We start from the raw sequence: 55363 nt of genomic DNA on the forward strand, positions 1-55363 counted from the left end.
CTGCAGGCCACGCAGCTGATTCGCTGGCTGCTGCTGGGTGCCAGTGCCGGCGCCCCGCACCGCCGCGCCCAGGGCCCCTCGCCCCCCGCGCCCCCCGCCCCGCCCACCGCTGGCGCTCCCGATGCGGGGCTCCGTGGCGCCCGCCCCCGTGCCCCCCCCTCCCAATACCGCCCGGGCCCCGGGGCGGGCCCCCGGCGCGCCGCCGGGCGGCCCACGGCGGCGGCTGCTGATGGTGGCCGACCGGGCGTGGCTGCGGGCGGTACTCGACGCATTTGCCGATCACAAGCACCGCCGGCGCCATGTGGTGCCCGCCCAGTTGTGTATTCCGCTGACGCCGCTGGCGTCGCCGCAGGTCCTGCGCAAATACGAGCCGAAGCTCGCGACGGCGACCGAGGGCGCGGATGCCGAGGTCGATCCGCTGGCGGATCCCGAGGACGAGAGCGAGGACCAGGGCGCGGACCAGCGCGCCATCGACGGCGCTTCAAACGGTGCCGGGGTCGCGGCCGGAGGGGCTGCGGTCGCGCCCGTACAGCTGGCGACGCTCGTGGTCGAGGGCGCCACGGCGGCCCTCGCCGACTCCGCGTCGCTGCTCGAGAACGCGCCCGCCACCCGCATCGGCAATGGCCGGCTCTGGCAGGTGACGGTGCGCACGGGCGCCTATGACGGCTACGGCCTGCTGCTCGGCGACGACGCGCTCGCCGCGTGGCAGGCCCTTGCGCCGGCCGGGCGCTGGCACGGCGACCGCGCCGCGCTCGCGCATGCGCCGGTCCCCGCGCTCTACGAACGCCGGCATACGGGCCGCGCGCCCCGGCCGCTGGACGACTGGCGCGTCTGGCTCGAGGGTGCCGAGGATTGCCTGCGGCAACGCGACCTCGACCTCGCGCAGTTCGAATTCGCGCAGGGCCGCATCGACCGCTGGAACCTGCGCGCGTGGCGCCTGCCGCTGGTGCTGGCCTGCGGCGTGCTGCTCGTGCAGCTGATCGGCATGAACGTGCACTGGCTGATGCTGCGCAAGGAGCGCGATCAGCTGGAAGCCGCGCAAACCCAGGCCCTGCGCACGGCATTTCCGCAGATCCCGGTCGTGATCGACCCGCCGTTGCAGATGCGCCGGCAGGTGGAGCAGCTGCGGCTGGCCTCCGGGCGCAGCACGCCCGACGATTTCCTGCCGCTCGCGGACCGCTTCGCCAGCGCCGCGCGCAGCCTGGCGCCCGATGCGCTGCAGGCGCTCGAGTATCGCGGCCACACGCTGTACGTGACGCTGAAACCCGGCATCGACACGAACGCGCTGCGCAATAGCGTGCGCCAGTCGGGCCTGCAGATGGATGAAGACAAGAACCCGCCGGACGCGATGACGCGCGCCACCGGCACGCCCGGGCCCGCGGGCTCGCGCTGGACGGTGAAGCCCGGATCATGAAAGACAAGACAAATACCGGGATGAACACGGGCAAAGCCGCCGCGCGCGGCAAGGGCCCGCGCGGGGCCAACGTGATGGCGCGCTTCGCGCGGCTGCGTCCGCGCATTCCCGAGCGCTGGCACGAACGGTTCGATGCCTTCTGGGAAGCCCGCAATCCGCGCGAACAGGCGATTCTCGGCGGCGGCTCGCTGATTCTGCTGCTGGTGGTCGGTTACACGGTGCTGTGGGAGCCTGCCGCCACCGGTCGCGTGGCGCTGGCCAAAACGCTGCCCGGCCTGCGCGCCAGTCTCGCGGAAATGGAAACGCTTGCGCAGGAAGCACGCGGCCTGTCCGCGAGCCCCGCGCCGTCGCTGCGCGGCGACGCGCTGACGCAGGCATTGCAGGACAGCCTCGGCCAGCACGGCCTCAAGGCCACGCGGCTGGCAACGACCGGGGACAACGCGGTGCAGGTGCAGTTGGAGAAGGTCGCGTTCGGATCGGTGGCGAGCTGGCTGCAGGACGTACGCCTGCAACAGCGCCTCAAGGTCACGGACGCGCGGTTCCAGTACGTCGGCGCCACCGCGCTGGTCAACGTCACCGCCACACTGCAAGGCCCTGGCGCCGGCGGGCGCAACTGATGGCCCGGCTGGAGTCCCTGCGGCTGCCGCGCCGGCGCAGGCGCGAGTCGAACGTCTGGCGGCGCGTGCGATGGGCGCTGCTGGGCGTGATGGTGGTCATCGCCACGCTGATCGCGCAGTTGCCCGCCGCCTGGCTGGCGGACAGCGTGGCGGCACGATCGGGGCAGCGCGTGCTGCTGGCCGACGCGGCCGGCACGATCTGGCATGGCAGCGCCACGCTGGCGCTGTCGGCCGGCGCGGGCAGCCAGACCGCAACCGTATTGCCGGGGCGGCTGGCGTGGTCCGTGCCGTTCTGGCCGCTGCTCACGGGCACGCTGCGCGTGGTCGTGTCGCATGACCACTCGCTGGCCGCGCCCGTCGCGCTGGCGGTGACGCCGCGCGGATGGACCGCGCAGGCCGGCGCGATGCGCCTGCCCGCGTCGCTGCTGGAGGGCGTGGGCGCACCGTTCAATACGCTGCGCCCCGACGGGCAGATGCGGCTGGACTGGACGGCGATGCGCGGCCGCTTTGCCGACGGCGCGCTCGAGGGTCATCTGACCCTGCGCATCGAGCAAGTATCATCGGCGGTCAGCCGGCTGCGGCCGCTGGGCAGCTACCGCGCCGAGATCGACTGGACCGGCACGGCGGGAAGACTGGAATTGAAGACCATGGCGGGGCCGCTGTACCTGGAGGGCAGCGGCACGCTGGGCAAGCCGGCACGATTCGATGGAACGGCGAAGGCCGATCCCGATGCGGCCGCGCAACTGGCTGGGCTGCTGAGCCTGCTGGGACGACGAGAGGACAATGTGACAAGGCTGCGCTTCTGAACTACGACGCATCCGAAGCCGGCTGGAACCGATTATGAAAACCCAAGCACACCGACCCTTCATCCGCACCGCCCTCGCGCGCGCCACCGCCCTGCTGTGCGGCCTTTCCCTGCTTGCGCCTGCGCCGCTCTGGGCGCAGCAGGCCGACGTCTCGCCGCCAAGCCGGGACCAGGTTGTGCTGAACTTCGTCAACGCGGACCTCGACTCCGTGGTCAAGGCCGTGGGCCAGGCGACAGGCAAGAACTTCGTGATCGACCCCCGCGTCAAGGGCACCGTGAACCTGGTGACCGAACAGCCGGTGTCGCGCGCGCAGGCGCTCGAGACACTCGGCTCCGTGCTGCGCATGCAGGGCTACGCGATGGTCGAGAGCAACGGCTTCACCAAGGTCGTGCCCGAAGCCGACGCCAAGCTGCAGGGCTCGCCGACCGTGATCGGCGGCGCGGCGGGACGCGGCGACCAGGTCGTGACCCAGGTATTCCGGCTCAACTACGAGTCCGCGAACAACCTCGTGCCCGTGCTGCGGCCGATGATCGCGCCGAACAACACGATTACCGCGTACCCGGCCAACAACACGCTCGTCATTACCGACTACGCCGACAACCTGCGCCGTCTGGCCCGCATCATCGCGGCCGTCGATGCGCCGGCGACCGGGGAAGTCGAGATCGTGCCGCTCAAGAACGCGATTGCCAGCGACGCGGCCCTCACGCTGCAGAAGCTGCTCGATCCGTCCGCGGCCGGCGGCACCGCGGCGGCGGGTACGGGCGATTCGAGCCTGCGCACGACCGTGGTGGCCGAGCCGCGTAGCAATTCGCTGATGATTCGTGCGTCGAGTCGCGCGCGCGTGCAACAGGCGCGCATGCTGATCGAGAAGATCGACCAGCCCTATGCGCGCCCCGGCAATATCTGGGTCGTGCCGCTGCGCAATGCCGATGCGGTGAAGCTCGCGGCCACGCTGCGCGCGATCGTCGCGGCCGACAGCAGTTTTGCGTCCACGACGCAGCCTGGCGGCGCGGGCGGCACGGCCGCCGCGGGCGCGGGGGGTTACGCGCAGTCGCAGGGCTCGCAGACTGGCGGGCAGTTTGGTGGCAGCAGCTCGGGCGGGTACGGCGGTTTCGGCAGCAGCGGCAGCCGGTCGGGCAGCGGGTCGAGCTTCGGCAGCGGCGGCGGCAATGCGTTCTCCGCGTCGTTCGCCACGAACCAGCAGCCGACCACGGGCGGCATCATCCAGGCCGATCCGGCGACCAATACGCTGATCATCACGGCGACGGAACCGGTCTACCGGAACCTGCGCAGCGTCATCGACGACCTCGACCAGCGCCGCGCGCAGGTCTATATCGAGTCGATGATCGTCGAGGTGACGGCCAACAACTCGGCCGAGCTGGGCATTCAGTGGCAGGGGCTGCTGAGCTCGGACAACAACAATACGGGCGTGTTCGCGGGCACGAACTTCGGGGTGGGCGGGCAGAACATCCTCAACCTGACCGGTGCCGTCGCCGCGTATAACCAGAATCCGACAGCGGGGCTCGCCGCGGCAAGCCAGTTCGTCCCGTCGCTGGGCGGCCTGAACCTCGGCATCGTGAATCGCGCGATCGGGCTGGGCGCGCTGCTGCGCGCGCTCGGGACCAATTCGAGCGTCAACCTGCTGTCCACGCCGAACCTGATCACGCTCGAGAACGAGGAAGCGAAGATCCTGATCGGCCAGAACATCCCGATCACGACGGGCTCGTACGCGCAGACCGGCAGCACGTCTACCGTGACGCCGTTCAACACGTTCGACCGCAAGGACGTCGGTATCACGCTGCGCGTGCGCCCGCAGATCACCGACGGCGGTCTCGTGAAGTTGCAGATCTATCAGGAATCGTCATCGGTGTTGAACGGCACGCAGAACAATACGTCGGGCCCGACCACCAATGTGCGGTCGATCGAGACGAACGTGCTCGTCGACGACGGCCAGATCATCGTGCTGGGCGGCCTGATCCAGGACAATGCCACCGAGAACGTGCAGAAGGTCCCCGGCCTTGGCGATCTGCCGTGGATCGGCGGCCTGTTCCGCTACGAGAGCAAGGTTCGCGAGAAGACCAACCTGCTCGTATTCCTGCGGCCCTACGTCATGCGTACCGGCGCGGCGACCGATCGGCTCGCGCAGGACCGTTACGATTTCATGCGTGCGCAGCAGTCCGGCTTCGTGCCGCAGAACATCATGATCCCTCAGCGCGACACGCCGCAGCTGCCGCCGGCCGAGGCGCCGACCGCACCATTTGTCGATCCGCGCAGCACCACGCCGCTGGCCCCGCCGCTGCCGCTGCAGCAGACGCCGCAGCCGCTGACGCCGCCGCAGCAGGTGCCGGATCCGGCGCTGCAGCCGTCGCGGCCGCTGTCGCAGCGTTCGCCGGCGTCGCCGGCACCGGCGCAACCGACCCAGGCGGCACGCCCGAACCCGGCCGTGGCGCTCGCCGATGCCTTCTCGCACGGCACCATCAACTAAAGTCCTGTCATGGCCACCGACGTATCCACCCAGCCTGACGAGACCGACCTTGCACCCGGCACGCCCGACGCGCTGGACGCGCTCGAGCCGCCCTCGGCCGTTGCCGCGCGGCTCGTGCCGTACAGCTTTGCCCGCGAAGCCGGGCTGCTGATCGCGCACCAGCGTCCCGATGGCCTCGAGGTCTGGGTCAGCCGCGCCACGGCCCCGTCCGCGCTGGCCGAAGTGACCCGCGTCCATGGCGCGCTGCGCCTGCGCGTGCTGGAGCCGGAAGCGCTCGAACGCGCGATGTCCGATGCCTATAACCGCCAGGACGGCAGCGCCGCGCAGGTGGTTGGCGAGGTGGAGGGCGAAGTCGATCTGTCCCGGCTGATGCAGGACATTCCGGCGGTCGAGGATCTGCTCGAATCCGAAGACGACGCGCCGATCATCCGCATGATCAATGCGCTGCTCACGCAGGCCGCGCGCGAAGGCGCCTCCGATATCCATATCGAGCCGTTCGAGTCGTCCTCGGTGGTGCGCTTCCGCGTGGATGGCACGCTGCGCGACGTGGTGCGGCCCAAGAAGGCCCTTCACGGCGCGCTGATCTCGCGGATCAAGATCATGGCGCAGCTCGACATCGCCGAGAAGCGACTGCCGCAGGATGGCCGTATCACGCTGCGCGTGGGCGGGCGTCCGGTGGACGTCCGCGTCTCGACGCTGCCGACCGGCCACGGCGAACGCGCGGTGCTGCGTCTGCTCGACAAGGAAGCGGGTCGCCTCGACCTTGCCAAGCTCGGCATGGCGCGCGAGACGCTCGTCAATTTCGATCACCTGATCCACCAGCCGCACGGCATCGTGCTGGTGACGGGGCCGACCGGTTCGGGCAAGACGACCACGCTGTACGCGGCGCTGTCGCGGCTGGATTCGCACACGACCAACATCATGACCGTGGAGGATCCGATCGAGTACGACCTCGACGGCATCGGTCAGACGCAGGTCAATCCGCGGATCGACATGACGTTCGGCAAGGCCCTGCGCGCGATCCTGCGGCAGGATCCGGACGTGGTGATGATCGGGGAAATCCGGGATCTCGAGACCGCGCAGATCGCGGTGCAGGCATCGCTGACGGGCCACCTCGTGCTGGCCACGCTGCACACGAACGATTCGGCCTCGGCGGTCACGCGTCTCGTCGATATGGGGATCGAGCCGTTCCTGCTGTCGTCGTCGCTGCTCGGCGTGCTCGCGCAGCGGCTGGTACGCCGGCTGTGCCCGCACTGCAAGCGCGAAGAGGTCATCGAGGTCACCGCCGCGGAGGCCGAGGTGTTGCGCACCGAGGGCAAGCCGCTGCAGCGCGTCTGGCACGCGGTGGGTTGCGACAAGTGCGGCAATTCGGGTTACCAGGGGCGGATGGGTGTCTACGAACTGCTGAGCGTCGATGACGAGATTCGCACGATGATCCATCGACAGGTGCCGGAGTCCGAGATCAAGCAGGCCGCGCTGGCCAAGGGCATGCACACGATGCGTGGCGATGCGCAGCGCTGGATCGACAGCGGCGCGACGGCACTCGAGGAAGTGCTGCGCGTCACGCGCGATTAGCCCCGGAGCCTGACGCAGCATGCCCGCATATCGTTACGAAGCCGCGGACGCCGCCGGACGCGCCGATCGCGGCGTCATCGAGGCCGACAGTCCCAAGCAGGCGCGCAGCCAGCTGCGCGCGCGCGGGCTCACGCCCATCATCGTGGATCCGCTCGCGGGCAGCGGCATGGCCAAGCGGACCGGCGGCGCGCTGTTCGTGCGCCGGCTCAGCACGCAGGAGCAGGCGCTGTTCACGCGGCAGCTGGCCAGCCTGATCGTGTCCGGACTGCCGCTCGACGAAGCGCTCGGCGCGCTCGCCGACCAGGCCGAGCGGCAGTACGTGCACGAACTGCTCGCCGGCATTCGCGCCGAGGTCATGGGCGGCAGTTCGCTGTCCGTGGCGCTGTCCCAGCATCCGAAGGACTTTCCCGATATCTACCGCGCGCTCGTGTCGGCCGGTGAGCATTCGGGGCATCTGGGGCTCGTGCTCGAGCGGCTGGCGACCTATATCGAGACGCGCAACACGCTGACCTCGAAGATCCGGCTCGCGTTCACCTATCCGGCAATCGTCACGGTGGTGGCGTTCGCGATCGTGATCTTCCTGCTGTCGTACGTCGTGCCGCAGGTGGTCAGCGTGTTCGCCAACACCAAGCAGAAGCTGCCGACGCTGACGATCGTCATGCTGGCGCTGTCGGACTTCGTGCGGAACTGGTGGTGGGCGGCGCTGGGCGTGATCGCGGTCATCGCGCTGATCGTCCGCAGTCTGCTGCGGCAGCCCGATGTCCGGCTCGCGTGGCATCGCTGGCTGTTGACGGCACCGCTGATGGGCAAGCTGATCCGCGGGTACAACACCGCGCGGTTTGCGAGCACGCTGGCGATTCTCGTATCGGCTGGCGTGCCTATTCTGCGCAGCCTGCAGGCGGCCGGCGAGACGCTGACTAATCAGGCGCTCAAGACCAACGTCGATGATGCGACCACGCGCGTGCGCGAAGGCGCGTCGCTGGCGCGCGCGCTGGCGGCGCAGAACCAGTTTCCGCCCGTGCTCGTGCATCTGATTCGCTCGGGCGAGGCGACCGGCAACCTGCCGGTGATGCTCGAGCGGGCCGCCACCGGCGAGGGGCAGGAGCTCGAGCGGCGGACACTGTTCCTGACCAGCCTGCTCGAACCGCTGTTGATCCTGACGATGGGCGTCGTGGTGCTGCTGATCGTGCTGGCGGTGTTGATGCCGATTATCGAGATCAACCAGCTGGTGCGCTGAGGATTAGCCCTCCGCCTTCTTTGAGCCCTCGGCTTTCTTTGGGGCGCGCTTTCGCGGTGCGCGCTTGGCGGGGGCCTTCCTCGCGGGGGCCGGGGCCGCCTCGTCCGCTTCCGGTGTGTCGATAGCTGGAGCGACGGCCGGCTCGGATTCGGGCTCGGCCACCGGCGCGGTTTCCGGTCTGGCCGATACCACCGTATCGCCCGGCGCCGCGAACACCGATGCGTCGATCGGCCAGGGCTTGTCGCCGAGGGTCACCTCGGGACGCCGCGTGCGCTTGCCGCGCGAGCGGGACTGCCGGGGTGCCTCGTCTTCCCCCTCGTCCACGGTTTCCGGAATCAGCGTCGATGCCGAGCCCGCGTTCTCTTCCACTTCCGGGGTCAGGGTGACCGGTGCCGGTTCGGGCGTAAGGTCGAGGTCGAGATCCGATTCGGGTTCGTCGTCGAAGTCAGGCGCCGCGGCGGGTACGGCCGGCGCGTGGTCCACCTCGTCCAGATCGGCGCCGAAGGCGGCGTCCGACGCAGGCGCGGGTACGGGGCGCTGCGGCGGTTTCACGTCCTGTCCGCCACCCTTGTTGCGCTTCTTCAGGCGTACCCAGATCGTCTTGTTGTTGCCGCCGTTGCGCGTCTCCACCTCGAACAGGCCCGTAGCCGCCACGAGTTCCGAGAGCTTGCCGTAGCCATAGTTGCGCGAATCGAATTCGGGCGCCTGCTTGGCGATGTGGTTGCCCATGCCGCCCAGCGTCGACCAGCCGTCCTCGTCGGACACCGCCTTCGAGGCGCTCTGCAGCAGGCGCACGAGGCGCGAGTCCTGGCGCAGTTCGCCCGTGTTGCGGCGGCGGGCCGGTGCCACCGCGCCCTCGGCGCCGTCCACGCCCTCGACACCCTCCACATCCACTTCGGCGCGCAGCACGTCCGAGTAGATGAACTTGTCGCAGGCCGTGACGAAAGGCTTGGGCGTCTTGCGCTCGCCGAACCCATAGACCGTCAGGCCCTGCTCGCGGATACGGGAGGCCAGGCGCGTGAAGTCGCTGTCGGACGACACGATGCAGAAGCCCTGGAAGCGGCCCGTGTACAGCAGGTCCATCGCGTCGATGATCATCGCGCTGTCGGTGGCATTCTTGCCGACCGTGTAACGGAACTGCTGGATCGGCTGGATCGAGTGCGACAGCAGCTTTTCCTTCCATCCGGCAAGGTTGGGCTTGGTCCAGTCGCCGTAGATGCGCTTGACGGCGGCGACGCCGTACTTGGCGACTTCGGCCAGCAGGCCTTCCACGATGGCGGGCGTCGCGTTGTCGGCGTCGATCAGCACGGCCAGGGTCGCGGTGCCCTGGCGGGGAACAATGGTCATGTCGTTTGCGGAATAAGCGGCCGGGCGAATCTGGCGGTCTGTGCGATGCGGCGCATGCGCATCTTTGGCTCGGGAAAGACACCCGGTGGTGCGGTCTTGGATGCAACGCAGTGTACACGCGATAGACCTGTCCTTAGGGGAAACCATGGGGGATCTGGCCCGTTTTATGCTGCATGGCAAGGTACCGCCGGCGCGGCGGCAGTGCTACCATCCGCGCAGAGACACAGTCACGCGGCGCCTTCACAAGAGGCAATGCCTGCCTGCCCCATAAATGATGTGTCGGCGATCCCGACAGCATGCCCCATAGAGGAGCCTTCATGAACGCACCCCTGACCGCCCCGGTCAGCGACGCCATCCGTCGCGCGCTCGACAATGTTTCCCTGGACGACAAGTACACGCTGGAACGCGGCCGTATCTACATCAGCGGCACGCAGGCCCTGGTACGCCTGCCCATGCTCCAGCGCGAACGCGATCGCGCCGCCGGGTTGAATACCGCGGGCTTTATCTCCGGCTACCGCGGCTCCCCGCTCGGCGCGCTCGACCAGTCGCTCTGGAAAGCCAAGAAGCATCTGGCCGCGCACGAGGTGGTCTTCCAGCCTGGACTCAACGAGGACCTTGCCGCCACGGCGGTCTGGGGCTCGCAACAGGTCAACATGTACCCGGACGCGAAGTTCGATGGCGTGTTCGGCATGTGGTACGGCAAGGGACCGGGCGTCGATCGGACCGGCGACGTGTTCAAGCATGCGAACTCGGCGGGCTCCTCGCGCCATGGCGGTGTGCTGGTCCTTGCCGGCGACGATCACTCGGCCAAATCCTCCACGCTCGCGCACCAGTCCGAGCATATCTTCAAGGCCTGCGGGCTGCCCGTGCTGTTTCCGTCCAACGTGCAGGAATACCTGGACTACGGCCTGCACGGCTGGGCAATGAGCCGCTACTCCGGACTATGGGTCGCGATGAAATGCGTGACCGACGTGGTGGAGTCGTCGGCGTCGGTGGAGCTGGATCCGCACCGCGTGCGCATCGTGCTGCCCGAGGATTTCATCCTGCCGCCGGGCGGGCTCAATATCCGCTGGCCCGATCCGCCGCTGGAGCAGGAAGCGCGGCTGCTCGACTACAAGTGGTACGCGGCGCTCTCGTACGTGCGTGCCAACAAGATCGACCGTATCGAGATCGATTCGCCGCACGCGCGCTTCGGCATCATGACCGGTGGCAAGGCATACCTCGATACGCGCCAGGCCCTGTGCGACCTCGGGCTCGATAACGAGACCTGCTCGCAGCTTGGCATCCGCCTGTACAAGGTCGGCTGCGTCTGGCCGCTGGAAGCGCACGGCGCGCGCGCGTTCGCCGAAGGGCTGCAGGAAATCCTCGTGGTCGAGGAAAAGCGCCAGATCATGGAGTACGCGCTCAAGGAAGAGCTGTACAACTGGCGCGACGACGTGCGGCCCAAGGTCTACGGCAAGTTCGACGAGAAGGACAATGCGGGCGGCGAATGGTCGATTCCGCAGAACAACTGGCTGCTGCCGGCCCACTACGAGCTGTCGCCGGCGATCATCGCGAAGGCGATTGCGACGCGGCTCGAGAAGTTCGAGCTGCCCGCCGACGTGCGCGCGCGCATCGCCTCGCGGCTGGCGATCATCGAAGCCAAGGAGCGCGCGCTCGCCACGCCGCGCGTGACGGCCGAGCGCAAACCCTGGTTCTGCTCGGGCTGCCCGCACAACACGTCCACGAACGTACCCGAGGGGTCGCGCGCGCTGGCCGGCATCGGCTGCCACTACATGACGGTCTGGATGGACCGCAATACGAGCACGTTCAGCCAGATGGGCGGCGAGGGCGTGGCGTGGATCGGGCAGGCGCCGTTCGCGGGCGACAAGCACGTGTTTGCCAACCTCGGCGACGGCACGTACTTCCATTCGGGGCTGCTCGCGATTCGCGCGTCGATTGCCGCGGGCGTGAACATCACGTACAAGATCCTCTACAACGACGCGGTGGCCATGACCGGCGGCCAGCCCGTCGATGGCCAGCTGTCGGTGCAGGACATCGCGTTCCAGGTGCATGCCGAGGGCGCGAAGCGCATCGTCATCGTCACGGACCAGCCCGAGAAGTACAACAGCGCCATCCGGCTGCCGGAAGGCGTGACGGTCCATGGCCGCGAGCAGCTCGATGCCATGCAGCGCGAGCTGCGCGAGGTGCCCGGCTGCACGATCCTGATCTACGACCAGACCTGCGCGACCGAGAAGCGCCGCCGCCGCAAGCGCGGCACGTATCCCGATCCGGCACGGCGCGCGTTTATCAACGACGCGGTGTGCGAGGGCTGTGGCGATTGCTCGGTGAAGTCGAACTGCCTGTCGGTGGAGCCGCTCGAGACCGAGCTGGGCACCAAGCGCCAGATCAACCAGTCGTCGTGCAACAAGGACTTCTCGTGCCTCAACGGCTTCTGCCCGAGCTTTGTCACGGCGGAAGGCGCGCAGGTGCGCAAGCCCGAGGCGCATGGCATCTCGATGTCGAGCCTGCCCGCGCTGCCGCTGCCCGTGCTGCCAACGCTGAACCGCGCGTATGGCGTGCTGGTGACGGGCGTGGGGGGCACCGGCGTGGTGACGATCGGCGGGTTGCTCGGCATGGCCGCGCACCTCGAGAACAAGGGCGTGACGGTACTGGACATGGCGGGCCTCGCGCAGAAGGGTGGCGCGGTGCTGTCGCACGTGCAGATTGCCGCGCGACCCGATGACCTGCATGCGACGCGGATCGCGATGGGCGAGGCCGATCTCGTGATCGGCTGCGATGCGATCGTCTCGGCAACCGACGAGGTCATCTCGAAGACGCAGGCGGGCCGGACGCGCGCGGTGGTCAATACCGCGCAAACCCCGACGGCGGAGTTCATCCGCAATCCGAAGTGGCAATTCCCGGGCCTGTCGGCCGAGCAGGATCTGCGCAACGCGGTGGGCGAGTCGTGCGACTTCATCAACGCGAGCGCGCTGGCCGTGGCGCTGATCGGCGATGCCATCTACACGAACCCGCTCGTGCTCGGCTATGCCTGGCAGAAGGGCTGGATTCCGCTGACGCTGGAAGCGCTCGAACGCGCGATCGAACTCAACGGCGTGTCCGTCGAGAAGAACAAGGCCGCGTTCGACTGGGGCCGCCATATGGCGCACGACCCCGAGCATGTGCTGTCGCTGACGGGCAAGCTCGGCAACGTGGCCGAGGGTGGCGACGTGGTGAAGCTGCCAACGTCGTCGGGCGCGCTGCTGGAGAAGCTGATTGCCAGCCGTGTGGATCTGCTGACGAAGTACCAGAACGCCGCGTATGCCGAGCAGTACCGCGAGGTGGTGCAGCGGGTCCGCGCCGCGGAGTCGGCTTTGGTGGTGGGTGGCAAGCCGCTGCCGGTGACCGAGGGCGTGGCGCGCAATCTGGCCAAGCTCATGGCGTACAAGGACGAGTACGAGGTGGCGCGGCTCTATACGGACCCCGTGTTCCTCGACAAGCTGCGCGCGCAGTTCGAAGGCGAGCCGGGGCGCGACTACCAGCTCAACTTCTGGCTTGCGCCGCCGCTGATGGCCCGGCGCGACGAGAAGGGACATCTGGTCAAGCGCCGCTTTGGGCCATCGACGATGACGCTGTTCAGGATCCTTGCGAAGCTCAAGGGGCTGCGTGGCGGCGTGCTCGATATCTTCGGCCGTACCGAGGAACGCCGCACCGAGCGCGCACTGATCGGCGAGTATCGGGCGCTGGTCGAGGAACTGGCTGGCGGGCTGTCGCAGGCCAATCACGACACCGCGGTCGCGCTGGCGAATCTGCCGGACGATATTCGCGGGTTCGGCCATGTGAAGGAGAACAACCTCGCGGCGGCGCGGGCGCGGTGGGCGAAGTTGCTCGAGCAGTTCCGGCATCCGGAGACGGGACAGCGCGCCGCCTGAGTCCGGCATGGGTACACTGGTGGTTTGGCCCGACACCAGTCCCATGCAACTTCGCTCCTACACCCCGGCCGACGAAGCGGCCGTGATTGCCCTCTGGCACGCCTGCGGCCTCACGCGGCCCTGGAACGATCCGAAGCGCGATATCGCGCGCAAGCTCACCGAGCAGCCCGAGCTGTTTCTCGTCGGCGAGGACGACGGCCGCGTCGTGGCCACCGCGATGATCGGATACGACGGTCATCGCGGCTGGGTGTACTACGTGGCGGTGGAACCCGCATTGCAGGGACGCGGGTACGGGCGCATGCTGATGGCGCGCGCCGAGGCGCTGCTGCTGGAACGCGGCTGCCCCAAGATCAACCTGCTCGTGCGCAAGGGCAACGACGCCGTCATGGCGTTCTACGAGAAGCTCGGCTACGGCGCCGATGCCGCCGTGAGTCTCGGCAAGCGCCTGATTCCGGACAACTGAGTCCGGCCGCCACCCACGAAGCCACCCACGAAGGGAGCCACCATGTTCCGCATTGCCGGCCTCGATCACCTCGTGCTGCGCACCGCAGATGTCCCGCGCCTCGTGCGCTTCTACGTGGAAGCGCTCGGCTGCCATGTGGAACGCGAGCAGGCGGCTCTCGGCCTCACGCAGCTTCGCGCGGGCAGTGCGCTGATCGACGTGATTTCGCTCGACGGCACGCTCGGCCGGATGGGCGGCGCCGGCCCGGGCCGCGAGGGACGCAATCTCGATCATTTCTGCATGCGTATCGAGCCGTTCGATCCCAAGGCCATCTACGAGCATTTTCGTATTCATGGCGTGGATGCCGGGCCCGTGGAACAGCGATATGGTGCGGAGGGACTGGGGCCGTCGATCTATCTGCACGATCCGGACGGCAATATGGTCGAGCTCAAGGGGCCTCCGGATCTTGCTGACGATGTGCCATGACATGTGGCTGCGATGCGACGCCATGGTCACGCCCGGCCACCGCCAGCACCACCCCCGATACAATGGGCCGACCCCCATCTCCGTGACCTGCGCGCAGCCGCGGGCGCGCCATGACTCAGTCCGCTCCCTCACCGCAGAACGCGTATAGCCGGCCTTTACCCTCCCCCCGGACGCTCGTCTGGACCCTCGGCCTGACCGAAGTCATCAGTTGGGGCACGCTCTACTTCTCCTTCACCGTACTCATCGATCCGATGCAGGCCGCGCTCGGCTTCAGCAAGCCGTTCCTCGCGGGCGGCTTCTCGCTTGGGCTGCTGGTCTGGGCGCTGTGCTCGTTCGCGGTGGGCCGATTGCTCGATCGCGTACCCGCGCATCGCGTGATGTGCGGCGGCTCGGTGCTCGCGGGCATCGGCCTGCTGCTCTGGGCGTGGAGCCCGTCGGAGACGATGTTCCTGCTGATGTGGATCCCGCTCGGCGTGGCCATGGCCTCCACGTTGTACGAACCCGCGTTCGTGGTGCTGCGGCAGGCGTTCGGCGACGGGTATCAGAAGCCGATCGTGCACGTGACGCTGATGGCGGGGCTGGCGAGTACCGTGTTTATTCCGCTCGCCCAATGGCTCGTGCTCCATGTGGGCTGGCGGCCCACGCTGATCGGCTTTGCGGCGATGAACCTGCTGGTCTGCGCGCCGATGCATGCGCGGCTGCTGCGCTATACGATCCATCCGACCTACCACGCAGTGCAACCGGCCACGCCGCTCGAGGGCGCCGCGACGGGCGCCAATGCGGGCATCGCGCGCGCCACGCTGCGCGAGCCCGTGTTCTGGGCCGTGGTGATCGCGTTCACCGCTACCGCGGTCATCGCCTCGCTGCTGGGCGCGCACCTGATTCCGATGCTCAACGAGAAAGGCCTGCCGCTGGCCGAGCAGTTGATCGTGGCCGCGCTGATCGGTCCCGCGCAGGTCGCGGGCCGGCTCGTGATGACGCAGTTGCCGGTCCGGCAGCCCATCCGGCTCTCGCTGCCGACCTATACGGTGCTCGGCATCGGCCTGGCCTGCCTCGCGGTCGGCAAGGGCGGCTGGCTCATGATGGCCGCCGTGCTCTATGGCTGCGCCAACGGCGTCAATACGATGCTGCGCGCGATGGCGATGCCCGAGCTGATCTCGCGCCATCACTACGCCACGCTCAATGGCCTGATGATGACGCCGGTGCTGCTCGCGCAGGCCGTGGCGCCATGGCTTGGCGCGTTGATGTGGCGCGCGGCGGACGGATACTGGCTCATGCTCTGGACGATGGTGCTGCTGGCCTTCGCGGGCCTCGGCGCGTTCGTCTTTGCGTTGCGGCGGCGGGGCCTGCTGCACGCGACAGCCACGGCATTGTGAGACCATGCGGCTTGTCTTTCGCATGGCCTCCGATGTCCGATTCCACTACCGTACCGACTGATTCCGTCTCCCGCGCCACGCGCGGCACCATGGCCCTGTTCTTCGTCAACGGCGCGACCTTCGCGACGTGGGGCGTCCATATTCCGACCATCAAGGCCCGCTTCGAACTGTCCGACGCGATGCTGTCGTTCGCGATGCTCGCGGTCGCGGGTGGCGCCATTGTCGCAATGGGGCCGGTCGGCCGCTGGGTTGCCCGCGTCGGCAGCGCGCGCGCCTCGATGCTCAGCGGGCTCGCCTACGCCCTGGCGACCGTCGCCATCCTGGCCATGCCCACGTTCGTCCTGCTGCTGCCCGCGCTGCTGCTGTTCGGCATGTGCAATGCAGCCTTCGACGTCGGGATGAACGCGCAGGCGGCCACGGTAGAAGCGAGCCGCACGCGGCCCGTGATGTCGGCGCTGCACGGCATGTTCAGCCTCGGCGGCATGGCCGGGGCCTCGTTCGGCGGCCTGATGCTGTCGCTGGGCGTCGCGCCGCTCGCGCACGCGGCGATGACGGCCGCGCTGACGGCCACCGTGGCCGTGGTCACGCTGCCCGGCCTGCTCGCCGATCATCCGGTCATGCCGTCCGCGGCCCATCATCGCGAGCATGCGACGCGCGCGCTCTGGCTGCTCGGGCTGATGGCCTTCCTCGGCCTGATCGGCGAGGGCGCGATGTACGACTGGACCAGCGTGTACATGCGCGACGTCGCGGCGTCGCCGCCCGACTGGGTCAGCTTCGGCTATGCGGCGTTCTCGGGCGGCATGGCCTGCGGGCGCTTCGGCGGCGACTGGCTGCGCGCGCGGCTCGGCGACGGCCCGACGCTCACGGCCAGCGCGTGGACGGGCTTTGCCGGCATCGTGCTGGCCCTGCTGCTGCCCGTACCCACCGCAGCGCTGGGCGGCTTCTGCCTGATGGGGCTCGGCGCCGCGAACATGGTGCCGATCTTCTTCGTGGCCGCCTCGCGGCTGCCCGGCGTGGCGCCGGCCGAGGCCATCGCGCGCGTGGCGCGCTTCGCGTACGTCGGCCTGCTGCTCGGGCCTGTGCTGATCGGCGGCGCGGCGCACCTGACGAACCTGCGCATCGGCCTCGCGCTGGTGGCGCTGACCATGGGCTGGATCGCACTGTTCGGCGCGCGCGCCGCGCGGCGTTACCTGACCGCGGCGCCCTCGGCCAGCGGCGCCTGAGCGCCGGCACCGATGCCCTCGAACACAAAGGTGTCCATCGCCAGCACGCCGTAGGTGACGTCGTCGGCCACGCGGTCGACATGGGCACTGCCGTCGGCATCGTCCGGCGCCGGACCCAGCGCCGCACCGAGCGCCACGTAGAACGGCAGCAGATGCTCGTCGGTCGGGTGCGCGCGGCGCGCATAGGGCGCCTGCTCGCGATAATCGGCGATACGGCTGGTGTCGCCGGTGGCGAGCGCCTCGTCGAGGGCGGACCGCATCCAGCCGCGGAACGCGTCCACATAGGGGGCCACGTCGGTGCCGTGCTGCACGGGCCGGCCGTTGCCGAACACCTCCTGCAGGTTATGCGTGAAGCTGCCCGACGCCATGATCAGGTAACCCTCCTCGCGCAGCGGCGCCAGCGCGCGGCCGATCTCGATCTGGCGCGAGGGCGGCAGGTACGGGTTCAGCGCCAGCTGGATCACGGGCACGTCGGCATCGGGGAAGAAATACCGCAGCGGCATCCACGCGCCGTGGTCGAGCGGCCGGTCGTTGTCCTCGGCCACGTAGCTGATGCCCGGCACCTTTGCGCTTTCCAGCGCCTGCTTGACGCGGGCGGCCAGCGCGGGGGAGCCCGGCGCGTCGTAGCGCAGCGCGTAGAGTTCGCGCGGGAAGCCGCCGAAGTCGTGCCACGCCTCCTGGCGCTCGCGCGTGCTGACGGCCAGCGTGCTGTAGATCCAGTGCGCGGAGATGACTACGATGCCCTTGGGCGCGAGCGCGCGCAGGCGCTCGCCGAGCGCGTCGAACGCGGTGCCCGTCGGACCTGGGTCGATCGCCAGCATGGGGGAACCGTGCGAAACATAAATGGCGGGAAGCATGTTGCACCCTTCAAAAGCTTTCTTCGATGTATTCAGTGTGGCCAATATGGATGGCCGTGGAGGGAGTCAAATGCGAAGGGGTCGTGCAAAAAAACTGAAGATCGGCGCGCCGTCGCGGCGCCCGGAAAGCGTGGGTGAACGCACACACACGAATGGCCGACACGGCACTGGAACGGCCGGACTCAAGGGTTTAGGCCTATGATGCAGACAGGGCGGCAACTCCTGTACAAGTACCGCCCGGCAACGCCCGGACAGCCTGTCCGCGCGCCTCGCAACCGCGTTTTCTACCCCTTCACGACCGTGGCCAAGCGCACGCCCCATGACCCGACCCTCCCCCACGCGCTGTGGTGGCAGGCGGGCGTCTATGGCAGCGTACCCGCGGTGCTGCTCTGGATCGTCGCGCGTCTGCCCGCGGAAATCCTGAACATGCTGTTCGGCAATGCCGCGACGGCCGCCGCCCTGTTCAACCACGCGGGCGACACCGTATTCGTGACCGGATGGCTGGCCAGCGCCGTGTGGCTGTGGTTCACGAGGCGGCGCCCGCACGGGCGCCCGCGCACCCAGCCGGACCATTCCGGCGCCGCGGACGCCGCGCACAAACCCCACCCGCCGGGCTGACCTCTCTCTGGATGTTGTAAGGAATCGCTTAAGATGGCGTCGGGCCGTGCCCCATATCGGCGCATCGCCCGCACAACGATTCCCAAAACATCCATGCAAGCCACTGCCACGCAACATTCCCTTCCTTCCGCCGCCAAACGACGACGAACCATCCTCGCCGCGACCATCGGCAACGGTCTCGAATGGTTCGACTTCACGGTCTACAGCTTCTTCGCGGTCATCATCTCGCGGCTGTTCTTCCCTACCGGCGATGACATCACGTCGTTCCTGCTGACGGTGGCGACCTTCGGCGTCGGCTTCGTCATGCGCCCCGTCGGCGCGATCGTGCTCGGTGTCTACGCCGATCGCGTGGGCCGCAAGGCGGCACTGACGCTGACCATCCTGCTGATGGCGCTGGGCACGGCCATCATCGGCTTCGCGCCGACCTACGCCTCCATCGGCCCGTGGGCGCCCGCGCTGATCGTGCTGGCCCGCCTGATCCAGGGCTTCTCGGCCGGCGGCGAAGTCGGCGGCGCCACGGCGTTCCTGATCGAACACGCGCCCGACAGCGAGCGCGGGGCCTATGCGAGCTGGCAGCAGGCCAGCCAGGGCATCTCGTTCATGCTCGGCGCCGCGATGGGTGCGCTGGTCATCAACGGACTGGAACCGGCACAGGTGGATGCCTGGGGCTGGCGCATTCCGTTCCTGTTCGGCCTGCTGATCGCGCCGGTCGGCATGTATATCCGCTCGCAACTGGAAGAGCCGCCCGAGTTCGAGGCGCGCCAGGCCGAGCGTGCGGCCTCCAAGGTCAAGTTCTCGCCGCTGTCGCAGGTGCTGCGCGAGCATCCGCGTGAAGTGGTCGCGGGCCTGGGCGTGACCGTGCTGTGGACCGTCTGCACGTACGTGCTGGTGTTCTACATGCCGTCGTACGCCAAGCAGCAGCTCGGTCTGCCGCTGGGCGCGACGTTCGAATCGACGGCCATCTGCGGCGCGATCATCCTCGTGCTGTGCCCGCTCATGGGCATGCTGTCGGACCGCGTGGGCCGCAAGCGCATGCTCGGCACCGTGGCGCTCCTGATCGGCGTGCTCGCGTACCCGCTGTTCCACTGGCTCAACGTGTCGCCGACCACGAGCACGCTGCTGCAGGTGCAGATCGTGCTCGGCATCCTGCTTGCCGCCTTCACGGGTCCGGCACCGGCCGTGCTGGCCGAGCAGTTCCCGACCGACGTGCGTTCCACGGGCCTGTCGCTCGCATACAACTTCGCGGTCACGATCTTCGGCGGCTTCTCGCCGCTGATCGTCACGTGGCTGATCCAGTCGAGCGGCGACAAGCATGCACCCGCCTACTACGCGATTGCCGCGGCGGCGCTGAGCTTCGTCGCGCTGCTGTTCATGCACGATCGTACCGGCAAGCCGATTGCCTGATTGGCTGTTTCCGGCCCTCTGATCGGGGGCCGGGCGCGCCTGCAACGGGCCGCGCTTCCCGTCGGGAAGATTGGGTATATTCCGTTGGCGATATCCCCATCCTTCCCGCGGACTTCTCTCATGACCCAATCCCCGAACGCAGAGCGCGAGCGGTGCAGCTGGTGCGGCACCATCGAGGACTACTGCCACTATCACGATAACGAATGGGGCTTTCCGGTAGACGACGACCGGCGCCTGTTCGAGAAGATCTGCCTGGAGGGCTTTCAGTCCGGCCTGAGCTGGCTGACGATCCTCCGCAAGCGCGAGGCCTTCCGCAAGGCATTCGCCAATTTCGATATCCGCAAGGTCGCGCGCTTCGACGAGCGCGACGTCGAGCGCCTGCTCGGCGATGCCGGCATCGTGCGGCATCGCGGCAAGATCGAGGCCGCCATCAACAATGCCCAGCGCGCGCTGGAGCTGCTGGAGACCGAACCTTCCCTCGCTGCGTACTTCTGGCGCTATGAGCCCAAGCCCGCGACCCGCCCGAAGAAGATCACGCGCGAGACGCTGGCCGCGATGACCACGTCGCCCGAATCCATCGCGCTGTCCAAGGACCTCAAGAAGCGTGGCTGGAAGTTTGTCGGGCCGACGACCATGTATGCGCTGATGCAGGCCATGGGACTCGTCAACGATCACGTGGAAGGCTGCACGACGCGCGCGGAAGCGTTGCGCGCGCGCAAGGCATTCCAGGTGCCCCGCTAGGGCGTCCGCGGCCGCTCAGGCGGCCGGCGGCGTCGGATCCGCGTCTGGCGACATCTCTCCGCCCCGTGGCGCGGACCACAGGATCCGTCGCAGCATCCACGCGCCCACGATGCCGGCCGCGGCGAACACCGCGCAGACCCATACGGGCGGCCATGCCGCCGCGGCGCCGGATGCCTGGCTGCCGAGGTTGGCCCAGATCATCACGGCGGTATTGAGTCCGGCGTGGAGCAGGATGCCGGGCCAGAGCGACTGCGTGCGCCGATAGAGCGCGGCGGCAAACAGTCCCATCAGGAATGCGATAACGAACTGGTAGACGTTGAGGTGAGCGAAGCCGAACACGAACGCCGAGTAGACGATCGCATCGGCTGGCGGATAGCGCTTGAGCATGCCGCGCAGCAGAATGCCGCGGAAGAACATTTCCTCGACCATCGGCGCGATGGCACAGACCAGCACCCAGCTGCCGATACCGCTCGTGAGGCCGTGTTCGAGCCAGTTCGACTCTTCCGCGGACATCGGCAGCACCTGCATCAGGACCCAGTTGACCGCCGCATCGAGCAAAACGATCATCGGCACCATCATCAGGATCGGCAGCGCCAGCAGGCCCACGGTGGCGCCTACGCTCGCCCGGCTCGGGTGCAACAGCTGTCGGTACGTCATCTGGCTGGCATGCAGCATCCACGAGAACACGCCGCCATAGCAGATCACGCGAATCACGCCGCCGGCGGCGATCGGCTGGATGCCATGACGCAGCAGCGTGGGCCGCAGCAGGATCGTCAGCAGGACTTCCGCGAACCAGGCGACGAACGTCAGCGCGAATCCCCATTGCAGGGAGATCGGACGGAGGCCGTCCGGCGAGGAAGGACGATCCGGTGTGTTCTTGTCATGCATGGGTGACCGGCCCGAGCGGGATCTGCGGAAGGATCGGCCATTCTAGGCGCGCGACTTGCCAGACGCGAGGCTTACGGCACTTTTGAGGAAGGATGCGTGCATTCCTGCAACAGCCCCTTCAAGCCTTCCTGCATTGCCGCTGTGGAAATCTTTCGTTTCCTGCAACGGCACGCGTATACGTTTACTGCATTGTTTACGTATACGAAGATAGTAGTAGTAGTTAACACAGGCCTCGCGCCGTGGATAACCGCAACTTTCCCTTTTGGCTCAGGGAGTTGCCGCGCTCACAACCGTCTGGGCAACGCTGTGCGTATACGCTGGGTCATCCACAGGGCCTTTTGCGTATACGTCGAAAGCCGCGAGTTATTCGTATACGCTCCACAGCGCATCCCATGGCGAACCCCCAGCGTGGCCACAGGGTTTTCCCGAGTTTTTCCACAGGATCCGATCGATGGACGCGACGACGTTGCTGCTTTACACGATGGCCGTTTCGGCGGTGATCGCCACACCGGGGCCGACCGTGCTGCTGGCCCTCAACAACGGCGCGACGCGCGGCATGCGCGTGGCCGCCTGCGGCATGGCGGGCGCCGTGCTGGCGGATCTGATCCTGATCGGGACCGTGGGCTGCGGGCTGGGCGCGCTGCTGCTGGCGTCGGAGCGGCTGTTCGAGGCCATCAAGTGGATCGGCGCGGTGTATCTGCTCTATCTGGCGTGGGTCATCTGGCGTTCGCCCACGCATGCGCTGGTGGCGGAGCGCGACGACGCCTCGGCCAGCGGCCGGGCCGCGTTCCTGCGTGCGCTGTTCGTGGCGCTGTCCAACCCCAAGGCGCTGCTGTTCGTCTCGGCCTTCCTGCCGCAGTTCGTACACGCGGACGGGCCGATCGCGCTGCAATACACGGTGCTGGCACTGATCAGCGCGACGATCAACCTGATCGTGATGACGATCTACGCGCTGGGCGGCCGCCATGCGGTGCGCACGTTTTCGGCGCGGACGCTCAAATGGATCAACCGCAGCTGCGCGGGGATGCTCGCGTTCCTGGCGGTGGGCCTGAGCCTCTACCGGCGGGCCGATCTGCGTTAACCGGAGCGGCCTAGCGCCGGACCGGATCGACGTGCGTCATGACATTGAGCACGTCATCGCGCCGCATTGCGCGTTCGCGCGCGTCCACGGCGATCGCGTGGCCCTGCTCGACGGTCAGGTCGGCGGCAATCTCCAGGTGGACATCGACGAGAATCAGGTCGCCCATCTTCCGCGTCTTGAGATCATGGAGGCCCAGCACCCCGGGCGTCTCGAGCATGGTCTGCCGCAGGGCCGCCACCGTATCTTCGTCGGCCGCGCGGTCCATCAGGTCGCTGAGCGCATCCCATCCGAACTGCAGGCCCATGCGCGCCACCATCAGGCCGACCACGATGGCGGCCACGGGATCGAGCACGTGATAGCCGAGCAGGTTGCCACCAATGCCGAGCGCGACCACGAGCGATGACGCCGCGTCCGAGCGCGCGTGCCACGCGTTGGCCACCAGCATGCTCGAGCGCACGCGTTCGGCCACGCGCAGCATGTAGCGGAACAGCAGTTCCTTCGCGATCAGCGCGCCAATGGCCACCCACAATGCGACGAGCTTGACGGGCTGGACCTGCTCCGGATGCTCGATCTTCTGGACCGCCGTCCATAGCATGCCGATGCCGACGGCCAGCAGCAGCGCGCCCAGCGCCAGCGATGCCGCGGTCTCGAACCGCTGGTGGCCGTAGGGGTGATCGAGGTCGGCGTCCTTGCGGCTGTGATGGCCCGCGACCAGCACCACGAAATCCGAGACGAGGTCCGACAGCGAATGCGCGGCATCGGCGATCAGCGCCTGCGAGCCCGCGACGACGCCGATGGCCGCCTGCACGATGGTGAGCGCGATATTCACGAACACGCTGACCAGCGTGCTGCGGCGTGCGGCGAGGTGGCGGACTTCCAGCGCCTCGTCGGTGACGGGCGGGTTGGCTTCGGCGGGACTGAAGGTCATGGATGGCAAATCAAAGGATGTCCGCGATGGGCGAGGACAGACGCGGCTAGCATGCCACGCGCGGCGGCATTTGTGCGCCGTGGGCGTTATTCCACCGTCCCGTGATGGATACACATTGTGTATCCACTGTGCTACGCTCCGTTGCCATGTCGCTCAAAGATTCCGGAATGCGTATCAGGGTCGAGAAAGACCTGCGCGATGCGTTCGTGCAGGCCTGCCGTGCCCATAACCGCGCCGCCGCCGATGTGCTGCGGGACTACATGCGCGCGTTCACCGAAAGACAGCAGCAGGGTCAGGCAGACCTGTTTCCGCCCGGCGATCGAGACAAGACATGATGCTGCGGACCGAACAGGATCTGGTCTCCGTGTGCCACGCGCTCATCGGAGACGACAGCGGCTTGTCCGCGGCCGAGCGCCGGCTCGTGAAAGGCGTCGAGGCTGTGGATAACAAGGCCGTGCAGGCATTGCGCAGGCAGATTGCGCGCGGGGCCGATCCGCTCGGCGAGGCGTTTGCGTCGATCCGTTCCGCGGACGACCGGCGCGCGGCCGGCGCGGTCTACACGCCGCAGCCGATCGTGGACGCGATGATGGCGTGGCTGGCCACGCAGGGCACTCCCGTGCGCATCGTCGATCCGGGCGCCGGGTCCGGGCGCTTTATCCTCGCGGCCGGCCAGATGTTTCCCGACGCCGAACTCGTCGCGGTGGAGATGGATCCCCTCGCCGCGCTGATGCTGCGCGCGAATGCTGCCGCGCATGGCTGGGCCGGACGCGTCAGCGTGCTGGTCAAGGACTATCGCAAGGTCAAGCTGCCGCGCGTGGACGGCATGACCGCGTTTATCGGCAATCCGCCCTACGTGCGCCATCACGATATCGGCGAGGCGTGGAAGGCCTGGTATGCCGAGCGCTTTGCCTCGCTCGGGATCAAGGCCAGTGCGCTGGCCGGGCTCCATCTGCATTTTTTCCTGCAGACGCGGCTGCTCGCGCACGACGGCGATGTCGGCGCGTTCATCACGTCGGCCGAATGGATGGACGTGAACTACGGGTCCGCGCTGCGCAAGCTGCTGATCGATGAGCTTGGCGGCACCGCGTTGCATGTGCTGGCGCCGACGATCGAGGCGTTTCCGGGTACGGCCACGACGGCCGCGATCACGTGTTTCCGTGTGGGCGAGCATGCCGAGCCCGTCACCGTGCATGCGGTCGAGGCCTTGCCGGAACTGGGGCGGCTCGCGGGCGGCACCGAGATCGCGCGGGCGACGCTGCAGACCGCGCACAAGTGGTCGATCATCGTGCGGCCGCCGGCGGCGCCGCGGGCGGGCGAGATCGAGCTGGGCGAACTGTTTCGCGTGCATCGCGGGCAGGTGACGGGGGCCAACGGTATCTGGATCGCGGGCGATCATGCGCGCGATCTGCCCGCGCGGGTCAAATTCCCGTCCGTGACCAAGGCGATGGATCTGATTCAAGCGGGCGCGCATCTGCGGACGGCGGGCGCGCTGCGCAGCGTGATCGATCTGCCCGCGGAACTCGATGGCTTTACGCGCGAGGAGCGCAAGCGCATCGACGCGTTCCTGTCGTGGGCGCGCAGGCAAGGCGCGCACGAGGGGTATATCGCGACGCATCGCAAGGCGTGGTGGTCGGTCGGGCTCAAGGCGCCGGCGCCGATCCTCTGTACCTATATGGCGCGACGCCCGCCGCAGTTCACGGTCAATACCTGCGACGCGCGGCATATCAATATCGCGCACGGGCTGTATCCGCGCGAGGTGCTTGCGCCCGAGGTCATGCATGCGCTGGCGGCATGGCTCAATGGGAATATCGATACCGGGAGCGGTCGCACCTATGCGGGCGGGCTGACCAAGTTCGAGCCGAAGGAGATCGAGCGGCTGCGGATTCCGACGCTGGAGCGGCTGCTCGGATGACCGTCCTGCCGCGCCACTGGACCCATGAGGAGCTCGCCGGCGACGCGGCCATCGCTGCTGCGCAGTTTCGTGCCGAGCGACTGGAAATCTCCGACGCATGGGATGTGAAATACCGCGAGGCGCGTGACAAGTTCGACCAGCTGTTCCGCACGCTGGGCGACCTGACGCCGGCCGGCATTACCGACACGAGCCTGGCGGCCGCGTATGGGCAGGGCCTTGGCGAAGCGCTGCGCTACCTCGCCGGACCGCCGATCTCGGATGACGACCTGCGCGTGATCGCCGACGTGGACTCGAGCGCGCCGGGCGTATTGCGCAGGGATGCCGCCGCATTGCGGAAGGTCTTCGGCGTGATCGAACGCGTGATCGACCCGCATCGCTTCCCGTGGTTCGCCGCGGGCACGGCGCCCACGGCCGCCGAGCGCGAAGCCGCCCTGCTCGCCTCCGCGGCACTGCTGGCCGCCCAGCGCATCGCGACCGAGCGGCGCAACGATGGCAAGGATACGCAGGAGACGATGGTCAAGGACTACCTGCGCGGGCTCGGCTTCCACGAGGTGGCGGCGGTTCCCATCAACACGCTGGTACGCGGCCCGCAGGCGATGGAATTCTGCGCGGAATGCCCGCTCGGCGAACGCAAGGCGGACGTCGTCGTGCGGCTGCACGACACCCGGCTGATGGCCATCGAATGCAAGGTGTCGAACAGCGCCACCAACAGCGTCAAACGCCTGAACAACGACGCGGCCGTCAAGGCCGAGCACTGGATCAAGCAATTCGGCACGATCCAGGTCGTACCCGCCGCTGCGCTGGCGGGGGTGTTCAAGGTGCTGAACCTGCGACAGGCACAGGAGCGCGGCCTATCGCTGTTCTGGTCGCACGGACTGGAACGGCTCGGGGCGTTTATCGACAGCGCGCGGTAAGTGCGCTGCTGCGGCGATTGAAATCGCTCTTCGCTTAATTTGCTACGGTGTTTCTTGATTTCCACAGGGGTGGCGGCGGCGACTTGCGATTTAACAAGGCGACACACCAGTGCGGGTTCTCGTCGCGCCAGGATGCCTCAAACGACCTGGCGTGCCGTGTGACGGCCGCCATGTGAGTATGTCGGCTCGCCCTTATTCTGGAGAAGACCATGCCGAGGCGAATGAAAGTGATACGCAGCAAGAAGCTCGAGAACGTCCTTCGCGATCCGAAGGCGGCGGAGCAATTGCGCGCCTTTCTGGCATCCGCATCCGCTGGCGGCGAAAGCCAGGTCAGGATCGAAACGCGCGATGCGCACGGCAAGCCTGTCTGCTATTGGCCCAGGCTCCTTCGGGTGATCGGCTGCGGCGCATGAGATGAATATTGCGTTTCCGGCCGTACTTCTCTTTCTCCTGGTTCTTCCTGGCTTTGTCTTCCGGCTGTTCGCCCAGAGACGGGAAGTCAGAACGGTTGACCAGTGGGTGCGTGGAGAGGCACCGTGGTACTACCTTTTTTCGGGACTCGACCATCCAGACGCCCGAGAGGTGGACGGCACGGTGGTGGCAGCAGTCGTCGAGTTCAAGGCAGAAGGCTCCTACCTGTGTCAGGGCATGATGCTCGACTACGAAGTCAACGAGGCCGGCGACCTGGACCGGCTTCTGCTGGTGCAGGCCCAGCGCCGCAAACTCACATCCGATCGTGCTTACGACGCCGCAATGGGTCAGCACGAAGAAGACACGAACCGCTTCTATCCGATCGCCGGGGACGTTTTTGTTCTGCGCTATGACGAGATCAGGACGCTGAACGTTACGTACCTGTCCTTGGGATCTTCCGGCGTATAAAGCAAAACAACGCACTGCAAAGCAAAACAACGCACTACATCGCGAGACGTAGTGCGTTGTTCTACAAGGAAATTTCTGGTGGACCGAAGGAGGATCGAACTCCCGACCTCTGCATTGCGAACGCAGCGCTCTCCCAGCTGAGCTATCGGCCCGTAGCGGATGATTCTAGCGCAAAACCTTTTGCGCTTTCAATCGTGCCGTTGCAGGCGCACGACCATGGGTCTTCAGGTGGGCGCGATGCCCGCGTTGCCGTCCATGCCGACTACCCTCGGGACGTTCAGCGGGCGGGCCGTGACTTCCTTCTGGGTGCGTAGCCACTGGGCCATGACGTCCCAGATCGGCTTGCCGCCGGTCTGGCGGGCTTCTTCGGCGACGGGGGCCCAGCCGGCCACCTTGTAGGTTTTGCCCGCTTCCAGCGGTTTGCCGTGAAGGCGCATGTCCGTGATGCGGTGGCCGATCGTCTGGTTGGGGTCGATCGTGTACTGCAGGCCGCCCACGCGGACCATGTCGCCGCCCTGCTGGTAGTACGGGTCCGGATTGAACAGGTTGTCCGCAACGTCCTCGAGCACGGTCTTGATCGTCTCGCCCGTCATCGGGGTCACGGTCGTGTAGGGGTACGTGATGGCGGTCTGGTCCATCAGCGCTTCCATCGTGATGGCCTCGCCCGGCAGCAGCGTGGTGCCCCAGCGGAAGCCTGGCGAGAACGCGATTTCGGCGTTCTGGACCGCCATCAGGCCGTCCAGGATCAGCTGGTCGAACGTGCCGTTGAAGTTGCCGCGACGGTACAGCAGGCCGCGGTTCACGGCCAGTACCTCGTTCAGCTGCTTCTCGTATGGCGCCCGCACGCGGGTGATCAGCCGGTTCATTTCCGTATCGGCCGGCAGGTAGTTCGCGAACACCGGCAGCAGCTTGTAGCGGAAGTCCGTCACGCGGCCGTCGCGCACGTCGAAGTCGAGTACGCCGAGGAACTTGCCGTTGGAGCCCGCGTTGGTTACCAGCGTCGTGCCGCCCGCATTCCGCACCGGCACGGGCGCGGGCACGCCGTCGTGCGTATGGCCGCCGAGAATCGCGTCGAGGCCGCGCACGCGCGAGGCGAGCTTCAGGTCGACGTCCATCCCGTTGTGCGACAGCAGCACCACGACCTTCGCGCCCTTGCCGCGCGCCTCGTCGATGACCTGCTGCAGGTTCTCTTCCTGGATGCCGAACGTCCAGTCGGGCACGAAGTAGCGCGGATTGGCGATCGGCGTATAGGGAAATGCCTGGCCGATGATGGCCACCGGCACGCCATTCATCTCGCGCATCGTGTACGCATCGAACACGGGGTCGCCGAAGTCGTTCGTCTTGATGTTCTGCGCGAGGAACGCCACGCGTCCCTTGAAATCCTTCTCCACGACCTCGCGCACGCGCTCGGCGCCGAGCGTCATTTCCCAGTGCGCGGTCATGATATCGACGCCGAGCAGCAGCGCCGCATCGATCATGTCCTGACCCTTGGTCCACAACGCAGTGGCGGAGCCCTGCCACGTGTCGCCGCCATCGAGCAGCAGCGCACCCGGCCGGCCCGCGCGCATGCGCCTGACCAGCGTGGACAGGTGCGCAAACCCGCCGACCTTGCCGTAGCGCCGCGCGGCATCCGTGAAATTCAGGGATGTGAAGGCATGCGCGGCCGCACTGCCCGGCGCGATGCCGTAGGTGCGCAGGAACGCGTCGCCCACGAGATGCGGGGGCTTGCCGGCCCACTCTCCCACGCCGAGATTGACGTTGGGCTCGCGAAAATGGATCGGCCGCAGCTGCGCGTGGCAATCGGTGTAGTGCAGCAGATGCACATTGCCAAAGCGCGGCACGTTGTAGAGGTTATCCACAGCGTTCGCGGCCAGCGCCTCGCTCGTGGGGAACGCCATGCCGCCAGCCCCCGCGACGGCCAGTATCTGGAGGAATTCGCGCCGATTCATGCGTGTTCGTGCCTGTTTGGCGTATCTATCTGGCGTAACGGGCCAGCGCGGCCACGTCGTCGTCGAGCATTTCGCCGAGCTCCTTCTGGACGACGCGGCCACGCGCGTCGAGCACATAGAGTTCTGGCAGGCCCTTGCGCGGACCCAGCGCCTTGCGCAGATCGGGCGAGTCCATCGTGGCAGGGAACGTGTAGCCGCGCTGCTTCAGGTACTCGGCGGCGACTTTCGGTTCCTTGTCGATGCTGATGGTCAGCACCTGAAGCGGATGCCCCGCCTTGCGCGTGCTGTCGTAGAGCGCCTGCAAGCGCGGGTTCTGCAGCGCGCAGAACGGGCACCACGACGCCCACACCTCGATCACGAGCGGCTTGCCGGCCCACTGCGAGGGCGGCACCGTGCGGCCGTCGAGTAGTTGCACGGGCGGCAGCGCGATGACGTCGCCCACCTCGGCGGCCGTGGCGCCGGTCACGCCGGCGGCGGACAGGACCCCGGCCGCGAGGGCGAGCAGGAACCGCCGGCGCGCGCCCATCGTGCTTACTGGTTGACCGGCGAGGCCGGGTCCAGCAGCAGTGCCATCACGTCGCGGATCTGCTGCTCGGTGAGGATGCCCTTGTGCCCGAAGCGCGGCATGTTGGAACACGCGCTGAACGCGTTCGAGTCCCAGATCTTGCCCCACGTGTACTTGATGACCGCTTCCGAGTTGCCGCGCAGCTTGCCGTACTGATACAGCGACGGCCCGATATTGCCGAACGAGATCTCGGCCTTCGTGAGCTGGTGGCACGCGTAGCAGTTGGCGCCGTTGGTGCCGCCGACCGGATCGGAGAACTGCATGCCGCGGCCGTTCTGCGCGATCTGCTCGCCCGCCTTCCAGTCACCAAGGTATTTGCCGTCAGCGGGGTACTTCACCTGCTTGATCTCGGCCGCCTCGATCTTCTTGGCCACGGCTTCGGGCACGCTCGTGCGGTCCGGATACTGGCTGCACGCCTGCTGCGTGGCGTCCTGCTGGAGCACGCCTTCGAGCGTGGCCGGGCCCTTCGAGTGGAACGACAGCGCGATGAGTTTCTTCAGGTCGCCCTCGCCCACGTCCGCGACGGGCGCGGTGGTTTTGGCCGAAGCTTTGGCGGCGGCCTTCGCGGCCGGCTTGCTGTCCTGTGCAAACGCCGGCGTTGCGATCGCCGCAGTCGCCACGGCACTCGTCAGCATCCATGCATGGATTCGATTCATATTGGCTCTCCCGCTCAGCGCTTCAGGTTCGGACCGTCGTAGGTGCCGCCGTTCGCGTTTTTCGCGAGGAACATCGTCAGGGCGGTGATCACGTCGGAACCGTAGTCGGGTTCGGGAAAGCGCTGCTGGCGCAGGCAGTCGTACAGGCGGTGCTGCATCGTGCGTACCTCGCCCTGCGAGACGCGATAGGCGGGCCACGTCGTGTAGGCCGCCTGCGCGCCGCTGGCGTGCAGCAGGTTCGGCAGATCCTGCAGCCGGATGCGCTGGCCATCCACCGCATGGCAGGTGGCGCAGGCAAAGTCGTAGGCGCCGCCGCGGTAGAAGAACATCTTCTGGCCGAGCGCGTAGACCTTCTTCTCTTCAGGCGTACTTAGCTGGACGTTGATCTTCACGCCGCGCGATTCGCCGGCGATGAACGAGACCAACCGTTCGATATCGGAGGATTTTCCGGGCGAGGAGAACGGATTCGCCGTGGCCTGCGCGGGCGTCAGGCCCTGCAGCGTCACGCGGCACCAGGCCAGGCGCTGCTCGAGGTCCATGACCTTGCCCGCGTCCTTGAAGTAACGCGGCAGTTCGGCGTAGGCGCCCTTGGTCACGCCCGGACCCTTGCCCAGATCGCACTGTTCGAGCGAGGCGTTCTTCGGGCCGGCCGGTTTTTTCCACAGTTCCTCGCCAGCGGCTTCCCACAGTTCGGCGGGATTGCCTTCGGCCAGCATCTGGCGGTACTTGGCCAGCTCTTCGGCGGTGCTGCCCTGCGCCTGGACGGGCAGTGCCGCGACCATGGCGGCGGCCGCAGCGGCGGTGCCGGCAATGGCCAGCAGCGCCGCACCGGGGCGGCGTCGATGGTTCTGCATGGGGACCTTCTCCTCGCGATGCGGTGGCTCCCGCATCGTTCGCGTTATGGAGGGATTCGGGCGTACGGGCCGTGACAGCGTTACGGCTTGATGTACGCGTACCCTTCGTTGAACTGCAGGTTGGCAACTTCCACCACGCCCGCGGGGACGACCTTGGCCTCGAGCAGCAGGCTCGACGGCGAAATGCGGCGCGCGGCCAGCGTGTTGCCGCAGGCGCGGAATTCCACGCCATCGGCGGCCAGCGCGGCCACCGGCGCGTCGAACGCATTGCCGCGCGCATCCTTGGCGCCTTCCAGCAGGAAGTCGATGCCGTAACCGAAGGCCACCACCACGATCTTCGTGCCCGGCGCGCCGTTCAGATGGTTACGCAGGTTGCTCATCATGCGGACGGCCTGATCGAGCCCTTCCGACATCTGGTAGACGACCTTGACCTTGTTGCCGCCCTTGCCCTGCGCGGCCGAACTGGCCTGCGCCATGGCCTTCGCGGACAGACCCACCGCGGCGAGTGCCGCCGTGGCCTTGAAGAATGCTCGCCGCATGCTGCGTTCCTTCGTATATGCGTGTTCGAGGCGTCGCCGGATCAGGCGATGGTCGCTTCGTCGGTGCGCTTGTCGCCGCGGTTGTCGACCCAGGTCACCGTGACCTTGTCGCCCTTGTTGCCACCCTTGAACTTGAAGTTCAGGAACGGGTCCTTGGACACCGCCGTGCCGAACTGCGCGTTGAAGACTTCCTTGCCATTGCATTGCGCGACGACGGTCTGGATATGCCAGGCCGGAACGGTCTTGCCGCTCGCATCCTTGCGCTGGCCGGTTTCCATGTCGTGCTTCATCAGAATCTTGACGTCCACGACGCCACCGTTCTCGGTGGCGCGGACGCGCATCGGATCTGCCATGTTCTCTCTCTCCTGATGAATGCCTCAGCCGCCGCAGCCGCCGAGCGTGACCTTGATTTCCTTCTGGGCCACGTACCACTTGCCCCCCGCCTTGACCGCGGCGTACACGACCGAGGTCTGGCCCATCTTCACGCGCGTGGAGACGAACGGCTCGGTGCCGGCCGGGATCTTGAAGTCCGCCGCCAGCGTGTAGGGGTTCTTTTCCACCAGGATCGCGATCTGTTCGGTATCGGGAATGCTGCTCGTTACCGCCACGGGCACCACGGCGCCGTTCTCGGCGATATCGGGTGCGGTGAAGGTGATCGAACCGGATTTCTCGGTACCGTTGCCGCCGAGCGCCTTGATCACGTCGGCCACGCTCTTGCCGTCAAAAGCGTTCTTGTTCCACTCCGCGGCCTGCGCTTCGCTGATCAGGCCGGTGGCGGCCATCAGCGACAGCACGGCGGTGACCCGCAGGACGTCTCGTCGTTTCTGATTCATGTCGTCTTTTGTCTGCTACCCGTTTCGACTGCTATAGGTTTTGCTGCACTGCCTGACTGCCAGCGGCGGCCGCCGTGTCGTGCCGGAGGCCGCCGCCGTTGCTGCGTTGCGATCTGGCTTACTTGGCCGGCGCGCCCGCGAGGACCCACTCGACCACGGTCTTGATGTCGGCATCGCTGACACCCGCGTTCGCGGGCATCGGCACCGGACCCCAGACGCCCGCGCCGCCGTTCTTGACCTTCGCGGTCAGCTTGGCCAGCGCGCCCTTGTCACCCTTGTACTTGGCGGCGACGTCCTTGAACGACGGACCCACCAGCTTCTTGTCGACCTGATGGCAACCCATACAGGCGTTCTTGCTGGCGATGTCCTGTGCCTTGGCGGCATCGACGGCGTGCGCCGACGCGGCAGCCGCCAGCATCAGCGTTGCGATTACGAACTGCTTCATTTGTTGTTGGCTCCAAACTCGTAAGCCGTGGGGACGGCAAAAGGCGCCGCGTGCGACGCATGTTGGCCACCCGCATCGTATCGGTGATCAGGATGGGGGGCGGTGCCCGATGTTCCCCGGGCATAAGCGGCCAGTCCGCTATTTTGCCTCAAGAATCCAATGCCCTACGGACGCCGCGGTGATATCGATATGCCTGCGGCAAGGGGTCGCGGCGCCGATTTAAGGGTTAACCCTCGCGTTGCGGGGTTCACGAGGGCCGATCCAGCCTGCGCGCCGGCACCAGCCGGCCGCCGAACACGCTGAGCAGCAGCCCGGCCATGACCACCATCGCGCCGATCCACTGCGCGGCCGCGAGGTCCTCGCCGAGCAGCAGGTGGGCGGAAATCAGTCCGACCGGCGGCACCAGCAGCGTGAGCGGCGCGACCTTGCTGGCCGGGTAACGGTTCAGCAGGCGGCCCCAGATCGTGTAGCAGAAGAGCGTCGCGGCGAACGCCAGATAGCAGACCGCGAAGACGGCCATGCCCGACAGGTGCGTCAGGCTGTCGGCGACGCGCGCGGGCCCCTCCAGCGCCAGGGACAGCAGCAGGAACGGCACGACGGGCACCAGCGCGCCCCATACGACCAGTCCGAGCAGATCGACGGGGCCGATGGTCTTGCTGACGATATTGCCCGTGGCCCAGCAGGCCGCGCCACACAGCGTGAGCACGAAGCCGGCGAGCGTCATGCCCTGCGCGCCGCCGCCCGTCTGGCCGGACATGCCGGTGCCGATGAGCGCAAGGCCCGCGGCCGCGACGATCATGCCCGCCAGATGGTGCCACCGCACGGGTTCGCGCAGATACAGGGCCGCGAAGGCGACCGTGAAAAACACCTGCGATTGCATCACCAGGGAGGCCACGCCCGCGGGCATGCCCACCGTCATCGCATAGAACAGGAACGCGAACTGGCCCAGGCTGATGAACGCGCCGTAGGCCACGAGCTTCGGCCAGGGCACGCGCGGGCGCGGCACGAACAGCACGGCGGGAAACGCGACGAGCAGGAATCGCAGCGCGCCCAGCAGCATGGGCGGCATGCCGTTGAGGCCCATCCGGATGACGACGAAGTTGAGGCCCCAGACGACGATGATGCCGAGGGCGAGAAGGCGGTCTTTGGCCAGCATGAAAATAGGGGCGGGGGTTAGCCCAGCATGTCCGTCCAGATGCCCTGCGCCCAGGCCTGCGCATAGCGGCCTTCGAGATCGCTCGGCGCCGGCGACAGACCGCCCGAGCCGGGCACCGTCACCATGGTCTTCTGCGCGGGGTCGTAGCGGTGCACGCTTGCGATGTGGACGGCCTCGCTGGCCGACGTGAAGCTGTAGCAGGTGTTGTTGTAGAGCGGCGCGGGATTGGGCGCCTGCCCCGCCAGCAGTGCGACGATGGCGCCCGCGGCCACCTTGCCGTGCTGGTTGGCCATATGGCCCGACTTCGGCATCAGCGGCGCGATCTGGATGGCGTCGCCGATCACGTGGATATCGGGCGCCGCGCGAGACGCCATTGTCAGGAAGTCCACCTCGCACCAGCGGCCATTGGCGGTGGCCAGCCCCGTGGCGACCGCGATCGCCCCCGCGCGCTGCGGCGGCAGGAGGTTGATCACGTCGGCGCGCTCGTCGTCCTGCACATCGAACTTGAGCGTGCGCGTGGCCGGATCGACATCGACGGTCTCGTACTGCGGGCGGTACTCGATCATGCCGGCATAGCGCGTCTGCCAGACCTGCCGGAACAGCGCGCCCTTGGACGTGATGTCCGGATTCGCGTCGAGGATCAGCACCTTGCTGCGCGGCTTGTTGCGCTTGAGATAGTCGGCTACGAGGCTCGCGCGCTCGTATGGCCCGGGCGGGCAGCGGTACGGCGCCAGCGGCACCGTGATCGCGAACGTGCCGCCGTCGCGCATGGCCGCCAATTGCCTGGCGAGTGCCTCGGTCTGCGGGCCGGCCTTCCACGCATGCAGGATCTGGTCGCCGCCGGGACGGCTCAGGCCCGCGATGGCGCCGGTCTGCATCTCCACGCCCGGCGACAACACCAGCCGGTCATAGGGCAGCGTATCGCCGCCGGCCAGCCGCACGGTACGGCGCGACGGATCGATGGCGGTGACGGTGTCGCGCACGATGCGCACGCCAAAGCGGCTCGCGAGCGTGTCGTACGAGCGCGTGATGTCGGCCATGGTGCGCTGGCCGGTCACGACCAGATTGGACAGCGGGCACGATACGAACGCCGCGTCCGGCTCCACGAGCGTGACCTCGATCGCGTTGCCGCTCCAGGCGCGCAGATAGCGCGCGGCCGTGGCGCCGCCATAGCCGCCGCCGACCACCACCACCTTCGCGGGGGCGGCCGCGCGGGCCTGGCGCGGGGTCAGCATGCCGAGACCCGTACTCATGACAGCGGCGCCGGAGAGCGCGCCGAGGAACGAACGTCGTTGCATGGCGTTATCTCCGCGTCTGCGCCGGATCGCTGAACCAGGCCGCGATCGCGACGATCTCGGCATCGCTGTAGCCCCGCGCGAGCTGCGGCATGACCGTGCCCGCGCGCTGCCCGTTCTTGAACGCGAGCATCTGTTCGATCATCTGCGCCTGCGGCTTGCCGGCCAGCCCCGGGATGGGACTGCCCGCCGGTGCGTGGCCGTCGGGGCCATGGCATGCCGCGCAGCTGGCGGCCTGCTGGCGTGCCTGCAAGGCGCGCTCGGCCTGCACGCCGACGGTCGTGCGGCTATCGGGGACGGCGGGCTGGGCCTGTGCCGAGCCCGGCAGGACGCCGAGCGCGGCGCAGGACAACGCGCCGAGCGCGCCGGCCAGCCGGAGGGCGACCCGGGCGCGGCGGCCGGCGCCGGATCGCGCACCGGATCCCGCGCCGGATCGCGCGCCGGATCGCGCGCCGGGCTGTGCGGCGGACTGTGCGGCGGACTGTGCGGCGGCTTGTGCGTCCACCTGTGCGTCCACCCGTGCGGCCATCAGGCTGTTCCCCGGCGCGCGCATCGGTCAGGGCAGGTTGCGGCCCGCCGGCACCGTGACGGGCGAACCCACCGGCGTGCTGACGGTGCCATCGCCCGCGGTCGGCACGGGCGTATTGGCGGGTGCGCCCGACGTGACCGGCGCGTTCGGCGCGGTGCCCGGCACGGACTGCACCGGGGCCGGCGTGCCGACCGGCGTGTCGCCGGTATTGCCGTTGCCGCCCGCCGCCGCCTGGTCGAGCCGCGCGCGCTCGGCGTCGCTCACGTAGTCGAAGGCCTTCACCACCTTGACCACGCCGCTTGCATTGCGCGCGATATCGGTCGCCTTGTCGCCTTCGGCCGTGGTGACCACGCCCATCAGGTACACGACGCCCTTGTCGGTGGTGACCTTGATCGAGTTCGCGGGCACGCCGTCGGCCGTCGCCAGCAGCGTCTTGACCTTGCTGGTCAGGTACGCGTCGTTGCTCGTGGTCATAAAGCCCGGCGACGACGTGATCTGCAGTTCGTTGATGACCTCGCGCGCGTTCGGCAGGCTGCGCACGTACTGCTCGATCTGCTGCTTGACCTGCTCGTTGCTGGCTTCGCCGGTCAGCAGGACCTTGCGGTTGAAGACCGTGACGCTCACGCTGGCCTGGCCGCCGCTGTAGCGGGAGCTCAGCGTGTTCTCGATCTCGAGTTGCAGGCCGCGGTCGATCGCCTGCGTGCCCGTGGGGCGGCGGTCGGCGGCCAGCAGCACGCCGCCCGCCATCGCGCCGGCGAGCACCGGGAAGCAGCCGGCCAGTTGCGTCGCGGAAACCAGCAGTGCGGCCACCGTGACGGCAGTGCGCGCGGCACGGGCGGTGCGCGCGCGGCGCGTGGACGAAGCGGGAATGGAGGGGTTCGGGAGAAGCACGTTCTTCATGCGGTCCTTGGCTCGGGGCAATAACGGTGAAGTTGATGGCGCATTGTGGGTATCCGGTGGATAACCGCCCCTTTTCCAGTCGATAACCGGGTGAATAACCGGTCGATATCCGGTGGATAAGGGGTGAACAACCAGCTGAAAAGAGCGTCGGGCTGTGGATATCGCTGTGCACAACCCGGGATAACTTTGCCGGTCCATGCCGGCGCGAAGACTTTTTCGCGGCCTCAGGCCTCGCCCAGCAGCGCGTCGTCGATACCGTCGCACAGGCAGTGCAGCGTCAGCCGGTGCACCTCCTGCACGCGCGCGGTCCGGTCGCTGGGCACGCAGAGGTGGATATCGAACTCCTCCAGCATGGTACCGATCTGCCCACCGCCGCGGCCCGTGAGCGCGATCACGGTCATTTCGCGATGGCGCGCCGCCTCGATCGCGGCGACGACGTTGGCCGAATTTCCCGAGGTGGAAAGCGCGAGCAGCACGTCGCCGGGCTGGCCGAGCGCTTCCACCTGCTTCGAGAACACGACCGAAAAATCGTAATCGTTGCCGATGGCGGTCAGGATGGAACTGTCCGTCGTCAGCGCGATGGCCGCGAGGCCGGGACGCTCGCGCTCGAAACGGCCAATCAGCTCCGCCGCGAAATGCTGCGCGTCGGCGGCCGAACCGCCGTTACCGCACGCGAGAATCTTGTTGCCGCTCGTCAGCGCGGCCACGGCGCGCTCTACCGCCGCGTCGATCTGGGGCGCCATCGTCGCCGCGGCCTGCCGCACGACGTCGGCGCTGTCCAGGAAATACTGCTGGATACTGTCGATGCTCATGGCTCTGTGGGCCTTCCTTCTTCCTTCTTGCTTGCTGCGGGTGTCACGGTTGCCGCCGCATTATGACGCAGCCGCGTCGAGATCGAACGCGTTCTGCAGCCATTCGAGGCGCCCGCCTTCCATCGCGACCACGTCGAAGCGGCATGGCGGCGTGGAATCGAGCGTCAGCAGGTAATGCGCCGCGGCGGTCAGCAGGCGCCGCTGCTTGGCCGTCGTGACGCTGGCCGCAGCCCCGCCGAACGCGCGGCCGCGCCGCGCGCGCACCTCGACAAACACCAGCGTCTGGTCGGCTGCGCGCATGATCAGGTCGATCTCGCCGCCTTTGCAGCGATAATTCCGGACGACCAGCGTCATGGCGCGTGCCTCGAGCCAGGCCAGCGCGCGGTCTTCCGCCCGTGCGCCCGTCTGCGTCGTGGTGGTTTTGAATGGACGATTCAAGGGAAGTTCTCAAGCATGGCTGACTGGAACTCGCTGGCCGCAGGCCAGACCTATCCACCCGGCACCCTGTACGTGGTGGCCACCCCGATCGGCAATGTCGCGGACCTGTCCCTGCGCGCGCTCCATGTGCTGGGGCTGGTCGATGCCATCGCCTGCGAGGACACGCGCAATACCGGCCAACTGCTGACCCGCGTGGGCCTGCATCGCCCGCTGCTGGCCGTGCACGAGCACAACGAGCGCGAGGCAGCCGACCGCATTGTCGCGCGCCTGGCGGCCGGCGAGCGCATCGCCTATGTCTCCGATGCGGGCACGCCCGGCATTTCCGACCCCGGCGCGCGGCTCGTGGAGGCCGTGCGCGCGGCCGGCCATGGCGTGGTGCCGCTGCCCGGCCCCAGCGCGGCCGTTGCGGCGCTGTCGGTGGCGGGGGACATGCTCGAGCACGGCGAAGGGCGTTTCACGTTCGTCGGCTTCCTGCCGGGCAAGCCCAAGGCCCGCGACGAGGCGGTTGCGGGACTGGCCGGACTGGCCCACCCATGGGTCATCTACGAGGCCCCGCACCGCATCGGCGAGACGCTGGCCGCGCTGGCGGCCGCGCTGCCCGCGCGGCGCCTGATGATCGGCCGCGAACTGACGAAGCTGTTCGAGGAAACGCCGGTCCTGTTGGCCGCGGACGCGCCGGCATGGCTCGCCGCCGAAGCCACGCGTGGCAAGGGCGAGTTCGTGATCGTGGTGGAAGGCGCGCGGCGCGGTCAGGCGGAGGACGCCGATGCCGCGCTGGATCCGCAGGCCGTACGCGTGCTGGATCTGCTGTTGCCAGAACTGCCCGCCAAGCGCGCGGCCAAGCTGGCTGCGTCGATTACCGGGGCCAAGACCGATGCGCTGTACCGGCTCGCGCTGTCGCGCAAGTCGCAAGGGGAAGAGGACGGGGAGGATTGAATCCGCGGACGCGGGAGACTGCGGGATGGCTCCGGGAGGAGCCATCGATGGGCGGGGCGCGGTAGGAGGATCTTTGCGGTCCGTCACCGGGGCTGAAAGACTACATCAATGCTTGCGCTTGACGGTCCTGGCCCGGGTGGCCGCTTTCTTCTTGCCAGCCGGGACCAGCGTATTCGCGGTATCGGGCGGGCTCAGATCGTCGGCTCCGGTACCGTCGCCGGCCTCGTTGTTGCCAGCGTCGATCTGCGGACCCAGCGCCGCCACCTCGGTGCGCGACAGCCGGCGGATTTCCACCTGCGTGGCGCCGTGATCGACGAAGTTCAGGCGCTTGGCGGCCGCGTACGAGAGGTCGAGCACGCGGTTGCCGTGATAGGGACCCCGGTCGTTGATCCGGACCACGGCCACCTTGTCGTTGCGCAGGTTGCGCACGAGCACCCAGCTATCGAGCGGCAGCGACGGGTGGGCGGCGGTCATCGCACGCATGTCGAAGCGCTCGCCATTGGCGGTCTTGCGGCCATGGAAGCCCTTGCCGTACCAGGACGCCATGCCGCGCTGTTCGAACGTGCCCATGTCGGCGCGGAGGCCTTCGAGCGACGACGCGTTGTCGGGCGTATCGCGATCCTGCTTGCCCCACCCGAACAGGTCCCAGTTGCCGCGGTCGTCGGGCTTGGCGCCTTCGGACTTTGCAGACTTGTCGGACTTGCCCTGCTGGGCGGACTTGATACCGCCCTTCGTGGCGCCGCGCGTCGCGGTACCCGGGGTGGCGATGGTGCCCGGCGAGCCCGCCACATCCGCGCCGTCGCTGCCGCCCGGAGGCGTCGCGCAGGCGGCCATCACCAGCGCGCACGCGATGACGGCGCAACGGTGAAGCAAACGGTGGCCCCCCTCGGTAATACCGGGGCGCATGGTGGCTAGACTGGTCATGGCCCGAAGTCTAACACTGGGTCCCCGAGGCTTAAGCCTTGATTTTGTTACGAAATTTAAGACAGCCGTCTGAATCGGCGTCACAAATCGCCGCAATCCTTGGCCTGATAAGGGATTGCGGAAATTTACATTCCCCCGAAACCGCGTGTCGTAAGATGCACTTATAGTGGGCCGCGCGTCGGTCCGAATGCGCGTCGCGGGCTACAATGGCCCACCTCCGGGCCACCGCGCCGATGCCTGCCAGACGCCATGAAAGTCCTCCTGATTCCCGTCACGCCCTTCCAGCAAAACTGCTCGCTGCTGATCGACGAAGCGACCGGCCGTGCCGCCGTCTGCGATCCCGGCGGTGACCTCGACCGCATTCATGCGGCCGTGGCCGAACATGGCGTGACGCTCGAGAAGATCTTTCTGACACACGGGCATGTGGACCATTGTGCGGGCGCCGCGGCGCTGGCGCGCGAGCTCGGCATTCCGATCGAGGGGCCGCAGCAGGCGGAACGCTTCTGGATCGACCAGTTGCCCGACCAGACCCGCCGATTCGGGTTCGGGCAGGCCGAGGCGTTCGAGCCCGACCGCTGGCTCGAGGATGGCGATACCGTGACGTTCGGCGGCGAAACGCTCGAGGTCTATCACACGCCCGGCCACACGCCTGGCCACGTGGTGTTCTTTTCGCGCGGGAACCGGCTCGCGATCGTCGGCGACGTGCTGTTCGCCGGGTCGATCGGCCGCACGGATTTTCCGCGCGGCAACCATGCGGACCTGATTCGCTCGATCCGCACGCGCCTGTGGCCGCTGGGCGAGGACGTGACGTTCGTGCCCGGCCACGGGCCGGTCTCCACGTTCGGCGAGGAGCGCCGGAGCAATCCTTTTGTCGCCGACCACGTGGTGGGGGTAGACTGACCCATGGCGAAACGACAGGCACCCGATACCCGTCCGGAAATCTACGTCAGCACCGATATCGAGGCCGACGGACCGATTCCCGGCCCGCATTCGATGCTGTCGTTCGCTTCGGCCGCGATGCTGGCCGACAAGACCGTGGTCGGCACGTTCTCGGCCAACCTCGAGACGCTGCAGGGCGCGAGCGGCCATCCCGTGCAGATGAAGTGGTGGGAAACCCAGCCCGAGGCCTGGGCTGCCTGCCGGCGCGACCTCCAGCGGCCCGAAGAGGCGATCGTGCGCTATGTCGAATGGGTCGAGGCGCTGCCTGGCAAGCCCGTCTTCGTCGCGTTTCCGGCCGGATTCGATTTCACGTGGATGTTCTGGTACATGATGCGCTTTGCGGGCCGCTCGCCGTTCGGCTGGGCCGCACTGGACATCAAGACGCTGGGGTTCGCGCTGACGGGATTGCCCTACCGCAAGACCGTCAAACCCGCGCTGCCGGACCACTGGAAGGATCCGTTGCCTCATACGCACGTTGCAATCGACGACGCGCTCGAGCAGGGTGCGCTTTTCTGCAACATGCTGGCCGTGCTACGCGAGCGTGAAGCGCAGCGCGCTGCTATCGCCGAACCATTGCCAGACACCGATTCTGCCGAAAGCGAGCAGTCACCTCCATCGCCTCGGGGTTAGCTGCCCCACGCTTCTCACGGTGGGCCGGGGCCACATTTCACGCGCGCCGGCCTATAGTAGAAGTGTGCCGATGGCGACCTGGGCCACGATGCCCAAGGAGGTGTTGATCATGCGATTCCATCCCGAAACCCACTTCAAGGATTGGACGGCCCGGATTCACTGGCCGCACTGGAACCACGATCGATCTTCGACGCACAACGCCCACAGCTCCTTCTCCCGGTCTCACTGGGCCGAGGAAGATGCGGAGATCGCCAAGGCGACGCTTTACGTAAGCACCGTCACGCTGGTCGTACTGCTGGTTGTGATGGCAGGGATCGCTTTCGGTCAGGAGGCCATGCACTGGTTGGGTGTTCAATAACGACAACCCCGCCTGAAGCGATCCCCCTAGCCTGACCGGCCGGCCCCCGACATTGCGGCGGGGGCCGGTTTGTTTTCGGCGTCAGTCGAACAGCGGGTTCACGTTCTCGGGCGGGCGGCCGATGATGGCGCGGCGGTTGCGCACCACGACGGGCCGCTGCAGCAGGATCGGGTGGTCGGCCACGGCTTCGAGCAGCTCGGCGTCGGTCAGACCTTCGTCGGCGAGGTCGAGCTCCTTGTAGACGGCCTCGCCGTCGCGCAGCATGTCGCGCACCGGGACGCCGAGCATGGCGTGCAGCTGGCGCAGCGTGGACACGGTGGGCGGCTGCTTCAGGTATTCCACGATCTCCACGGGCTCGCCCAGCCGCTCGCCGGCGGCTTCGACCAGGGCAAGCGTTTCGCGCGATTTCGAGCAGCGGGGGTTGTGGTAGATCGTGATCATGGCGGGCCTCGGCGATTGGGAATAACCGCGACTATAGCGCCTGGGGCGCAGCCCCCGCTCCCGCCCGCCAGGTGGGTGATCAGGCCATCAGGTCCGCCAGCGCCAGTGCCACCACCTTCGTCGCGCGGTTCAGGTCGTTCAGGCGCAGGTTCTCGTCCGAGTTGTGGCCGCGCGCCTCCATCAGCGTGCGGGGGCCGGCGCCGTACAGCACCGTCGGGATGCCACGGCTCGTGTAGTGGCGGGCGTCCGTGTACAGCGGGACGCCGTGGACGGGAATCTCCACGCCGAATACCGCCTCCGCGCGCGACTTCAGCGCGCCGATCAGCTTTTCCACACCCGGCAGCTCGGACAGCGGTTCGGCGAGGATGATGCGTTCGACCTTCACCTCGATGCCCGGGCGCTCCGCCGCGGCCTTCTCCACCACCGCGCGCAGTTCGCCCTCGGCATCGAACCCGATCTCCTCGGGGATCATGCGGCGGTCGACGCGGAAGGTCACGAGGTCCGGCACCACGTTCGTGTTGATGCCGCCCTTGATCAGGCCGACATTGAGCGTCGCGTGGTCGATGCCCGGCACCTTCGACTTGCGCGTGGCCAGTTGCGCGCGCAGGCCGTAGATCGCCTGCAGGATATGCGTGGCGGCTTCGATCGCGTCCACCCCCGTATGGGGCATGGCCGCGTGGCCCTGCTTGCCCTTGACCGTGACTTCCACGTGCAGGCAGCCGTTATGCGCCGAGGTGATGCCGTACGAGAAGCCCGCCGAAATCGCGTAGTCGGGCCTGGTCAGATTTTCGTCGAGCAGCAGCCTGGGGCCGATATCGCCACCGGTCTCCTCGTCGTACGTGAACTGGAGCTCGACCGTGCCGTTGAGGCGCGCGCCCTGCTTTTCCGCTTCCATCAGCGCGAGCGTGGCGTACGTGTAGGTCGCGAAATCCGACTTCGAGACCGCGACACCGCGTCCGTACATGACCGGACCATGCTCGCTGTCGCCGATCTCCGCGCCGTACGGATCGCGCGTCCAGCCCAGTCCCGGCGGCACCACGTCGCCATGCGCGTTCATGGCGATGGTCGGGCCGCCCGTGCCGAACTGCTTGCGCACGATCAGGTTGGTGGCGCTGATCATGCCGGCCGCGCGCACCTTGTCCTCGGGCACCTTGTGCGCCTCGACCGTAAAGCCGAGCTGCTCGAGCAGCGCGCGGGCGCGCTGGCCATGCGCCGCGCAGTCGCCGGACGGGTTGTCCGACGGCACCTTCACGAGCTCGGCGAGGAAGGCTTCCTGCGCCGGGCGCTGCGTGTCGATGAACTGGACGAGCGTCGTGTCGGTGGGATTCATGTTGTCGCGTGCGGTCATGTCTTGGCCCTGTGTCTCTATGTAGGTAGCAATCGCTTATTGCCGGGGCTGGAAGTGCTCGACGAACGTGCTGAACACGTTCGCGGCCACCTCGGCGTCGCCGGCGGTCATGATTTCGGTGGGGTGATGGCTGATGCCGCCGTTGCCGCAACGCACGAACAGCATCGCCACGTCCGTCAGCGCGGCGATGGCCATGGCGTCGTGGCCCGCGCCGGAAGGCAGGTGCCGGACCGGCGCGCCCGTGCGCGCGATCGCGGCGGCCCACTGGTCCTGCAGCCACGGCGCGCACGGCACGCTGGCCGCCTCGTGGGTCTTGCGTACCTGCGCGGCGCGCACGTTGCGGCGCGCGCAGACGCGCTCGATCTCGGCCAGCACGTCGTTGACGGCGGCTTCGCGCTCGGCGTCGTCGCCGGCGCGGATATCGATGGAGAACACGGCCTTGCCCGGCACCACGTTGGTGGCGCCGTTGGGCACGTTGAACTGGCCGACGGTGCCGACGAGGCCCGGCTTGCCGCCACAGCGGCGCTCGATATACAGCCCGATCTCGGCGGCCGCCATCGCGGCGTCGCGGCGCATATCCATCGGCACGGTGCCGGCATGGCCGGCCAGCCCTTCGAGTTCCACGAGAAAGCGCGAGGCGCCCGAGATCGCCGTCACCACGCCGACCGGCAACCCTTCGTTCAGCAGCACGGGACCCTGCTCGATATGCACCTCGACAAAGCCGAGCACCTTGCGGCGATCGTGCGCGGCGGCGGGCAACTGGTCGGGTTCGAACCCCGCGCCGCGCATCACGTCGCGCATGGCGGTGCCGCTGTCGTCGAGGTTGTCGAGGACGCGTGTGTCGAACGTGCCCGCGATCGCGCGGCTGCCGAGCAGCGTCGCCTTGAAGCGCACGCCCTCCTCCTCGGCAAAGCCGACCACCTCGATCGCGAACGGAAAGCGGCGGCCCGCGCGGTGCCAGGCGTCGATGCAGGCAATCGGCAGGATGACGCCGAGGTTGCCGTCATAGCGTCCGGCGTCGCGCACCGTGTCGAAGTGCGAGCCCGTCAGCAGTGCGGGCGCGTCGGGCGTGGTGCCTTCGTAGCGGCCGATGACATTGCCCGCCGCGTCGCGACGCACGGTCATGCCCGCGGCTTCCATCCAGGCGGCGAGCTGCGCGGCCGCGCCGTGGTGGGCGTCGGTCAGATAGGTACGGGTGAGCATGCCGGGCTGCTCGGTATGAACGGCGAGGGCGTCGGCCCACTCCATGATGCGCGCGCCCGTGGTGTTCACGGATGCGGCGGCCGGCGTTGGATTTGCTGCCATGCGTGTCTCCTGCTCAAGCCAGTGACTCTGCGCGAAATTGCATCTGTTGCCTAACAAGAAACGCGCCAGAGTCTTATTCTCTGCGATTCATGTTAGCACAGTGGATTCAAAAATTGCATACAAAAATTATATGCACTATATTGGCCTGCACGCACGGACAATCGGCCGCGAACAATCGGGTTCGACAACGATGACCGGCGACCTTGAACCAGACAGGACCGGCATAGGCGCGGCACGCGCGGACCGGTCCGCACGGAGACAGCCATGCAGCCTGCCGTACCCTCGCAGCGTGCGCCCGCACGCCTGCACACCCGCTTTACCCGTTCCCTCTTCGGCCAGGTGCTGATCGCGCTCGTGATCGGTACGGTACTCGGGCTCCTTGCGCCCGAGTTCGCGGCCAAGCTCAAGCCGCTCGGCGACGCCTTTATCAAGCTCATCAAGATGCTGATCGGCCCCATCGTGTTCTGCGTGGTCGTGGCCGGCATCTGCGGTGCCGGCGAACTCAAGAAGGTGGGCCGCGTCGGGATGAAGGCGGTGATCTACTTCGAGATCGTAACGACGATCGCGCTGGCGCTGGGCGTCGTGCTCGCCTACGTGTTTCAGCCCGGCGCGGGCATGAACGTGAATCCGCAATCGCTCGATGCGTCGGCCATGGCCGCCTATGTCGAGGGCGCGGAGAAGGTGAAGAGCGCGGGGACCGTCGAATTCCTGCTCAAGCTGATTCCGAACACCGTGATGGGTGCCTTCGCCAGCGGCGACGTGCTGCAGGTGCTGCTGATCTCGGTGCTGTTCGGCTGCGCGCTGTCGCTGGTCGGCGAGCCGGGCAAGCCGCTCGTGAGCCTGATCGACACGTTCTCGCAGACGCTGTTCCGCATGATGGGCTTCATCATCAAGCTCGCGCCCATCGGCGTGCTGGGCGCGGTGGCGTTCACGGTGGGCAAGTACGGCATCGGCTCGCTCAAGCAGCTGGGCTTCCTCGTCGTGCTGTTCTACGGCGCGGTCGTTGTGTTCGTGCTCGCGGTGCTCGGCGGCATCCTGCGCGCCTGCGGCTTTTCGGTCTTCAAGCTGATTCGTTATCTGCGCGCCGAACTCCTCGTGGTGTTGGGCACCGCGTCGTCGGACAGCGTGCTGCCGCAGGTCATGCGCAAGCTCGAGTTCATGGGCATCCGCAAGTCGGTGGTGGGCCTCGTCATTCCCACCGGGTATTCGTTCAATCTCGATGCATTCTCGATCTATCTGACGCTTGCCGCGGTGTTCATCGCGCAGGCCACCAACACGCCGCTCGCGCTGGGCGACCTCCTTGGCATTCTCGCGGTGGCGCTCGTGACGTCGAAAGGCGCGCATGGCATTCCGGGCTCCGCCATCGTGATTCTCGCGGCCACGCTGTCGGCCCATCCCGCCATTCCGGCGATCGGCCTCGTGCTCGTGCTGTCGGTGGACTGGTTCATCGGTATCGCGCGCGCGCTCGGCAACCTCATCGGCAACTGCGTGGCGACGGTGGTGGTGGCGGCGTGGGAGAAGGATATCGACCGCGAACGCGCCCATGCGGTGCTCGATGGAGCGATCTCCGCGGGCGAGCTCGACGAGGGCATGCCGCCTCCCGTGGCGGGCGGAATCGAGGTGCCCGCCAGCGCGCCGCTGCCCGGCAGCGCCGTGGGGCGCTAGAATCTCGGGATTCTCGTCTCAGCGCGGAGCCACGCCCGACGCGCGCCATCATGCCCGAGCATATCGATCCAGACATGACCGCCGAGGCGATTGCCGACGATATCGTCGCCGCCATCGTCTCGCACCGCCTCCCGCCCGGCACCAAGCTGCGGGAGGAGGCGCTCGCGAGCGTCTACCGCGTGAGCCGCACCAAGGTCCGCGCGGCCCTGCTGATGCTGTCCAAGGACAAGGTGATCCAGATCGTGCCCGACAAGGGTGCGTTCGTCGCCAAGCCCAGCGCCGAGGAGGCGCGGGAGGTCTTCGCGGTGCGTCGCATCCTCGAGGCGGCGCTCGCGCGCGAGTTCGTCGCCAGGGCCACGGCCGCCGACTACAAGCGCATCGACAAGCATCTGGCCGCCGAGCGCAAGTCGCTGAACGGCAACGATGCCCAGACGCGCACGCGCCTGCTCGGGGATTTCCATATCGTCATGGCCGAAGTGGTGGGCAACAGCGTGCTCACCGAAATCATGCGCGAGCTGTCGATGCGCAGCGCGGTGATCACCATGCTGTACCAGTCTCGGCGCGATGCCACGTGCTCGTCGGACGAGCACCGCGAGTTCATCGAGGCGGCACGCGCCGGCGATGCCGAGCGCGCGGTGGCGCTGATGGTGGAACACCTCGCGCACGTCGAAGCCGCGCTGCATTTCGACGAGGTGCCGGACGCCGCGCGCGGCAAGGACCTCGTGGCGGCGCTGCTCGCGTAATCCGCGCAATGCCGTCACATTTGATATCGATCAAGGCGGGGGACCGGTAGTACGCGCATCATCGGTCTGGCCATGAAGTTGCGGGGGCGCACTTCATCGGCTCTCCCCGTCCTTCGAAAGAAGGGCTGCCCGCAGACCGCAACGGCTCTGCGGGCTTTTTCTTTTCTGCCCTTTTCTGCCCTATACCCGGCCGCTCCAGTACCCGGGCTTCGCGTACTGCGCCTTCAGATGCTCGATAAAGAACCGGATCTTCGCGGGCACGGGGCGCTGCTGCGGGTACACCGCCAGGATGTCGTAGTCCGGCAACGCGAATTCATCGAGTACCGTAATCAATTCCCCGCTTTCCAGCTGCGGCAGGATTTCCCATGTCGAGCGCCAGCCCAGCCCGAGGCTTTCGCCCGCCCAGCGATGCAGCAGTTCGCCGTCGTTGCAGTCGAGGTTGCCGTTCACGCGCACGGTCACCGTCTTCCCGTTGTCGTTGAAATACCATCCGCGCTGCTGGCCGCCCTGCAGGTTGAACGCGAGGCAGTTGTGGTGTTCGAGATCCTCGAGCGTGCGCGGTACGCCATGCTTCGCGAAGTAGGCCGGGGTGCCGCACACCACGCGCTTGTTCGACGACAGCTTGATGGCCACGAAATTGGGATCGATCGCGCCGCCGATGCGGATGCCGACGTCATACCCCTCGCGCACGAGATCGACGACGCGATCGGTCAGGTTGAAGGAGATCTGCACGTCCGGGTTCGCGGCCAGGAACGCCGGCGCATGGGGCGCCACGTGCTTGCGCCCGAAGGCGGCGGGCGCGGAGACGATCAGGTGGCCCGTCGCCTTGTGCCGCCCTTCCGCAATCAGCATCTCCGCGCGATCGAGGTCGGACAGTGCCTTCTTGCACTGCTCCATGAACGCCGCGCCCTGCTCCGTCACCACGATGCGCCGCGTGGACCGGTGCAGCAGCTTGACGCCGATACGCGCCTCCAGCGCGTTGATGCGGCGGCCGATCATGACCGGTGTCACGTTCTGCGTCAGCGCGGCCGAAGCCATGCTGCCCTGCTCCACCACGGCGATGAATGCCTCGATCTGCTTGAATTTATCCATGTCGGCCAGATTGCAGGTTGTCTCCTGCCGGCCATTGTGAAGCATGCGCGGCGGCTTGCGCATCCCCCGACTGCGATACCCGCTATGCGTCGCCTCAGCGCGAGCGGCCCAGCGCTTCGTTGATCTCGGCCGCTTCGCCGAGCACATGGGCCAGCCGGCGCAGCGGCCCCGAACATTGCAGCTGGGCGAACAGCGCGAAGGCCGCGCCGGCCACGAGCACCGCGCCGTAGACGGCCACCACCTGCTGGATGCTGGCCGCGGTGGGCGCGCCGGCGGTGCCGTCGAACAGCACGAACGCGGCCGGACCGAGCGCGAGCAGCACGGCCACGGTACGCGCCGACCCTTCCCACATCCGGACCTGCAGCACCACGCGGCGCTGGCGCGCGCGCAGTTGCAGCGGTGGAATGCGGCCGAGCTGGAGCAGCAGCGCGTTCTCGGCCGTGCTTTGCGAATCCAGGCGCCGCGTCATCCAGCGCAGCGGATGCCAGAGCGCCTCCCGCCGCTGGGCGATGCGCGCGAGCCAGGCACCGAGATAGCAGGCCGCGCTGGCCGCCAGCGCCGCGTGGAAGGCCTCCGGCAGCCAGACCGGCGGCGTCTGGCGCAGCAGCAGGTGCCAGTACGCCAATGCGCTGCCGGTGATGACGGTCGGCACGACGGCGGCAATGAATGCGGCCCAGAGCACGCGTGCCACCGACACCGCCGGACTGCCGGTCGCCGCCGGCGTCGCGACGTCGGTCGCGCGAAGCGCTTCGATCAGTTCGTAGGTAGGCGGCAACCGGGCGTACATGGGTCGAATGTGAGCGGAAACATCGAACATCTGGCAACCCGACATTGTGGCGATCATGACGCGCGCCGAACAGCACCAATGTGCGAGTTCGCACGGATTCCCCACTCATTGGGGGTTCAGGACGCATGGCGATTGCATACCGCATCGATCACATTTCGAGGCTTGCTGCCAGCCATTCGAAACCTGAAGTATCGAATCAATTGATCGTCGTTCCGTTTATCCCGAGCCCGGTGCGGGCATAGCATCGAATCCAATCACAGGCCCACCCGTTATTGGAGACAAAACATGCCGAAGATGAGAGCCGTCGACGCCGCGATCGCGGTGCTGGAGAAGGAAGGCATCACCACCGCGTTCGGCGTCCCCGGCGCCGCCATCAACCCGTTCTATTCGGCGATGCGCAAGGCCGGATCGATCAAGCATCTGCTGGCCAGGCACGTCGAGGGCGCTTCGCACATGGCCGAGGGTTATACGCGCGCCGAGCCCGGCAATATCGGCCTGTGCGTCGGCACGTCCGGCCCCGCCGGCACCGACATGATCACGGGCCTGTACTCGGCCTGGGCCGATTCGATCCCCATTCTCTGCGTCACGGGCCAGGCGCCCCGCGCGCGGCTGTACAAGGAAGACTTCCAGGCCGTCGATATCGAGTCGATCGCCAAGCCCGTGACCAAGTGGGCCGTCACCGTGCGCGAACCCGCGCTGGTGCCGCAGGTGTTCCAGCAGGCGTTCCATCTGATGCGCTCGGGCCGTCCGGGCCCGGTGCTGATCGACCTGCCCTTCGACGTGCAGGTGGCCGAGATCGAATTCGATCCGGAAACGTACCAGCCGCTGCAACCGTACAAGCCGGCCGCCTCGCGCGCCCAGATCGAGAAGGCCATCGCCATGCTCAACGCGGCCGAGCGCCCGCTGATCGTCTGCGGGGGCGGTGTCATCAACGCGAACGCCTCCGAACTGCTCGTCGAGTTCGCCGAGCTCGTCAACGTGCCCGTCGTGCCGACGCTGATGGGCTGGGGCGTGCTGGCCGACGATCACCCGCTGCAGGCGGGCATGGTCGGCCTGCAGACGTCGCATCGCTATGGCAATGCGACGCTGCTGGCTTCGGACTTCGTGATGGGCATCGGCAATCGCTGGGCGAACCGCCACACGGGCAGCATCGACGTCTACACGAAGGGCCGCAAGTTCGTGCACGTGGATATCGAACCCACGCAGATCGGCCGCGTGTTCGGTCCCGATCTCGGCATCGTCTCCGATGCAAAGGCCGCGCTCGAGCTGTTCGTCGAGGTGGCGCGCGAGATGAAGATGGCCGGCCGCCTGCCCGACCGCAAGGCATGGGTCGCCGACGTGCAGAAGCGCCGCCGCACCATGCATCGCAAGAGCGACTTCGACAACGTGCCCGTCAAGCCGCAGCGCGTGTATCGCGAGATGAACCAGTATTTCCCGCGCGACGTGCGCTACGTGACCACGATCGGCCTGTCGCAGATCGCGGCCGCGCAGTTCCTGTCGGTGAACCAGCCGCGCCACTGGATCAACTGCGGCCAGGCCGGCCCGCTGGGCTGGACGATTCCCGCGGCGATCGGCGTCAAGACCGCGTCGCCCGATTCGGATGTCGTGGCGATCTCGGGCGACTACGACTTCCAGTTCATGATCGAAGAACTGGCCGTGGCCGCGCAATTCAAGGTGCCCTATATCCATCTGGTCGTGAACAACTCGTACCTCGGGCTGATCCGCCAGGCACAGCGCAACTTCGAGATGGACTACTGCGTGCAGCTCGCGTTCGACAACGTGAATGCGCCCGAGCTCGAAGGCTACGGCGTGGATCACGTGAAGGTCGTGGAAGGCCTCGGCTGCAAGGCGCTGCGCGTGTTCAAGCCCGAGGACATTGCCCCCGCGTTCGCGGAAGCGCGCGACCTGATGGCCGAGTTCTCCGTGCCCGTGGTCGTCGAGGTGATTCTGGAGCGCGTGACCAATATCGCGATGGGAACCGAGATCGACAACATCAACGAGTTCGAGCCGATCGAGGATCGCGCGGATAGCGAAGCTGCCGGCGAGGCCATCCTCTCGGAAGAGACCGAAACCGCCTGACCGCGTCATCCATCAAAGAGCCAACGATGCCAAAGCTAGCCGCCAACCTCACCATGCTGTTCAACGAAGTGGCGTTTCTCGACCGCTTCGAAGCCGCCGCGCGCGCGGGATTCCGCGGCGTGGAGTTTCTGTTCCCGTATGCGTTCCATGCGGACCAGATCGCCGACCGCCTCAACCGCTTCCAGCTCGACCTCGTGCTGCACAACCTGCCCGCGGGCAAGTGGGAAGCGGGCGAACGCGGCATCGCCTGCCATCCCGATCGCGTCAGCGAGTTCCGTGACGGCGTGGGCGAGGCCATCAAGTACGCGAAGGTGCTCGGCGTGCGGCAGCTGAACTGCCTGGCGGGCATCCTGCCGCAGGGCGTGCGGCGCGAGGCCGCCAACGAGACGCTCGTCGAGAACCTGCGCTTCGCGGCCAATGCGCTCGCGGCCGAGCGTATCGACCTGCTGATCGAGCCGATCAACACGTTCGACATTCCCGGCTTCGCGCTGTCGCGCACGCAGCAGGCCGTCGATCTGATCGAGCAGGTCAACGCGCCCAACCTCTACGTGCAGTACGACATCTATCACATGCAGCGCATGGAGGGCGAGATCGCCGCGACGATCAAGGCCAACCTGCCGAAGATCCGTCACGTGCAGCTGGCCGACAACCCCGGCCGCAACGAGCCCGGCACCGGCGAGATCAATTACCGGTTCCTGTTCGGCTATCTCGACGAGATCGGCTACCAGGGCTGGATCGGCTGCGAGTACAAGCCGCGCGCCTCGACCGAGGCCGGTCTCGGCTGGCGCGCCGCGCACGGCATCGGCTGACAGACATCAGCAAAACCTATTTCCGAATCTGGACTGGAGGAGACACACATGGCAAACCAACGCACTATCGGCTTTATCGGCCTCGGCATCATGGGCGCACCCATGGCGGGTCATCTGCGCGCGGCGGGTCACACGTTGTTCGTGCATGACGTGAACCCGGCCCCGCAGGCGCTCGTCGATGCCGGCGTCACGGTCTGCACGAGCGCGGAAGAAGTGGCCAAGCGCGCCGAGATCGTGATCGTGATGGTCCCGGACACGCCGCACGTGGAAGCCGTGCTGTTCGGCGAGCGCGGCATCGCGGCCGCATACAAGGCCGCGGGCAAGGAGGCCACGTACGGCAAGATCGTCGTGGACATGAGCTCGATCTCGCCGATCGCCACGAAGGACTTTGCCGCGCGCATCAACAAGCTGGGGGCGTCGTACCTCGATGCGCCGGTGTCCGGCGGCGAAGTGGGCGCGAAGGCCGCTTCGCTGACGATCATGGTCGGCGGCCCCGGCGAAGCGTTCGAGCAGGTGAAGCCGCTGTTCGAGCTGATGGGCAAGAACATCACGCTCGTCGGCGGCAATGGCGATGGCCAGACCACGAAGGTCGCGAACCAGATCATCGTGGCCCTCAATATCCAGGCCGTGTCCGAAGCGCTGCTGTTCGCCTCGAAGGCGGGTGCCGATCCGGCGCGCGTGCGCCAGGCGCTGATGGGCGGCTTCGCCTCGTCGCGCATCCTCGAAGTGCATGGCGAACGCATGGTCAAGCGCACGTTCGACCCCGGTTTCCGCATCGAACTGCACCAGAAGGACCTGAACCTCGCGCTGCAGGGCGCCAAGGCGCTCGGCGTGTCGCTGCCGAACACGTCGGCCGCGCAGGAACTGTTCAACGCGTGCGCGGCGCATGGCTTCGGCAAGCTCGATCACTCGGCGCTGTGCCGCGCGATCGAGATCATGTCGAACCACGAGATCGCGAAGAGCGACAAGTAACACCACACGCTTCGAAGCACGGCGTCGCGCCTCGCGCGCGATGCCTCACGCATCCCGCCCGCCGCACCAGGATTCCCCATGTACGCCTCGGACGCCAATGCCGCCAATGCCGCGCGACTGACGCCTGCCCGCCGGTCCTTCGCCGATTACCGCGATCCCCACCAGGCCCGCACGCTGCTGCGCGACCTGTTCGATACCGCCGTGGCCGCGGTCAGCGCCAGCCACTGCCTTCCCCCTCACCTGCCCTCAGCGCCGAAAGGCCGTACCGTCGTCATCGGCGCCGGCAAGGCGGCCGCTGCGATGGCGCAGGCCGTCGATGCGCACTGGCAGGGACCGCTGTCGGGCCTCGTGGTCACGCGCTACGATCACGGCGCCGACTGCCATCGCATCGAGGTGGTCGAGGCCGCCCACCCCGTACCCGATGCAGCGGGACAGCGCGCCGCCGAACGCATGGTCGGGCTCGTGCAGGGCCTGACCGCCGACGACCTCGTGCTGTGCCTGATCTCGGGCGGCGGCTCCGCGCTGCTCGCCGCGCCGGCACCGGGCCTGACGCTCGCGGACAAGCAGGCCATCAACAAGGCGCTGCTGCGCAGCGGCGCGAACATCGGCGAGATGAACTGCGTGCGCAAGCACCTGTCCGCGCTCAAGGGCGGACGGCTCGCGCTCGCCTGTGCGCCGGCGCGCGTGGAGACACTGCTTATCTCCGACATTCCCGGCGACGATCCGACCCTGATCGCCAGCGGCCCGACGCTGCCCGACGCCACCACGTGCGCCGACGCGCTCGCGGTCATCGCCAAGTACGGCATCGATATCCCCACGCATGTGCGCGCGCACCTCGAGAGCGGCGCCGGCGAAACGCCGAAGCCCGGCGACGCGCGCTTTGCCGGCCATCGCAGCGTGACGCTCGCCACCGCGCAACAATCGCTCGAAGCGGCGGCGGCGCGGGCGCGCGAGCTCGGCCTCGAGGCCCATATCCTTTCCGACTGCATCGAGGGCGAGGCACGCGACGTGGCGCAGGTGCATGCGGCCATCGCGCGTCAGGTGGCCGCGCGCGGACAGCCGTTCGCCAAACCCTGCGTGCTGCTCTCCGGCGGCGAGACCACGGTGACCGTGCGCGGCAATGGCCGCGGCGGCCGCAATGCCGAGTTCCTGCTCGCGCTCGCCGTCGCGCTCGACGGGCTGCCCGGCGTGCACGCGATTGCCGGCGATACCGATGGTATCGATGGCTCGGAGGACAACGCCGGGGCCGTGCTGTCGCCCGACACGCTCGTGCGGGCCGCCGCGCGCGGCCTCTCCGCGCGCGCGCATCTGGCCAACAACGACGGCTACGGCTTCTTTGCGGGCCTCGACGACCTCATCGTCACCGGCCCCACCCGCACCAACGTCAACGACTTTCGCGCGATCCTCGTGATCTGACGCGCGCCCACAAGAACCAGGAGACAACATGAGACGCCAGCGCAAAGCGAAGATCGTCGCCACGCTCGGTCCGGCCAGCAGCGATATCGCGGTGATCCGCGAACTGTTCGAGGCCGGTGCCGACGTGTTCCGGCTGAACTTCAGCCATGGCACGCACGACGATCATCGCCAGCGATACGACGCGGTGCGGCGCGTGGAGGCCGAGACGGGCCGCCCCATCGCGATTCTTGCGGACCTGCAGGGTCCCAAGCTGCGCATCGGCACGTTCGCGGTGGGCAAGGTCGCGGTGCGCGCGGGCGACCGCTTCGTGCTCGACAGCGATCCCACGCCCGGCGATGGCACGCGCGTGCATCTGCCACACCCCGAACTGTTTCGTGCGGCGAGCGCGGGCCAGTCGCTGCTGATCGACGACGGCAAAGTGCGCCTGGCCATCGAGTCGGTCTCGAGTGGGAGCATCGTGACGCGCGTGGTCAACAACGGCACGCTGTCCGATCGCAAGGGCGTGAACGTGCCTGACGCGGTGATTCCCATTCCCGCGCTGACCGACAAGGATCGCAAGGACCTGGACTTCGCGCTGTCGCTCGGCGCGGACTGGATCGCGCTGTCGTTCGTGCAGCGCCCGTCCGATATCGTCGAGGCGCGCGAGATCATCGGCACGCGCGCGGGCGTGCTGTCGAAGATTGAAAAGCCTGCCGCGCTGCAGCAGCTCGACGAAATCGTGCGCGTATCGGATGCGGTGATGGTCGCACGTGGAGATCTTGGCGTGGAGTTGCCGCCCGAGCGCGTCCCGGGCGTGCAGAAGCGCAT

Annotated in this window: 54 protein-coding genes, 1 tRNA gene and 1 pseudogene (1 of these 56 cut by a window edge); 31 read left to right on the forward strand and 25 right to left on the reverse strand. The window is 67.5% G+C overall.

The genetic code is table 11. The annotated features are described in order from the left end of the window. Positions 1-193 precede the first annotated feature (193 nt). From gspL to gspF, 6 genes and pseudogenes are all read left to right on the forward strand, one after another. A pseudogene (gene gspL / locus AAHB16_RS25780) lies at positions 194-1414 on the forward strand (type II secretion system protein GspL); the annotation flags it as partial. A 20-nt stretch (positions 1415-1434) separates the two neighbouring features. After that, complete coding sequence (locus tag AAHB16_RS25785; protein WP_342052382.1) at positions 1435-2031, forward strand: type II secretion system protein M; 597 nt, start codon at positions 1435-1437, stop codon at positions 2029-2031. Beyond that, the gene (locus AAHB16_RS25790; RefSeq protein ID WP_150373478.1) at positions 2031-2837 is read left to right on the forward strand and encodes a type II secretion system protein N; all 807 of its coding nucleotides are present in this window, start codon (positions 2031-2033) and stop codon (positions 2835-2837) included. The genes AAHB16_RS25785 and AAHB16_RS25790 overlap by 1 nt, the downstream gene beginning before the upstream one ends. A gap of 34 nt (positions 2838-2871) precedes the next feature. Further along, positions 2872-5322, forward strand: coding sequence for a type II secretion system secretin GspD (gene gspD / locus AAHB16_RS25795; protein ID WP_342052339.1), 2451 nt, complete (start codon positions 2872-2874; stop codon positions 5320-5322). Between the two features lie 9 nt (positions 5323-5331). Then, on the forward strand, positions 5332-6897 hold the full coding sequence (gene gspE, locus AAHB16_RS25800; protein WP_150373476.1) for a type II secretion system ATPase GspE: 1566 nt from the start codon (positions 5332-5334) through the stop codon (positions 6895-6897). A gap of 19 nt (positions 6898-6916) precedes the next feature. Then, positions 6917-8134, forward strand: a complete 1218-nt coding sequence (gene gspF, locus AAHB16_RS25805; RefSeq protein WP_150373475.1) for a type II secretion system inner membrane protein GspF — start codon at positions 6917-6919, stop codon at positions 8132-8134. Positions 8135-8137: 3 nt separating this feature from the next. Here the strand turns inward: gspF and AAHB16_RS25810 are convergent, their stop codons facing one another. Continuing rightward, positions 8138-9481: an NYN domain-containing protein gene (locus AAHB16_RS25810; RefSeq protein ID WP_342052340.1), complete on the reverse strand. Its 1344-nt coding sequence runs from the start codon at positions 9479-9481 to the stop codon at positions 8138-8140. A gap of 317 nt (positions 9482-9798) precedes the next feature. Here AAHB16_RS25810 and AAHB16_RS25815 point away from each other — a divergent pair, with 317 nt between their 5' ends. From AAHB16_RS25815 to AAHB16_RS25835, 5 genes are all read left to right on the forward strand, one after another. Continuing rightward, the gene (locus AAHB16_RS25815; RefSeq protein WP_342052341.1) at positions 9799-13392 is read left to right on the forward strand and encodes an indolepyruvate ferredoxin oxidoreductase family protein; all 3594 of its coding nucleotides are present in this window, start codon (positions 9799-9801) and stop codon (positions 13390-13392) included. Between the two features lie 43 nt (positions 13393-13435). After that, positions 13436-13855, forward strand: coding sequence for a GNAT family acetyltransferase (locus tag AAHB16_RS25820; protein WP_150373472.1), 420 nt, complete (start codon positions 13436-13438; stop codon positions 13853-13855). 42 nt (positions 13856-13897) lie between these two features. Then, positions 13898-14320 (forward strand): VOC family protein, encoded by a 423-nt coding sequence (locus AAHB16_RS25825; RefSeq protein WP_342052342.1) that lies wholly within the window; start codon positions 13898-13900, stop codon positions 14318-14320. A 110-nt stretch (positions 14321-14430) separates the two neighbouring features. After that, a complete protein-coding gene (locus AAHB16_RS25830; RefSeq protein ID WP_342052343.1) occupies positions 14431-15696 on the forward strand; it encodes an MFS transporter in 1266 nt (421 codons plus the stop codon). A gap of 32 nt (positions 15697-15728) precedes the next feature. Further along, positions 15729-16919, forward strand: a complete 1191-nt coding sequence (locus tag AAHB16_RS25835) for an MFS transporter (RefSeq protein ID WP_342052344.1) — start codon at positions 15729-15731, stop codon at positions 16917-16919. Here AAHB16_RS25835 and AAHB16_RS25840 read toward each other — a convergent pair. Then, on the reverse strand, positions 16883-17776 hold the full coding sequence (locus AAHB16_RS25840; protein ID WP_150373469.1) for a DODA-type extradiol aromatic ring-opening family dioxygenase: 894 nt from the start codon (positions 17774-17776) through the stop codon (positions 16883-16885). The two genes, AAHB16_RS25835 and AAHB16_RS25840, sit on opposite strands and share 37 nt — an antisense overlap. Before the next feature lie 198 nt (positions 17777-17974). Here AAHB16_RS25840 and AAHB16_RS25845 point away from each other — a divergent pair, with 198 nt between their 5' ends. The 3 genes from AAHB16_RS25845 to AAHB16_RS25855 all read left to right on the forward strand — a co-directional run bounded on the left by AAHB16_RS25845 (position 17975) and on the right by AAHB16_RS25855 (position 20539). Beyond that, on the forward strand, positions 17975-18394 hold the full coding sequence (locus AAHB16_RS25845) for a hypothetical protein (RefSeq protein ID WP_223851361.1): 420 nt from the start codon (positions 17975-17977) through the stop codon (positions 18392-18394). Positions 18395-18487: 93 nt separating this feature from the next. Further along, positions 18488-19798 carry an MFS transporter gene (locus AAHB16_RS25850; RefSeq protein WP_150373468.1) on the forward strand — a complete coding sequence of 437 codons (1311 nt, stop codon included), beginning with the start codon at positions 18488-18490 and terminating at the stop codon, positions 19796-19798. A 120-nt stretch (positions 19799-19918) separates the two neighbouring features. After that, positions 19919-20539 (forward strand): DNA-3-methyladenine glycosylase I, encoded by a 621-nt coding sequence (locus AAHB16_RS25855; RefSeq protein ID WP_150373467.1) that lies wholly within the window; start codon positions 19919-19921, stop codon positions 20537-20539. Between the two features lie 15 nt (positions 20540-20554). Here AAHB16_RS25855 and AAHB16_RS25860 read toward each other — a convergent pair whose 3' ends face one another. Next, positions 20555-21427: a CPBP family intramembrane glutamic endopeptidase gene (locus AAHB16_RS25860; RefSeq protein ID WP_342052345.1), complete on the reverse strand. Its 873-nt coding sequence runs from the start codon at positions 21425-21427 to the stop codon at positions 20555-20557. Between the two features lie 451 nt (positions 21428-21878). Here AAHB16_RS25860 and AAHB16_RS25865 point away from each other — a divergent pair, with 451 nt between their 5' ends. Beyond that, a complete protein-coding gene (locus tag AAHB16_RS25865; protein WP_150373465.1) occupies positions 21879-22508 on the forward strand; it encodes a LysE family translocator in 630 nt (209 codons plus the stop codon). A 10-nt stretch (positions 22509-22518) separates the two neighbouring features. On the opposite strand, the gene AAHB16_RS25870 is transcribed toward AAHB16_RS25865, so the two are convergent. Continuing rightward, complete coding sequence (locus tag AAHB16_RS25870) at positions 22519-23436, reverse strand: cation diffusion facilitator family transporter (RefSeq protein ID WP_150373464.1); 918 nt, start codon at positions 23434-23436, stop codon at positions 22519-22521. Between the two features lie 167 nt (positions 23437-23603). Here AAHB16_RS25870 and AAHB16_RS25875 point away from each other — a divergent pair, with 167 nt between their 5' ends. The 5 genes from AAHB16_RS25875 to AAHB16_RS25895 all read left to right on the forward strand — a co-directional run bounded on the left by AAHB16_RS25875 (position 23604) and on the right by AAHB16_RS25895 (position 27141). Then, positions 23604-23771: a plasmid-related protein gene (locus AAHB16_RS25875; RefSeq protein ID WP_223851360.1), complete on the forward strand. Its 168-nt coding sequence runs from the start codon at positions 23604-23606 to the stop codon at positions 23769-23771. Further along, the gene (locus AAHB16_RS25880; protein WP_342052346.1) at positions 23768-25348 is read left to right on the forward strand and encodes an Eco57I restriction-modification methylase domain-containing protein; all 1581 of its coding nucleotides are present in this window, start codon (positions 23768-23770) and stop codon (positions 25346-25348) included. The genes AAHB16_RS25875 and AAHB16_RS25880 overlap by 4 nt, the downstream gene beginning before the upstream one ends. Next, on the forward strand, positions 25345-26262 hold the full coding sequence (locus tag AAHB16_RS25885) for a XamI family restriction endonuclease (RefSeq protein ID WP_342052347.1): 918 nt from the start codon (positions 25345-25347) through the stop codon (positions 26260-26262). The genes AAHB16_RS25880 and AAHB16_RS25885 overlap by 4 nt, the downstream gene beginning before the upstream one ends. A gap of 221 nt (positions 26263-26483) precedes the next feature. Then, the gene (locus tag AAHB16_RS25890; RefSeq protein WP_150373460.1) at positions 26484-26675 is read left to right on the forward strand and encodes a hypothetical protein; all 192 of its coding nucleotides are present in this window, start codon (positions 26484-26486) and stop codon (positions 26673-26675) included. Position 26676: 1 nt separating this feature from the next. Then, on the forward strand, positions 26677-27141 hold the full coding sequence (locus AAHB16_RS25895; protein ID WP_342052348.1) for a hypothetical protein: 465 nt from the start codon (positions 26677-26679) through the stop codon (positions 27139-27141). Between the two features lie 76 nt (positions 27142-27217). Here AAHB16_RS25895 and AAHB16_RS25900 read toward each other — a convergent pair. The 15 genes from AAHB16_RS25900 to AAHB16_RS25970 all read right to left on the reverse strand — a co-directional run bounded on the left by AAHB16_RS25900 (position 27218) and on the right by AAHB16_RS25970 (position 38112). Further along, positions 27218-27293, reverse strand: a tRNA-Ala gene (locus tag AAHB16_RS25900). Between the two features lie 72 nt (positions 27294-27365). After that, a complete protein-coding gene (gene soxB, locus AAHB16_RS25905) occupies positions 27366-29090 on the reverse strand; it encodes a thiosulfohydrolase SoxB (RefSeq protein WP_342052349.1) in 1725 nt (574 codons plus the stop codon). A 25-nt stretch (positions 29091-29115) separates the two neighbouring features. Then, positions 29116-29616, reverse strand: a complete 501-nt coding sequence (locus tag AAHB16_RS25910; RefSeq protein WP_342052350.1) for a TlpA family protein disulfide reductase — start codon at positions 29614-29616, stop codon at positions 29116-29118. Positions 29617-29621: 5 nt separating this feature from the next. Beyond that, complete coding sequence (soxX, locus tag AAHB16_RS25915; RefSeq protein WP_342052351.1) at positions 29622-30311, reverse strand: sulfur oxidation c-type cytochrome SoxX; 690 nt, start codon at positions 30309-30311, stop codon at positions 29622-29624. A gap of 14 nt (positions 30312-30325) precedes the next feature. Then, positions 30326-31165, reverse strand: coding sequence for a sulfur oxidation c-type cytochrome SoxA (gene soxA / locus AAHB16_RS25920; protein WP_342052352.1), 840 nt, complete (start codon positions 31163-31165; stop codon positions 30326-30328). A gap of 80 nt (positions 31166-31245) precedes the next feature. After that, complete coding sequence (locus AAHB16_RS25925) at positions 31246-31704, reverse strand: DsrE family protein (protein ID WP_342052353.1); 459 nt, start codon at positions 31702-31704, stop codon at positions 31246-31248. 41 nt (positions 31705-31745) lie between these two features. Beyond that, positions 31746-32057 carry a thiosulfate oxidation carrier complex protein SoxZ gene (gene soxZ, locus AAHB16_RS25930; protein ID WP_109585284.1) on the reverse strand — a complete coding sequence of 104 codons (312 nt, stop codon included), beginning with the start codon at positions 32055-32057 and terminating at the stop codon, positions 31746-31748. Between the two features lie 24 nt (positions 32058-32081). Further along, the gene (soxY, locus tag AAHB16_RS25935; RefSeq protein WP_150373453.1) at positions 32082-32537 is read right to left on the reverse strand and encodes a thiosulfate oxidation carrier protein SoxY; all 456 of its coding nucleotides are present in this window, start codon (positions 32535-32537) and stop codon (positions 32082-32084) included. A gap of 118 nt (positions 32538-32655) precedes the next feature. Next, positions 32656-32982 (reverse strand): c-type cytochrome, encoded by a 327-nt coding sequence (locus AAHB16_RS25940; RefSeq protein ID WP_109585286.1) that lies wholly within the window; start codon positions 32980-32982, stop codon positions 32656-32658. A gap of 247 nt (positions 32983-33229) precedes the next feature. Then, on the reverse strand, positions 33230-34138 hold the full coding sequence (locus AAHB16_RS25945; protein WP_150373452.1) for an EamA family transporter: 909 nt from the start codon (positions 34136-34138) through the stop codon (positions 33230-33232). 17 nt (positions 34139-34155) lie between these two features. Then, entirely contained in the window at positions 34156-35436 is a 1281-nt protein-coding gene (locus AAHB16_RS25950) for an NAD(P)/FAD-dependent oxidoreductase (RefSeq protein ID WP_150373451.1), read from the reverse strand. Between the two features lie 4 nt (positions 35437-35440). Then, a complete protein-coding gene (locus tag AAHB16_RS25955) occupies positions 35441-35962 on the reverse strand; it encodes a c-type cytochrome (protein WP_342052354.1) in 522 nt (173 codons plus the stop codon). A gap of 27 nt (positions 35963-35989) precedes the next feature. After that, positions 35990-36862 carry a BON domain-containing protein gene (locus tag AAHB16_RS25960; protein ID WP_342052355.1) on the reverse strand — a complete coding sequence of 291 codons (873 nt, stop codon included), beginning with the start codon at positions 36860-36862 and terminating at the stop codon, positions 35990-35992. A 224-nt stretch (positions 36863-37086) separates the two neighbouring features. Then, positions 37087-37674 (reverse strand): phosphoheptose isomerase, encoded by a 588-nt coding sequence (locus AAHB16_RS25965; protein WP_150373448.1) that lies wholly within the window; start codon positions 37672-37674, stop codon positions 37087-37089. 60 nt (positions 37675-37734) lie between these two features. Beyond that, positions 37735-38112, reverse strand: a complete 378-nt coding sequence (locus AAHB16_RS25970; protein WP_342052356.1) for a YraN family protein — start codon at positions 38110-38112, stop codon at positions 37735-37737. 15 nt (positions 38113-38127) lie between these two features. Here AAHB16_RS25970 and rsmI point away from each other — a divergent pair, with 15 nt between their 5' ends. Continuing rightward, on the forward strand, positions 38128-39048 hold the full coding sequence (gene rsmI, locus AAHB16_RS25975; protein ID WP_150373446.1) for a 16S rRNA (cytidine(1402)-2'-O)-methyltransferase: 921 nt from the start codon (positions 38128-38130) through the stop codon (positions 39046-39048). A gap of 105 nt (positions 39049-39153) precedes the next feature. Here rsmI and AAHB16_RS25980 read toward each other — a convergent pair whose 3' ends face one another. After that, positions 39154-39972, reverse strand: a complete 819-nt coding sequence (locus AAHB16_RS25980) for a septal ring lytic transglycosylase RlpA family protein (protein WP_446718137.1) — start codon at positions 39970-39972, stop codon at positions 39154-39156. A gap of 249 nt (positions 39973-40221) precedes the next feature. On the opposite strand from AAHB16_RS25980, the gene AAHB16_RS25985 reads away from it, so the two are divergent. The 3 genes from AAHB16_RS25985 to AAHB16_RS25995 all read left to right on the forward strand — a co-directional run bounded on the left by AAHB16_RS25985 (position 40222) and on the right by AAHB16_RS25995 (position 41899). Further along, complete coding sequence (locus AAHB16_RS25985; RefSeq protein ID WP_150373445.1) at positions 40222-40872, forward strand: MBL fold metallo-hydrolase; 651 nt, start codon at positions 40222-40224, stop codon at positions 40870-40872. A 3-nt stretch (positions 40873-40875) separates the two neighbouring features. Beyond that, complete coding sequence (locus tag AAHB16_RS25990) at positions 40876-41541, forward strand: exonuclease (RefSeq protein ID WP_150373444.1); 666 nt, start codon at positions 40876-40878, stop codon at positions 41539-41541. Positions 41542-41650: 109 nt separating this feature from the next. Further along, complete coding sequence (locus AAHB16_RS25995; RefSeq protein ID WP_150373940.1) at positions 41651-41899, forward strand: hypothetical protein; 249 nt, start codon at positions 41651-41653, stop codon at positions 41897-41899. A gap of 81 nt (positions 41900-41980) precedes the next feature. Here the strand turns inward: AAHB16_RS25995 and arsC are convergent, their stop codons facing one another. From arsC to AAHB16_RS26010, 3 genes are all read right to left on the reverse strand, one after another. Then, complete coding sequence (arsC, locus tag AAHB16_RS26000; RefSeq protein ID WP_150373443.1) at positions 41981-42340, reverse strand: arsenate reductase (glutaredoxin); 360 nt, start codon at positions 42338-42340, stop codon at positions 41981-41983. Positions 42341-42419: 79 nt separating this feature from the next. Next, complete coding sequence (locus AAHB16_RS26005) at positions 42420-43670, reverse strand: M20/M25/M40 family metallo-hydrolase (RefSeq protein WP_446718138.1); 1251 nt, start codon at positions 43668-43670, stop codon at positions 42420-42422. Between the two features lie 54 nt (positions 43671-43724). Further along, on the reverse strand, positions 43725-44993 hold the full coding sequence (locus tag AAHB16_RS26010) for an allantoate amidohydrolase (RefSeq protein WP_342052358.1): 1269 nt from the start codon (positions 44991-44993) through the stop codon (positions 43725-43727). Positions 44994-45257: 264 nt separating this feature from the next. On the opposite strand from AAHB16_RS26010, the gene AAHB16_RS26015 reads away from it, so the two are divergent. Together AAHB16_RS26015 and AAHB16_RS26020 are read left to right on the forward strand one after the other, a co-directional pair. Then, positions 45258-46658 (forward strand): C4-dicarboxylate transporter DctA, encoded by a 1401-nt coding sequence (locus tag AAHB16_RS26015; protein ID WP_150373440.1) that lies wholly within the window; start codon positions 45258-45260, stop codon positions 46656-46658. Between the two features lie 50 nt (positions 46659-46708). Further along, on the forward strand, positions 46709-47401 hold the full coding sequence (locus tag AAHB16_RS26020) for a GntR family transcriptional regulator (protein WP_150373439.1): 693 nt from the start codon (positions 46709-46711) through the stop codon (positions 47399-47401). A 180-nt stretch (positions 47402-47581) separates the two neighbouring features. Here the strand turns inward: AAHB16_RS26020 and AAHB16_RS26025 are convergent, their stop codons facing one another. Both AAHB16_RS26025 and AAHB16_RS26030 read right to left on the reverse strand, forming a co-directional pair. After that, positions 47582-48493: a LysR family transcriptional regulator gene (locus tag AAHB16_RS26025; protein ID WP_150373438.1), complete on the reverse strand. Its 912-nt coding sequence runs from the start codon at positions 48491-48493 to the stop codon at positions 47582-47584. A gap of 94 nt (positions 48494-48587) precedes the next feature. Further along, positions 48588-49337: a hypothetical protein gene (locus AAHB16_RS26030; protein WP_317889534.1), complete on the reverse strand. Its 750-nt coding sequence runs from the start codon at positions 49335-49337 to the stop codon at positions 48588-48590. A 228-nt stretch (positions 49338-49565) separates the two neighbouring features. Here AAHB16_RS26030 and gcl point away from each other — a divergent pair, with 228 nt between their 5' ends. From gcl to pyk, 5 genes are all read left to right on the forward strand, one after another. Then, entirely contained in the window at positions 49566-51359 is a 1794-nt protein-coding gene (gene gcl, locus AAHB16_RS26035) for a glyoxylate carboligase (protein WP_150373437.1), read from the forward strand. Positions 51360-51385: 26 nt separating this feature from the next. Then, the gene (gene hyi / locus AAHB16_RS26040; protein ID WP_150373436.1) at positions 51386-52168 is read left to right on the forward strand and encodes a hydroxypyruvate isomerase; all 783 of its coding nucleotides are present in this window, start codon (positions 51386-51388) and stop codon (positions 52166-52168) included. A 48-nt stretch (positions 52169-52216) separates the two neighbouring features. Continuing rightward, positions 52217-53140, forward strand: a complete 924-nt coding sequence (glxR, locus tag AAHB16_RS26045; protein ID WP_150373435.1) for a 2-hydroxy-3-oxopropionate reductase — start codon at positions 52217-52219, stop codon at positions 53138-53140. Positions 53141-53218: 78 nt separating this feature from the next. Continuing rightward, entirely contained in the window at positions 53219-54556 is a 1338-nt protein-coding gene (locus tag AAHB16_RS26050; protein ID WP_342052359.1) for a glycerate kinase type-2 family protein, read from the forward strand. 28 nt (positions 54557-54584) lie between these two features. Beyond that, positions 54585-55363, forward strand: the 5' portion of a protein-coding gene (gene pyk, locus AAHB16_RS26055; RefSeq protein WP_342052360.1) for a pyruvate kinase. Its footprint extends 706 nt past the window's final position; only the first 779 of its 1485 coding nucleotides appear in the window; the start codon lies at positions 54585-54587; its stop codon lies beyond the right edge, outside the window.

Origin of the sequence: Cupriavidus sp. OTU4054, assembly GCF_038440175.1 — a bacterium.
Lineage (GTDB): Bacteria > Pseudomonadota > Gammaproteobacteria > Burkholderiales > Burkholderiaceae > Cupriavidus > Cupriavidus pauculus_D.

Excerpts from the sequence above, each read along its gene's own strand:
- AAHB16_RS25785 (WP_342052382.1), top strand. The coding sequence starts at position 1,435 with ATGAACACGGGCAAAGCCGCCGCGCGCGGCAAGGGCCCGCGCGGGGCC.
- AAHB16_RS25790 (WP_150373478.1), top strand. The coding sequence starts at position 2,031 with ATGGCCCGGCTGGAGTCCCTGCGGCTGCCGCGCCGGCGCAGGCGCGAG.
- gspD (WP_342052339.1), top strand. The coding sequence starts at position 2,872 with ATGAAAACCCAAGCACACCGACCCTTCATCCGCACCGCCCTCGCGCGC.
- gspE (WP_150373476.1), top strand. The coding sequence starts at position 5,332 with ATGGCCACCGACGTATCCACCCAGCCTGACGAGACCGACCTTGCACCC.
- gspF (WP_150373475.1), top strand. The coding sequence starts at position 6,917 with ATGCCCGCATATCGTTACGAAGCCGCGGACGCCGCCGGACGCGCCGAT.
- AAHB16_RS25810 (WP_342052340.1), bottom strand. The coding sequence starts at position 9,481 with ATGACCATTGTTCCCCGCCAGGGCACCGCGACCCTGGCCGTGCTGATC.
- AAHB16_RS25815 (WP_342052341.1), top strand. The coding sequence starts at position 9,799 with ATGAACGCACCCCTGACCGCCCCGGTCAGCGACGCCATCCGTCGCGCG.
- AAHB16_RS25820 (WP_150373472.1), top strand. The coding sequence starts at position 13,436 with ATGCAACTTCGCTCCTACACCCCGGCCGACGAAGCGGCCGTGATTGCC.
- AAHB16_RS25825 (WP_342052342.1), top strand. The coding sequence starts at position 13,898 with ATGTTCCGCATTGCCGGCCTCGATCACCTCGTGCTGCGCACCGCAGAT.
- AAHB16_RS25830 (WP_342052343.1), top strand. The coding sequence starts at position 14,431 with ATGACTCAGTCCGCTCCCTCACCGCAGAACGCGTATAGCCGGCCTTTA.
- AAHB16_RS25835 (WP_342052344.1), top strand. The coding sequence starts at position 15,729 with ATGTCCGATTCCACTACCGTACCGACTGATTCCGTCTCCCGCGCCACG.
- AAHB16_RS25840 (WP_150373469.1), bottom strand. The coding sequence starts at position 17,776 with ATGCTTCCCGCCATTTATGTTTCGCACGGTTCCCCCATGCTGGCGATC.
- AAHB16_RS25845 (WP_223851361.1), top strand. The coding sequence starts at position 17,975 with ATGATGCAGACAGGGCGGCAACTCCTGTACAAGTACCGCCCGGCAACG.
- AAHB16_RS25850 (WP_150373468.1), top strand. The coding sequence starts at position 18,488 with ATGCAAGCCACTGCCACGCAACATTCCCTTCCTTCCGCCGCCAAACGA.
- AAHB16_RS25855 (WP_150373467.1), top strand. The coding sequence starts at position 19,919 with ATGACCCAATCCCCGAACGCAGAGCGCGAGCGGTGCAGCTGGTGCGGC.
- AAHB16_RS25860 (WP_342052345.1), bottom strand. The coding sequence starts at position 21,427 with ATGCATGACAAGAACACACCGGATCGTCCTTCCTCGCCGGACGGCCTC.
- AAHB16_RS25865 (WP_150373465.1), top strand. The coding sequence starts at position 21,879 with ATGGACGCGACGACGTTGCTGCTTTACACGATGGCCGTTTCGGCGGTG.
- AAHB16_RS25870 (WP_150373464.1), bottom strand. The coding sequence starts at position 23,436 with ATGACCTTCAGTCCCGCCGAAGCCAACCCGCCCGTCACCGACGAGGCG.
- AAHB16_RS25875 (WP_223851360.1), top strand. The coding sequence starts at position 23,604 with ATGCGTATCAGGGTCGAGAAAGACCTGCGCGATGCGTTCGTGCAGGCC.
- AAHB16_RS25880 (WP_342052346.1), top strand. The coding sequence starts at position 23,768 with ATGATGCTGCGGACCGAACAGGATCTGGTCTCCGTGTGCCACGCGCTC.
- AAHB16_RS25885 (WP_342052347.1), top strand. The coding sequence starts at position 25,345 with ATGACCGTCCTGCCGCGCCACTGGACCCATGAGGAGCTCGCCGGCGAC.
- AAHB16_RS25890 (WP_150373460.1), top strand. The coding sequence starts at position 26,484 with ATGAAAGTGATACGCAGCAAGAAGCTCGAGAACGTCCTTCGCGATCCG.
- AAHB16_RS25895 (WP_342052348.1), top strand. The coding sequence starts at position 26,677 with ATGAATATTGCGTTTCCGGCCGTACTTCTCTTTCTCCTGGTTCTTCCT.
- soxB (WP_342052349.1), bottom strand. The coding sequence starts at position 29,090 with ATGAATCGGCGCGAATTCCTCCAGATACTGGCCGTCGCGGGGGCTGGC.
- AAHB16_RS25910 (WP_342052350.1), bottom strand. The coding sequence starts at position 29,616 with ATGGGCGCGCGCCGGCGGTTCCTGCTCGCCCTCGCGGCCGGGGTCCTG.
- soxX (WP_342052351.1), bottom strand. The coding sequence starts at position 30,311 with ATGAATCGAATCCATGCATGGATGCTGACGAGTGCCGTGGCGACTGCG.
- soxA (WP_342052352.1), bottom strand. The coding sequence starts at position 31,165 with ATGCAGAACCATCGACGCCGCCCCGGTGCGGCGCTGCTGGCCATTGCC.
- AAHB16_RS25925 (WP_342052353.1), bottom strand. The coding sequence starts at position 31,704 with ATGCGGCGAGCATTCTTCAAGGCCACGGCGGCACTCGCCGCGGTGGGT.
- soxZ (WP_109585284.1), bottom strand. The coding sequence starts at position 32,057 with ATGGCAGATCCGATGCGCGTCCGCGCCACCGAGAACGGTGGCGTCGTG.
- soxY (WP_150373453.1), bottom strand. The coding sequence starts at position 32,537 with ATGAATCAGAAACGACGAGACGTCCTGCGGGTCACCGCCGTGCTGTCG.
- AAHB16_RS25940 (WP_109585286.1), bottom strand. The coding sequence starts at position 32,982 with ATGAAGCAGTTCGTAATCGCAACGCTGATGCTGGCGGCTGCCGCGTCG.
- AAHB16_RS25945 (WP_150373452.1), bottom strand. The coding sequence starts at position 34,138 with ATGCTGGCCAAAGACCGCCTTCTCGCCCTCGGCATCATCGTCGTCTGG.
- AAHB16_RS25950 (WP_150373451.1), bottom strand. The coding sequence starts at position 35,436 with ATGCAACGACGTTCGTTCCTCGGCGCGCTCTCCGGCGCCGCTGTCATG.
- AAHB16_RS25955 (WP_342052354.1), bottom strand. The coding sequence starts at position 35,962 with ATGGCCGCACGGGTGGACGCACAGGTGGACGCACAAGCCGCCGCACAG.
- AAHB16_RS25960 (WP_342052355.1), bottom strand. The coding sequence starts at position 36,862 with ATGAAGAACGTGCTTCTCCCGAACCCCTCCATTCCCGCTTCGTCCACG.
- AAHB16_RS25965 (WP_150373448.1), bottom strand. The coding sequence starts at position 37,674 with ATGAGCATCGACAGTATCCAGCAGTATTTCCTGGACAGCGCCGACGTC.
- rsmI (WP_150373446.1), top strand. The coding sequence starts at position 38,128 with ATGGCTGACTGGAACTCGCTGGCCGCAGGCCAGACCTATCCACCCGGC.
- AAHB16_RS25980 (WP_446718137.1), bottom strand. The coding sequence starts at position 39,972 with ATGACCAGTCTAGCCACCATGCGCCCCGGTATTACCGAGGGGGGCCAC.
- AAHB16_RS25985 (WP_150373445.1), top strand. The coding sequence starts at position 40,222 with ATGAAAGTCCTCCTGATTCCCGTCACGCCCTTCCAGCAAAACTGCTCG.
- AAHB16_RS25990 (WP_150373444.1), top strand. The coding sequence starts at position 40,876 with ATGGCGAAACGACAGGCACCCGATACCCGTCCGGAAATCTACGTCAGC.
- AAHB16_RS25995 (WP_150373940.1), top strand. The coding sequence starts at position 41,651 with ATGCGATTCCATCCCGAAACCCACTTCAAGGATTGGACGGCCCGGATT.
- arsC (WP_150373443.1), bottom strand. The coding sequence starts at position 42,340 with ATGATCACGATCTACCACAACCCCCGCTGCTCGAAATCGCGCGAAACG.
- AAHB16_RS26005 (WP_446718138.1), bottom strand. The coding sequence starts at position 43,670 with ATGAATCCCACCGACACGACGCTCGTCCAGTTCATCGACACGCAGCGC.
- AAHB16_RS26010 (WP_342052358.1), bottom strand. The coding sequence starts at position 44,993 with ATGGCAGCAAATCCAACGCCGGCCGCCGCATCCGTGAACACCACGGGC.
- AAHB16_RS26015 (WP_150373440.1), top strand. The coding sequence starts at position 45,258 with ATGCAGCCTGCCGTACCCTCGCAGCGTGCGCCCGCACGCCTGCACACC.
- AAHB16_RS26020 (WP_150373439.1), top strand. The coding sequence starts at position 46,709 with ATGCCCGAGCATATCGATCCAGACATGACCGCCGAGGCGATTGCCGAC.
- AAHB16_RS26025 (WP_150373438.1), bottom strand. The coding sequence starts at position 48,493 with ATGGATAAATTCAAGCAGATCGAGGCATTCATCGCCGTGGTGGAGCAG.
- AAHB16_RS26030 (WP_317889534.1), bottom strand. The coding sequence starts at position 49,337 with ATGATCGCCACAATGTCGGGTTGCCAGATGTTCGATGTTTCCGCTCAC.
- gcl (WP_150373437.1), top strand. The coding sequence starts at position 49,566 with ATGCCGAAGATGAGAGCCGTCGACGCCGCGATCGCGGTGCTGGAGAAG.
- hyi (WP_150373436.1), top strand. The coding sequence starts at position 51,386 with ATGCCAAAGCTAGCCGCCAACCTCACCATGCTGTTCAACGAAGTGGCG.
- glxR (WP_150373435.1), top strand. The coding sequence starts at position 52,217 with ATGGCAAACCAACGCACTATCGGCTTTATCGGCCTCGGCATCATGGGC.
- AAHB16_RS26050 (WP_342052359.1), top strand. The coding sequence starts at position 53,219 with ATGTACGCCTCGGACGCCAATGCCGCCAATGCCGCGCGACTGACGCCT.